The organism is Colwellia sp. BRX8-4 (assembly GCF_014077345.1).
Classification (GTDB): Bacteria; Pseudomonadota; Gammaproteobacteria; order Enterobacterales; family Alteromonadaceae; genus Colwellia_A.
Window position 1 is genome coordinate 57,672 of the sequence record NZ_JACGVS010000014.1, and the last position, 57,671, is coordinate 115,342.

Consider the following 57,671-nt stretch of genomic DNA (forward strand, 5'->3'; position numbering starts at 1 on the left):
TGGCGAGCCAATTAACGTTTGGGCAATAGCAACACGTTTACGCATGCCATGTGATAACTCATCAGGCTTGGCTTTTAGCGTGTCAGCTAAGCCAACAAGCTCTAACGTTCTTTGTGCTTCTTTTTGTGCATTCTTGCGAGTTAGACCTTGCAGTTGGGCATAAAAGGTTAATTGATGTGCAATAGAAAAACGTGGGTCAAACTGAGCATCTTGTGGTAAAGCCGCTAATCTGCCGAATAGGTTGGCGTCTCCAGCCCTTAATCCTGCAATAGTGATAGTGCCGCTACTGGGCAACAGATAACCACATAAAAGGCTAAATAAAGTTGTTTTACCAGCACCATTGGGTCCAACTAAAGCAATGGGTTGCCCTTTTTCTATACTGAATGATACGTTGTCTAAAGCTAGATGATCGCCAAATGATTTTGAAAGATTATCAACTTGAATTAATGGCGCAGATTGGCTATTAAGTAAACTCATATTGATGCCCTCTTTAGTAGTTTATCCGCAACAAATAACAAGACAATTGTTTGTAATATAGGAATTAAATAATGGTAAAAATCGAGTCCATCTAATGAAACTACACTGCTAATTTGTGTACCCGGAAAAATAAAGTTAAGAAAAAGTCCACTGTCTAATTGAAATTGAATAAAACCTATCAATAGTGCTCCTATGGTATAAAACAAAATACCAGCAACAATACTCATTTTTGCTGAGGATAAAATACTATTAAAAAATGACATCAGAGCAATGAAAGGTAAAATTATAATTGCTAATTCAATAAACAAAACTGCAGCTTGTTTTAATGCTGGTAAAAACAAAGCATTATCACGAACTGTGGCTAAAATAACACATGCCACTAACGTTAGTAATATAAGGCTAACAAGTGTAAGGAATTGACCTAAAAATCGTCCTAGCAGTATTTCACTACGCGAGGCTCTTAAAGTAATAAAACGAAGCGTTCCGCGAGCACGGTCGGAACAAGTTTGATCACTACTGACTAAAAAAGTGAATATTGGAAATGAATAAACCGCGACTAGCCAATAAATAGAAAATTCAGCAACGGGCCATTTCAACAAAGCACTTACTCCCAATGAACCAAATAAAGTACTTGCTGCCACCTTAAATCCATCGGAAAAAACCAGTTCAGTGGCTGAGCTGATCACATAAGTCAAAAGTATGAACCAAACAGCACAAAATGCCGTTAAGGCAATCAAGCCATTTTTAGTATTAAAAATACGCTTCAATTCAAATTGGGTGAGAATAGATAGTCTATGGATGTTCAACAAATTAACGCCTGCTAGTGATTATTTTTCAATACCATAAAGGCACAGCTAACAAAATGCGAGTGTTATTTTGTTTCAAACAGTGGCAATAACATCAGCGCTCGGCATTGAGTTTACAAATAAAAAAGCCAATCAAAATTGATTGGCTTTACTAATACACTTAAAGAAGGGGGAAAATAAACTTAAGCTCTACGAGTAACGACTGACTCACTCAGTTGTGCCAACAAGACTTCTGTATCAGACCAGCCAATACAAGCATCGGTAATACTTTGACCATATGTCGCCACTTCTCCGTCAATCAAGTCTTGGCGACCTTCTACTAAGTGACTTTCAACCATGACACCGAAAATATTGTCATTCCCGCCACTGATTTGCTGACAAACATCATTGCAAACGAGCATTTGATTTTTAAACTTTTTACTGCTGTTAGCATGACTAAAATCAATCATGATCTTGGTGTTAAGTGAAGACTTCTCTAATTGCTCAGTCACAACTTTTACACTGTCTGCGTCAAAATTTGTCGATTTACCGCCTCGTAAAATAATATGACAATCTTTATTACCCGTTGTTTGAACAATAGCAGAATGACCATATTTAGTGACCGACAAAAAATGATGAGAAGCACTTGCTGCGCCAATTGCATCTATAGCTACTTTAATGGTGCCATCTGTACCATTTTTAAATCCGACTGGACAAGATAAGCCTGAGGCGAGCTCTCGATGAACTTGGCTTTCAGTAGTACGAGCCCCGATTGCTCCCCAACACATAAAATCAGCCATATACTGTGGCGTTATCATGTCTAAAAACTCACCCGCTGTCGGCATCCCCATATCATTGAGGTCGAGTAATAATTTACGGCCAATTCGAAGGCCGTCATTAAGCTTAAAGGTGTTATCCATGTAAGGGTCATTAATTAAGCCCTTCCAACCCACCGTTGTTCTTGGCTTTTCGAAATAAACTCGCATAACAATTTCAAGCGTGTCTTCATACTTTTTACGCAGTTTAACTAGTCGCTGGCCATATTCTAATGCTGCATCTGTGTCATGTATTGAACAAGGACCAATGACAACGAGCAAGCGATCATCTTTATTATTAAAAATGTTACTAATGGCTTTACGTGCAGAAAATACCGACTTAGATGCTTCTTGAGAAGCTGGAAATCGCTCAATAAGTGCGATTGGAGGTAATAATTCTTTTATTTTACTGATGCGAACGTCGTCGGTTTGGTAGAACATAGTCATTTCTCTTTACTTCAATGCTAAAAAGTACAGTTATTGCACCGCTTAGAATTTATTTTCATTGTGTATGTCTAACTCGCTGGCTAGACTCCTAGATGGGTAACCCATCAACAACTTAGCAGTGTTAATCGGACAATACCAATAGAAAATGCCTTAAAAACAATATATCGATAATGTTGGCAACAATGGTGATTTTTCGACAATAATCAACGCGACTTTAGTCAATTTATTTTACATCTACACTTGAAAAACAAATATTTTGCCACACATACACCATATTAATAATTAATTTACTTTTCTTATGTGGCGTACTTTTTCGATAACCCTGTTTTTATTTGTCTTAGCTGCCACGGCTAATGCTTTACCTATTGAAAATTCAGCTAATAGCGATTTAACTTTTTCTAGTATATCGACCATTGGAAAAAGTCACTCGCACCCGACATCAAACTTTTCGGTATTAATAGATAATATTGCCCCCGATGATGTGGTTAACTTACCGCGCTTAAATTTAATTTCCGCCTCTTTATTTATTAATGAAATACAAACCACGCCAAACTATCTTCTCGTTACTGAGTTTTTTACGCTAAAACTCTCTGCAAGTTTATTTAAAAATCTTGCAAACCCTCCTGCTAAACTTAATTGGTATGAACAACTCAGTCATCGTTCAAACTCTAATCGACTTGCTGGTTGGAAAGATGGCAATACGCTATACACAGCTCGCCTGACTTATCATTCATAGATTCATCATCTAACCATTATTAACTTATTTTTCCTTTTTCCCGTCACTGCTTTAACAGTGACCCTTGTTGCATGCGCTTTTCTAAAATTTAGAGAGTAAATGTAGCAAAATTTCGAGATTTTATGATGAATTCACCTAGAAAAAAGCCATATCGTTACTTTACATGGCAAAACCTATTAATTATTTTCACCTTAGTTTTTTTATTAGTAAATGCCCTACCCAACATATATAAAGATAAAGTCACCATTGTCCTCTCACCTATTAATGCGAACGTGCAACAACTAACGACTAGTGAGCTTAAAGGTTTATTGAATAAGAACAACTTAACCGTTGATAAAATTCATACTATTGATAAGACAACGTCAATAACACTCAGTAATACAGCCGACATAGCGTCAGTTAACACACGTTTATCTAATGAGTTTAATCATTATCGTGTTGAGACCTCGGTGATAAGTGGCGTACCCTCATGGTTGCAATCATTCGACGCTAAGCCAATAAAATTAGGCTTAGATTTAAGTGGTGGAGTATTATTTGTACTTGATGTCGATACAAAACAAGCTTTATTTGACCGTCTTAAAAACATCGCATTAGCAATAAAAACCCTAGCTATGGAAGAACGTATTCGAGGCGTTAGTGTTGTTCAACATAAGATTGATCTTACTAGAGATGCGGACAATCAAAACCTTTCGGTGAATTTTTCTAACGCTGACAAAAGTAAAATGGCTATACTTTTCACTAAAATAAAAGCAGCCTACCCTGATTTATCTCAACAAAAAAATCAAAATGACCAAGTGATCTTGTCATACTCCTCGCAAAAAACAGCTCAATTTCGCCAAGAAACTATGCAGCAAACATTAAAAACGATGCGTGGAAGAATAGCTGAGCTGGGTATAACCGAAGCGGTAACACTTCAACAAGGTAAAAACCATATTCGTATTGAATTGCCTGGTGTTCATGATCCCGAGGAAGCAAAACGTATTATAGGTGCCACGGCATCACTTGATTTTTATCAGCTTGCCGAAAACTCAAATGCAGCAGGTATATTACGCATGGCGGACGAACATGGCAGAACGTTTACCTTAAACAGTCAGGTAGTTTTTTCAGGTAGTAATATCGAAAATGCTCGCGCAGGACAAGATCAAATGAGCATGCCTTTAGTCAACCTCACCTTAGATGGCTTAGGTGGTAAGAAGATGTCGCAATTTTCTAAGCAAAATATTGGTAATGCTATGGTGACGGTGTTTTCTGAGTTTTATCGAGATGCTGATGATCAAATGGTTAAAAAAAGTAAAATAATTAATGTTGCCACCATTCAACAACACTTAGGTTCACAGTTTAGTATTACCAACATGCCCAGCCAACATGCGGCACAAGAACTGTCATTATTATTACGAGCAGGCTCGCTAACAGCGCCAGTAACTATAGTAAAACAGCGCACCATTGAAGCGACACTCGGCGAAAATAATATCAAAAATGGTATAAAAGCACTGAGTATAGGCATGGGGTTTACTTTGTTATTCATGGTTTTTTGGTATAGAACTTTGGGGCTTATCGCTAATGTAGCGTTAACATTAAACTTAATAAGCTTACTAGGGTTGATGTCGTTACTCCCTGGGGCAGTACTAACACTTCCGGGTATTGCTGGTTTAGTATTGACGGTTGGTATGGCTGTAGATACCAATGTACTTATCTTTGAGCGGATAAAAGAAGAGTTAAAGCGTGGACATAAAGTACTATCAGCTGTTGAGCAAGGCTATAAAAGTGCATTTTCAACGATTCTTGATGCCAATGTAACCACCATGATCACTGGTATTATTTTATACACCATAGGCAACGGCCCAGTAAAAGGTTTTGCCCTTATTTTGTGTTTAGGTATTTTAACCAGTATGTTTACCGGCGTTTTTGTTTCTAAAAGTTTAACAAACCTTGTCATTCGAAAAAATAAAGCTCAATTATTAGGTGTTAATGTATGAAAAATTTTAAAATAAATAGAACGTCTAAATTAAGTGTTTTTCGCCTAGTGGGTTGTTTTATAGCTATGATTTTTGTTGTTATAGCGCTAGTAGGACTATTAAATAAAGGTTTAGCACTCGGTTTAGACTTTACCGGTGGTTACTTAACTGAATTTTCAACCGAGAAATCACTCAGTCAACAGGATATGAATAACTTACTCAGTAACTATCTTCCAGAAAGTTTTAAACTGACCTCTGCAGAGCAAGGGACTCATTGGAGTGTTCAACAAGCAGATAATAACGTCAGTTTACAAGATAAGGCATGGCTATCTGATTTTGCTGACAAAAATCAACTAAACATTAGCCCTCAAGATGCTATTTACATTGGCAGCCAAGTCGGAGAAGACTTAATTAACCAAGGTGGCTTAGCACTATTAACCGCAATCATTGTTATCTTAATGTATTTGTCTTTTAGATTTGAATGGCGTTTAGCCGCGGGGGCTGTTATTGCGCTTTTTCATGATGTACTTATTGTACTGGGGCTTTTTGCATGGTTTGGTATCCCCTTTGATTTAACAATATTAGCGAGTTTATTAGCTATTGTAGGTTACTCGTTAAATGACTCTATTATTGTCGGTGACAAAATCAGAGAAATAATGAAATCTACCCATGACACCACAATAGATGAAGTGATCAATCAAGCTATTAAATCAACCTTAGTGCGAACGATGATCACCTCAGGAACAACCTTAGTGACTATTATGGCTGTATGGGGTTTTGCCGGAGAGTCTTTAGCGGGGTTTTCTATTGCGCTATTTTCAGGGATTTTAGTGGGCACTTTCTCTTCTATTGTAATTGCGGCAACAGTGCCACAATTACTCGGGCTAACCGCTGATTATTATCAACAAAAAGAGCTAGAGGTTTGTCCTTTACCCTAATGTAAACAGTTTGAGAGGAAATTGGCAACACTAGGATATTTACACTTAAGTCCATATCCTAGTGTTAAACGTTACTGTCTTTAAAGTTGGTTACTGTTCAAAAATTGAAGCCAGTCTGACTTTATAAAGATTATTGGTTGACCCATAAAACTCAATAGTCTGTTCAAATACAAAACCAAGCTTTTTTAATAATACGTTAGAGGGAGTATTTTCTAGTGAGGTGATCGCGACAACATTTGCCGCATAATTATTGTCATAAGCAACTTTTAATACGGCTAATGAGGCTTCTCGAGCAAAGCCTTGCGAACAATATTCAGGTAACAAGGCATAACCTAAGTCAGGGAATTCCAATTCAGGCCGCTTTAACAAACCACAGAGTCCAATCGGTGTGTTATCACTTTTCAAAGCGACTAAATTTAGCCCAAAACCCTGTTCGCTATAGCTTGCTAGTGGACCATTAACTAAGTAGGCAATTGCATCTTTAGTCTCTCTAACCCCTTTATCACCAATGTTTTTAATAAAAGCATCATCATTCAATAATTGCAGAACAAATTCATGGTCCTGCTCATTCAGGTGCCTAATGGTTAACCTTTGTGTTGTGCATAGAAGCATGTAAATTCCAAACTTTTAACGCGTAAAGCCTAAGCTTTATTTTTTAATAAAATACTGTCTAAGATTTATTTTCTAAGGCAGTGTTCAATCTATCAAAGCCTCGAGCAAGGTCGGCAATTAAGTCATCAACATCCTCTAAACCTATATGCAGGCGAATTAATGGATATTCATAATTCCACTTTGTCGCTGTTCGCAAACGCCCAACATTGGTATTACCCAAAATTAAACTTTCAAAACCGCCCCACGAATAGCCCATTTTAAAATGTTCCATACCATCAAGTAAGGCATTAAGTGATTGCTTATCACCACGGGTTAACACAAATGAAAACAAACCGTTAGCACCAGTAAAGTCACGCTTAAAATATTCATGGCCCGGACACGATTCGAATGCAGGATGAAGAATAACATCAACTTCTTCGCGTGTTGCTAACCAATTAGCCACTTTTAGCGCACTAATTTGATGTTGTTTTAAACGCACACCTAAGGTACGAATGCCACGCATTGCCAAATATAGATCATCGGGTGAAGTACATTGCCCCATCAGATAACTGTTTTCACGCAGTTGTGGCCAATACTCTTCAGTGGCTATTGCCGTACCTAACATCACATCTGAATGACCAACGATATATTTAGTCGCTGCTTGAATCGAAATATCGACACCATAATCAAAAGGTTGAAAATTAACCCCTGCAGCCCAAGTATTATCGAGCATAACCATACAGCCATGCTGGTGAGCAACTTCAGCTATACCGGGAACATCTTGAACTTCCATGGTAATAGAACCAGGAGACTCTAAGAAAATAAGTCGGGTGTTTTCTTTAATAAGTCCGGCTATATCTCGGCCAATAGTTGGATCGTAATAAGTCGTTTCAACGCCAATATTGACCAATATTTTATCGCAAAAATCACGCGTGGGTTCATAAGCCGTATCGACCATAAGGATATGGTCACCGGTTTTAACAAACGAAAGAATAGCATTAGTGATCGCCGCAGTACCCGATGGATAAATGGCACAACCAGCGCCGCCTTCGAGATCAGTCATAGCATCGGCGAAAGCAAAAGCCGTTGAGGTGCCTCTTCTGCCATAGAAAAGTACTTGATTACCACGATTTGCTGTTGCGTGATTCATTTCTTTAACCGTATTAAAAACAACGGTTGATGCACGTTCTACTGGGGGATTAACAACGCCACGTGTCCATTTTGATTTTCGTCCTGCATTGACTATTTTGGTATCGTTGATCATGATCTTTCATCCTAAAACATAAAATTCATTTAGCCATCTAAATAGCTAACTCAATAAAGTCACCTTATGATCTTTCCAAGCATGATGCACGATTTATTTATATTAATTAAAACAGCAGAGGCTATTGAAACAAGTTCATTTGATCACTGGTTAATTTTTCGAAACTACTCCCGACAAAAGGTAAAATAGCATCAGCAACGGTCGCTAATTGCCGATCGATATAAAACTGGTAATCGAGTGGCGCGTTAACATAACCTTTTGCTTGCGGTCCAGAAGTCGTGATCAGGTACTCTATCCAACCACGTTGCTGATATTTTAGCGGTTGCTTATTTATCTTGTTTATATCATCGGCTAAACGTGCCGCTTTAACATGTGGAGGCACGTTTTTAATGTAATGATCTAACTGCCTACGAATGCGTTTACGATACACCAGTAAATGATCTAATTGCCCTGCTGATGTTTGAGTAACAATATTGCGTACATAGTCAGCAAAAGGTTCGCCATTAAATATTTTTAAATACAACTCTCGTTGAAAAGTTTTAGCCAGTTCAGTCCAATCGGTACGGACGCTTTCTAAGCCTTTAAAAATCAATTCTGATGAGCCATTTTTTTCTACAATGCCAGCATAACGCTTCTTAGTACCGACATCTTGCCCTCTGATGGTTGGCATCAAAAATTGGCTAAAATGTGTTTCAAATTCAATTTCAAGTTGGCTTTCTATCGCAAATTCTTTTTTAAGCGTTGCTTGCCACCTAAGATTAATTTTATCTTGTAAGGTTTTACCCAGCTTTTGACATTGCTGGTGACTAAAATCATCGTCAACACTAACAAAAATAGAATCGGTATCACCATAAATAACTTGATAACCATCATCTTCTAGCCACATTTTAGTGGTGATTAATAATTCATGGCTTCGTTTAGTGATTGAGCCCGATAAACGTGGATCAAAAAATCGACATCCCGTAGAGCCTAAGACCCCATAAAACGAATTCATAATAATTTTTATCGCTTGCGACAATGCCGCATTTTTATCTTTTTTAGCAATATCACGCTCTAACCACAGCTCATTAATAATTTCAGGTAAAAAATGCTTATCTCTAGAGAAATAAGCACCATCAAAACCTTTGATACTAGTCTCTGGTGATTGTAAACCTTCAATTAGGCCCATAGGATCAATATTAAAACTTCGAATAATAGAGGGGTAAAGACTTTTAAAATCAAGTACTAAAACATTTTTATATAAACCCGGAATAGAGTCCATCACATAACCACCAGGAGAAATTAGCCCTTGCAAGCCATCGCCCATATTGGGCGCAATATAACCACTACGGTGTAATTTAGGTAAATATAAATTGGTAAACGCTGCCACAGAGCCGCCAATACGGTCTATAGATAAACCAGTTAGTTTGGCGCGCAAACGCGTGAATTCTAGTAATAGAGATTGTTCAAAGATCAGGGTAACTAAATGGCAATCTTCAAGGTTATAAGCGGCTAAAGCTAGCTTGTCATTGGTAAAGTTGTCGTTAATCTCTTGCATTCTATTGTCAACATCATCAACTTTTTTCCCTTTACCTAATAAGGCATTGGCAACAAAATCAAGCGAAAAACTTGGAAAGTTATAAGTCGCGTTTTTTAGTAAATCAATACCATCAAGGACCACTCTGCCAGCGACATCAATAAATTTTTGCTCATTTTGACTACCACCTGCCGAACGTGTTCGCCAGCGAGGTGACTTGTCATTGCGGCCGATATTAAAAGGGATGTTATAAATATCACAGCGTTTTTGTAGCAAATTAAAATCAAAGTTAATCACGTTCCAACCAATAAAAATGTCGGGGTCGTGGATTTTTATCCAAGCGATCAGCTCAGCTAGCAGCGCTTGTTCATTGTCAAGCCAAACGATGTGCTCTGCGATTTCTGTCGCCTCAGCGTCGGATAACTTGGACTGCGTTATTTTTGCTAAAAACTTGTTTTGATCACCGATCATCAAAACACATTTTATCGGCTTACCATCAGACATTTTATGAGAATGTAAACCAATAGAATAAAGCTCCCCTGCCATTGAACACTCAATATCGAGTGATACCATAGTTAAAGCAATATCATCAAGTAACTGAGTCTTATCCGTTGCTCGGCATTTGTCACTATAAAAGGTAGCAAAGTTAGTCTGTGAAAACTGTTTGGCAGATTCGGTTACCGATGAAGCTGTTAACCGAGGGATAAATTCAATACCAGCGGTAATAAAGCGCTCCATTAAAAAGCGTTCATCGGGGCGAAAATCGTCTTCATAGCATTTTATTTGGGCTTGTTTTAAAACATCGCGTGCGCGATAGAATTCACGCATCGTTGAAAAATAAAAGCCACTGACGAGTTGTTGATTAAAGGTTTTAAGCGCAAGCGGGGTAACTTTAGCCGTTACTATTCGCTGCTCCGACAGGAGACTTTGCGCGTGTACTTGCTGCGTTTGTTCAACAAAAAATAATGCCTGTTGATTTTGCACAATAACATTAACAGCACCTTGAAGGGTTTTAACCCATAAAGACAATTCGATACCTTGTTTGGTATCATAGGCTTGACGGGTTAATAAAAAGCCATAATTCAAGCTAGGCGTTAATTTTTCTACAGTTAATGACATTAATTATTTTAATTCGTTGCGGATAACGATAAACTGTTAATATATACAGCAGTATATACTCATCCTATTTGAAGATACAGGATTCAGCCTATTTAACTGGAATGAGTATATAACCTAATGAACCCTAAATGGCTAACAGCATGCTAAGCGATAAAATTAAAGTAGCAATTCGCACATCGTATAAAACCATTGGTGAAAATTTAGAAAACTTTCACCCAAGAAAACAGCAAACTTTTTTGATTGCCGAAATAGCTAAAACTCTTGCGGGAGAATACGATAAAGCGCGAAAAATTATTATCATAGAAGCCGGCACCGGTACGGGTAAATCCTTGGCTTATTCATTAGGCGCTATTCCGTTAGCGATGTCACGTCAAAAAAAGGTCTGTATTTCTACTGCAACAGTTGCGCTACAAGAACAATTAGTGGATAAAGATTTACCCTTCTTAAAGAAACATTCAGGCTTAGATTTTAATTTCACCTTAGTCAAAGGTCGCCAGCGCTATGTTTGTCGGCAAAAATTAGCCCTGGCTGTGAGTCAAGACGATTCACCTCAGGCCGGTTTCACCTTTGCGCAAAAACCTAATGCCATGGATATAAAGTTATTACATCATTTACATAAAGCGTTAACGGATAATAAATGGCAAGGCGATCTAGATTCTTGGGCTGACCCTATCCCTCATCATTTATGGCAACAAATTCAATGTGACAAACACAGTTGTTTAAAACATTTAGCCGATCACACCCATTGCCCTTTTCATAAAGCTCGAGAAACCATGGAGTCTGCCGATGTGTTGGTCATTAACCATAGTTTATTACTGGCTGATTTAGAGCTTGGTGGAGGTGTTATTTTACCCTCGCCAGAAGACACTTTTTACATTATTGACGAAGCACATCATCTGCCTAAAGTAACCCGTGATCATTCAAGTGCGAATGTTGCCATTAAAGGTGCTATTGATTGGCTAACTAAGTTAAAAGAAACCGGCGATAAAATGGCAAAATTAATAAAGTCGACTTCGGCCATTTCACCCTCGTTAAAGTTAGGGGACGATTGCCAAGATTTATTAATGGAAATGCAAAAAGTAGCGAGCTTTATCGAAAACAATCAGGCGTTATATTTCAATGAAAAAGCTAAAGAAAATAGCCGTTTCTCTCGTGATGACGAGGCGGCATTATATCGTTTTGAAAACGGAATCGTTCCACCGAACTTAAAAAACTCAGCTAAAGATTTAGCAGAGCTCAGTAAAAAATGTTTAGGACATTGCAATAAGCTATATAATTTATTGATGGAGTCAGTGAAAGACGGGGAGTGTAAAATGTTTGTTGCCGAGCCCTTACTTGCAGAAGCTGGTTTTATGATCCAACGGTTAGAAAATTTCAACTCACTATGGAAAATGTATGCCAAAACAGACAGTGAGAAAGGCGCTCCAATGGCAAGGTGGTTCGAAAAACTGACAGGGAAACGTAGTGACTTTTTAGTGTCGGCTTCCCCTATTGAAGTGGGCTTTACCCTTGAAGATATTCTCTGGTCAAAATGTGAAGGGGCGGTATTATGTTCAGCCACTATTTTAGCATTGAATTCGTTTGAGCATTTTCGACGCCAGGTCGGTTTACAAACGAATGATGGCACCCAATATCAAAAAGTCGACTCACCGTTTGATTATCAAAACAATGCGCAACTTGTTATCGCTAAAATGAAAAATGAGCCAAGTAGCCCTCAGTTCACTGATGAATTAATTAATGAGTTACCGGTGTTAATTAAGCAAGAAAAAGCCTGTTTAGTGCTATTTTCTTCGTATTGGCAAATGGAACAAGTAGCTAAATCCTTACGAGAGCAGCACAAAATGGAGATTCTAGTTCAGGGTGAGCAGTCACGTCAGCATATTATTGAGGCCCATAGAAAACGCTGTGATGAAGATAAAACCAGTATAATTTTTGGCACACAAAGTTTTTCTGAGGGTTTAGATTTACCCGGTAAATATTTAACTAATTTGATTATTACCAAATTACCCTTCTCTGTGCCAACATCACCCGTTGAAGAAGCACAAGCTGAATACATTACCGCTAAAGGCGGTAATCCTTTTATGTCGATTTCAGTGCCAGAAACATCCAAAAAACTGATTCAAGCGACAGGACGATTACTGCGAAATGAGAAAGATACCGGTATCATTACTTTAATGGATAAACGTTTAGTGACCAAGCGCTATGGTAAGCAATTACTTGATTCTTTACCGCCCTATCAAATTATTTCAAAAGGATAAGCTTTGACTAACCTCACTAACCGTACAAAAGCGTCAAACTCAACTAATCGTCGATTATCAAAGAGTCGCGCATTAAAAGATGTTAAGCCTCGCCCTTCCCCAGCAGATCGAGTGTTAGTACTTTTCAATAAACCCTTTGATGTACTGTCACAATTTACTGACGATCAGCAGCGTAAAACCTTAAAAGATTTTATTCCGGTTAAAGACGTTTATGCGGCTGGGCGTTTAGACCGCGACAGTGAAGGCTTATTGTTGCTGACCAATGACGGGAAATTGCAGCACAAACTGGCTAACCCAACCGAAAAAACTGAAAAAACCTATTGGGCACAAGTCGAGGGTGTACCACAGGAAGCTGATTTACAAAAACTTCGAAAGGGTGTGGAACTAAAAGATGGCCAAACGTTACCAGCAAAAGTAAAAGTGATCAATGAACCAGACCTTTGGCCTCGTAACCCGCCAATACGCGAGCGAGCGAATATTCCCACGACATGGCTCAGTATCGCGATTACCGAAGGAAAGAACCGGCAGGTCCGCAGAATGACCGCGGCTATTAATTTTCCAACGCTACGACTTATCCGTTACAGCATTGGTCAATACAGCCTTGACGGTATCGAAAATGGCCATTACCAACAACTTAAAAGTGAATAAGAATATGACACTAGCAGTTAACATTGCCGGTAATGACCATGGCGAAGATCAATTTAAGCCCAATGCTACCGTGGCAGCTATTATTGTTCATCAAAATAAGTTTTTATTGGTTGAAGAAATTGAAAAAGGTAAAAAAGTCTTTAACCAACCTGCTGGACATTTAGAGGCGAATGAGAACTTAATTAGTGCCATTGAACGAGAAGTTCTTGAAGAAACAGGCTTAACACTTTCGCCGAATTACGTTTCAGGTATTTATTATTTTTATCGCCCGGATATCAATCTTTATTACCTTCGATTTTGTTTTGTTATCGAACTTGATGAATTTCTACAAAGTATCCCTCAAGATAATGAGATTATTGCCACCCATTGGCTGTCATTTGATGAAATAAAAGCAAAATCTGCACAATTACGCAGCACGCTGGTCTTGGAATGTATTGAGGATTACTTAGCTGTTTTGAAAAATGGAAAAAAAATATCATTATCTTCATTAAAATCCAATCTTTAATCTATGCCCCTAAATCCTGACATGCTATAATTTTTCGCCTTTTTCTCTAGATTTGTAGTTTTAATGTCATCACAAGTATCATCGAGCGCTGAAAACCAAAACACCGCGCCTATAAGTAAAGCACCACACGACACCAAAGTAATTGTTGGTATGTCTGGCGGTGTTGACTCCTCTGTTTCTGCACACTTATTGATTGAACAAGGTTATCAAGTTGAAGGCCTGTTCATGAAAAATTGGGAAGAAGACGATACCGATGAATACTGTGCAGCGGCACAAGACCTCGAAGATGCACAACTTGTTTGTGACAAACTCGGTATAAAGTTACACACCATTAATTTCGCAACAGAATACTGGGATAATGTTTTTGAGTATTTCTTAGCTGAATATAAAGCAGGTCGCACGCCGAACCCTGATATTATGTGTAACAAAGAAATCAAATTTAAGGCCTTCTTAGAGTTTGCTTGTGAAGACTTAGATGCCGACTATATTGCCACCGGACACTATGTTCAGCGTGAGTTTATTGATGGTCAGTGGGCTATGTTACGCGGCTTAGACAGTAATAAAGATCAAAGTTACTTTTTATATACGCTAAGCGATGAGCAAGTGGGACGGACATTATTCCCTGTGGGTAATATCGAAAAGCCTGCAGTACGCGCCATTGCCGAACAGGCTGACTTAATTACTCATAATAAAAAAGACAGCACGGGTATTTGTTTTATTGGTGAGCGTAAATTCAAAGATTTTTTAGGTCAATATTTACCCGCGCAGCCAGGAAAAATTGAATCCGCTGAAGGCGATGTCATTGGTGAGCACGACGGTTTAATGTACCACACGCTAGGTCAGCGCAAAGGCCTTCGCATAGGCGGTTTAGCTAATGCCGGAGAAGAGCCTTGGTACGTTGTTGAAAAAGATTTATTGCGCAATGTTTTAATTGTTGGTCAAGGTCATAACCACCCTCGTCTATTTTCTAAAGGTTTAATCGGTAATCAATTACATTTAGTGAACCGCAAACCTCTTGATACGCCAATAAAATGTACCGTTAAAACCCGCTATCGCCAAGATGATGTCCCTTGTCATCTATCTCCGATGAGCGATGGTGAATATTTAGTCATGTTTGATGAAGCACAAAGTTCAGTAACACCGGGACAATCTGTAGTTTTTTATCAAGATAATATTTGTCTTGGCGGCGGTATCATCAACACACTTATCCGTTAAGTTATAACGAAAATTAGTTGAGCAGTTAATAGTTATGAACAGTATAAATGAACAAACCCTAACACTTGCCGCGGTTTGTCAAGTCGCTTATTGGGTACAAAAAATATCTCGTAGTGGGCAAATAGACGAAGACGAACTCGCCTTATTACTTAATAGTGTCATGATCACATCGCCTAAAAACACCATGGAAGTTTACGGTGGTGAAATGAGTCATTTAAAAATAGGATTAACAACACTAGTTAACCATTTAGGCAATAAATCAACTAACAAAGATCCTGAGATCACCCGTTATGTGGTGAGCTTACTGGGTTTAGAGCGTCGTTTAAGTAAATATAGCGATAAAATGAATGCGCTCGGTGAACGAATTAGCCAAAGCCAACGTCAATTAGTACATTATGGCATTACCAGTGAAACACTCGTTTCGAGCTTAGCGTCAATTTATAGCGATTTGATCAGCCCGCTCGGAACACCTATCCAGGTAGCAGGCGAACCCGCTATATTAAAGCAATCAGTCAATCAACATAAGATACGTGCCTTGTTATTAGCCGGTATTCGCTCAAGTGTTTTATGGCGACAGGTCGGTGGTCAACGCCGAAGTATTTTATTTTCACGTTCAAAATTGGTTGAATGTGCCGAGCAGCTGCTCAAAGCTTGTTAAACAAATTCAAAATTAGTTTTTAACCTTACTTTAAATATTAGGAAAACCCTATGGAACTTTCAGCGTTAAGTGCAATATCTCCAGTAGATGGTCGTTATGGCAGCAAAGTTAAGTCATTACGCCCTATATTCAGTGAATTTGGTTTAATAAAATACCGTGTTACCGTTGAAGTTCGTTGGTTACAAAAACTTGCAGCAACGACAGAAATTGCAGAAGTTCCGGCTTTTAGTAATGACGCTACGGCAACATTAAATGCGATTGTTGATAACTTCAGTGAAGTAGACGCACAGCGTATTAAAGACATTGAAGCGACCACTAATCATGATGTAAAAGCGGTTGAGTATTTCTTAAAAGAAAAAATTGCTGATCATGCTGAATTGAACGCAGTCACTGAGTTTATTCATTTTGCTTGTACATCTGAAGATATTAACAACCTTTCGCACGGTTTAATGTTAAATGACTGTCGTACCGACGTTTTATTACCAGAAATGGATAAAATATTAGCGGCAATTAAAGCACTAGCAATTGAATACAAAACCATTCCAATGATGTGTCGTACTCACGGTCAACCTGCTTCTCCAAGTACTTTGGGTAAAGAAATGGCCAACGTTTATATTCGTCTTAAACGTCAACGTGCCCAAATTGCTGATGTTGAATTATTAGGTAAGATTAATGGTGCTGTTGGCAATTACAATGCACACCTATCAGCTTACCCTGAAGTTAATTGGCATGAATTTGCTAATGAATTTGTTACTTCATTAGGTTTATCGTTTAATCCCTTTACGACTCAAATTGAACCACATGATTACATTGCCGAATTATTTGATGCCATTGCCCGCTTTAACACCATCTTAATCGATTTTGATCGTGATATTTGGGGTTACATCGCGATGGGTCACTTTAAGCAAAAAACCATTGCAGGTGAAATTGGTTCGTCAACAATGCCACATAAAGTTAACCCAATTGACTTTGAAAATTCTGAAGGTAACTTAGGCATTGCTAATGCATTATTTACCCACTTGGCGCAAAAATTACCGATTTCTCGCTGGCAACGAGACTTAACTGATTCAACGGTTTTACGTAACTTAGGTGTTGGTTTTGCTCATGCGATGATAGCTTACGGCGCTACATTAAAAGGTATTAGTAAGTTACAAGTAAATGAAGCAAATCTAGCTGCTGAATTAGACAGCAACTGGGAAGTTTTAGCTGAACCCGTACAAACAGTAATGCGTCGTTATGGTATCGAAAAGCCATACGAAAAATTAAAAGAGCTAACTCGCGGTAAACGCGTTAATGGCGACTCAATGCGCGCTTTCATTATGACGCTTGAATTACCTGATGCGGCTAAAGCACAGTTATGTGAAATGACACCCGCGAGTTACATAGGTCGCGCAGTAGAGTTTATTAACGAATTAGACTAGTTTTATCTAAACGTATGCTAATAAAAAGGAACCTCGCGGTTCCTTTTTATGTTCAGGATGAACGGTATAACGTGATGGCATGGATGCCAATGAACGTATATGTTCAGGATGAACGGTATAACGTGATGGCATGGATGCCAATGAACGTATATGTTCAGGATAAACGGAAACCTATATGTCTTGGCTTTTTAGCAACGCCCTGATTTATTATGGTATTAGTGCATTTATGCACGCCAATTAACAGTAGTAAAATAGAGAGTAACACGTAATGCAAAAAATCCATTGGGGCGAATTAACGCCTGAGCAGTTTTTAAAAGAATATTGGCAAAAAAAACCGTTATTAATAAAAGGTGCGTTCAAAGACTTCACCGACCCAATTGATGCCAACGAACTTGCTGGCCTCGCGATGGAAAGCGAAATTGAATCGCGTATTATTGCCTGTAATAATGGTGACTGGCAAGTAGAGCAAGGTCCTTTTGATTCATTCGATAAGTTTGGCGAACAGAACTGGACGCTACTGGTGCAGGCGGTAAATAATTGGTCTCGCGATACCCAATCATTGCTAGCAGCTGTTAATTTTATTCCACAATGGCGTATTGATGATGTAATGGTTAGCTTTTCAACACCCAATGGCGGTGTTGGTGCTCATTTAGACCAGTACGATGTCTTTATTGTGCAAGGTGAAGGAAAGCGTCGCTGGCAAGTTGGTGCGCCTGATAGTTCACTAAAACAGCTATTACCTCACCCTGATTTAAAACAAGTCTCTAGTTTTGTTGCTGTTATCGACGAAATAACCGAAGCAGGTGATTTACTTTATATTCCACCAAATCATCCACACAATGGCGTGTCATTAGAGAACTCGATGAATTTTTCTATTGGTTTTCAGGCACCGAACAATCAGGAATTATGGTCTGGTTTTGCTGATAAATTAATAGATGAAAACCTTGGAGAAGCACGTTTTCCTGATAATGAACGTACACTAACCAGTCATCCCGAACAACTTGAACAAATGGATATCGAAAAGTTAAAGGCGTTCATGAAAGCACAACTTGATGACGATAAGTTATTTACTCCTTTTATCGGCAAATATCTTACACAGAACCACCATGCCTTAGAGATATTAATGCCGGTCACGCCTATCGACAGCGAACAACTTTCCGATATTCTGGCTGAAGCAGAAAACACCTTAGTGCCTGTTTCCGGGATAAAAAGCTTAATTGTTCCTTTTCAACATCAGGAACAAGCGCCCAACGAAACAAGCTTTTTATATATTAATGGTGAAAGCTTTTTAATTGATAAAGAAACAATCACATTAGCGACATACCTAACAAAACAGCAAACTTTGACCACTCAAACAGTAAAAAGTTTACTAACAAATTTGAAAAATGAACAATTATTGACTAGTGTTCTAAATATGGGCTTTTGGTATATTGAATAACAACACGTGGAATAGTTATAATGTCGTTCAGTGTCAGTAGAGTAAATTGGGAACAAGCGGCATCACTATTAAGAGATGTCCGCGAAAAAGTTTTTATTTGTGAATGGCGTATTCCACGAAAAATAGAGTTTGACCGAAAAGATCACTATGCATTTCATGTCTTAGTTTGTGATGATATTACTCAAGAGCCCGTTGCAACGGGCCGTATATTATCTACGGGTGAAATTTCTCGCATCGCTGTATTGATGTCTTTTAGAAAAAGAAACATCGACAGAGATGTTGTCAAAGGTTTATTGGCTATTGCTAAAGATCTCAAACTTGATGAAGTATTTATTTATAGCCCACTTGATGATGTTGAATATTTTAGAAAATTTAACTTTATCAGTGCTGGCGCAGTATTTATGGAAGCAGGTATGCCAAGACAGCGTATGACCTGTGCTGTTGAGAATATAAAAAAATCTACCCGCTTCGCTTTTAATCACTAGTTTATTAATTCCTACTCTCCTAATAAGCCACTCTTCTTATCCTTTTGCCACTATTATTAAATTTTGTGCTTTATTCTATACATTTACCCTAACATAGTGACCGTTATATTTTGATCTGACGGCTAGCGCAACATTAGGCTAAGTGGTATTGTGCGCATCGAAACAATACAACTCTTATTACAGAAGTAAAAAGAATATTAACAAAACTTTTTACGTGGAGATTTAGAAGTGGCAATTTTTGATTTAGTAGATTTCGACAATCATGAACAAGTTGTTTATTGCAGCGATGATGCAACAGGCTTAAAAGCTATCATAGCAGTACACAGTACTGCACTTGGACCGGCAGCAGGTGGCTGTCGTTTTTGGGATTATGTAAATGATGAAGCAGCATTAAAAGATGTTTTACGTTTATCAAAAGGCATGACCTACAAAAATGCTATGGCTGGGTTAAAACTTGGCGGTGGTAAAGGGGTTATTATTGGTAACCCTAGACACTTAAAGTCAGACGATTTATTCAAAGCTTATGGCAAAGCCGTTAATAATCTAGGTGGCCGTTATTACACCGCTGAAGATGTAAATATTACTACTGGTGATATGGCTATTGTTAATCAAGTTACCGACTATGTTTCGGGTCTTGAAGGAAAAAGTGGTAATCCAGGCCCCTTCACTGCGCTAGGTACATTTTTAGGTATTAAAGCAGCGGTTAAGTTTAAATTAGGATCTGATGATTTAACCGGTATTAAAGTGGCTGTTCAAGGGCTTGGTAGTGTTGGTTATTCACTTTGTGAGCGACTTCATGCTGCGGGTGCGAAATTAATCGTCACTGATATTAACCAAGAAATTTTAGATAAAGCCGTTGCCGAGTTAGATGCGACAGTTGTTAGCTTAGACGATATTTACAAACAAGATGTTGAAGTATTTTCACCTTGTGCGTTAGGCGCGTCGATTAATGACGATAGCATTGCAGAACTTAAAGCGGTGATCATTGCCGGCTGTGCTAATAACCAACTTGCAGAAAGTCGCCATGACCAAGTCCTTTTAGACAAGGGTATTTTGTATGCTCCTGACTACGTCATTAACGCTGGGGGAATTATAAATGTTGCCCTTGAAATTTATCCTGAACCTTATTGTGCTGATAAGGCGACAAGTTTGGTCGAAAATATTTATCACACACTAATGAATGTTTTTGTAACTGCGAACGAGAAAAACTTACCAACAGGTAAAGTAGCTGATGAAATGGCGAGAGCTATAATAGCGAACGCTGGAAAATAATTTTTCCGTATAAACTAAAAAGCCGCACTATATAAATAAAGTGCGGCTTTTTTTTCGCTATAAATTGTTGGCATCAACTCACACCAACAATGTTATCAACTTATAGACTAATTAACGGGTAATGTTGGTACCTGAATACCTGACATTTCTAGCATTACTCTAACTACCTGGCAGCTGTAACCAAATTCATTGTCATACCATACATACAATACAGCGCGATCGCCATCAACAATCGTTGCTTGAGAGTCAACAACTCCAGCGTATCGAGAGCCAACCAAGTCAGTAGAGACGATTTCAGTTGAAGCCGTATAATCTACTTGATTTTGTAACTTAGAATTTAACGAAATATTACGTAAGTAATCGTTTAACGCTTCTTTATCAGTTGATTTTTTCAAATTCAAATTCATGATAGCCATTGAAACGTTTGGTGTTGGTACACGAATCGCGTTACCCGTTAACAAACCTTTCAATTCAGGTAATGCTTTAGCAACCGCTTTAGCAGCACCCGTTGTGCTAATAACCATATTTAATGGTGCACTACGACCGCGGCGAGGAGCTGGATGGTAGTTATCAATTAAATTTTGATCGTTCGTATATGAATGAACCGTTTCAACGTGGCCATTCTTAATACCGAACTCATCGTTAATGGCTTTTAACACTGGTGTAATAGCGTTAGTGGTACAACTCGCTGCAGAAACAATTTTGTCATCCGCTAAAATCATATCTTGATTCACGCCATAAACGATATTTTTAATATCACCTTTAGCGGGTGCTGTTAACAATACCTTAGCAACACCTTTTGATTGCAAATGTTGCCCTAGACCTTCTTCGTCACTCCATACACCGGTGTTATCAACAACTAAAGCGTCATTAATACCATATTGGGTATAGTCGATTTCGCTAGGATTTTTTGCGTAAATAACTTGAATAAATGCGCCATTAGCTTTAATGACACTATTTTCTTCATCGATAGTAATACTACCGTTAAAAGCACCATGCACTGAATCACGACGTAATAGGCTGGCACGTTTTGCTAAATCACCTTTACCACTTGGGCGAATAACAATAGCACGTAGATTTAATGTTGAGCAGGGTCCTGCGCGTTCAATTAACAGACGCGCTAATAAGCGACCGATACGACCAAAACCATAAAGAACAACATCTTTAGACTTTTGTGGGTCAGTATTTTTATTAATTGATACTAATTCTTTTTCTAAAAACTGCTCAATTGACAGACCATTAGCTTTACCAAGAAATAAATAACGGTAGGCCAATTTACCGACATCAATACGTGCTGGTGCTAAATCCATGTGTCTTAATGCATCAATAAAAGGAAAGCTTTCACGTAAACGTAATTTACTGTCTTCATGTAGCGCAACAGATTTATGTGCTTTAATGATATCAATTGCAGAAGCATTAACTAATGGACGACCATAAATAGATACTTCGAGACCTTTGTTTCTGAAAAGTTGCCCTATAATAGGTTGCATATTTTCAGCAAATGTTTGGCGTTCTTGCCAGCTAGCTTGGTATTGTTCCTCAAGATGAGAAGTCATTGCGTAAACCTTTTTATTTCAGTCAATTGAACGATGAGTTATTATTAATATTAGCACTAATAACAATAATAATTAATTGCGGCACTATTGTAATCGAACCTGAAAACTTTCGCCACTAGTTACAGATAATATCACGCTCAAATATGGGACAAAAATGAAGACAATAATAGCCTACTTCTCACTAATTTTTTTATTAACCGCTTGTGATAGCAAGCCAAACTTTGCTGAACTTTGTGAAAGTAATTCTGAAATCTGTAATGAATTTCAAGAAGACTCATGGTGTAAACGAGAACGTATTACGGTGGGTTTTTCTAATTTAGAGGAAAAATTGGCTAGTTCAGATCTACATAAATATCATCAACTCATTGCTTACGAAGATTATGCACAATGTATGGTTCATGCCTCAAAAATTGAGCATATTAAATTAAAACATAAACAAACGATGAGAGTTGATAACGCAATTCAAGCACAGAATCGTATCAAAGAGATATCAAAGGAAACAATAACCTCAGATCACCCTCACCTACTCTACTATCACTGGTCGAGATATATCAACGAAGAATCTTTAAATAAATTTTTAGCACAAGAAGGGACAAAAGCCCTTGAAAATTCAAGGTCGCAATATAACTTAGCGACGCATTATACAAAAACAGATCCTAAAAAGACCTTAACGTTACTTTATCGAGCTTTGCAATTATACCAGCCAGATCAGAAAATAAATGCAGAAATCTTTCAGTCAATAGCAACGATATTTATAGAAAAGCAAGATGTTAAAAAAGCTTATCTTTGGTTAAGAATTTTACGTTTACATTCGCCAGAAAATAAAGAAGTGACTGAAAAGTCTTTAAATAATTATGTTGTAGGTTATAAATTAAATAAAACATTATTAGATAAAATTGCCAATATAACCTTAGATAAAATTGAAGCGGGAACCTTTGAATCACCAAAGGTTTAGGTTTAATCAAGAGATTAAACCTTGTCTTTTTAAAGTGCGCTAAACTGTAAACTTAATGAATTAACACAATAGCGTTTACCGGTGGGTTGTGGGCCGTCATCAAATACATGACCCAGATGAGAGTCACACGTACTGCAAGTGATTTCTGTACGCATCATTCCAAGGCTGTCATCTTCAATGTAGGCGACATTTGGGCTAATAGCGGCAGAAAAGCTTGGCCAACCGCAACCCGATTGAAATTTATCTGTTGAAGAAAAGAGCTCCTTTTCACAACAGGCACAATGATAAACACCGGCTAGCCAATGATCGTTATACTCGCCACTGAACGGTTGCTCTGTGGCAGCCAAGCGACATACTCGAAAAGCCTCGGGGGTTAACTTATCTTGATAAGGGTCTTTAGACATATATTTTCACCTTTTTATTTTGAATGACCAAATTCGATCATTTCGCGCTCAGGGTGTGACCATTCAACATGAAATTTCTTTCCTGGCGCTTGATCAACCCGTTCAAAAGTATGTGCACCAAAAAAATCTCTTTGTGCCTGTAATAAATTTGCAGGAAGAACCGCGGTACGCATCGCATCATAATAGGTCAACGATGAACTTATTGCACTGGTTGAAATTCCCATTAAAGCGGTTTCTGCAACAGTTTTACGCCAATTTAATTGATGAGCATTTAATTGTTCCACAAAGAATGCATCTAGCATTAAATTTTCTAACTTCGCATTACGTTTAAAAGCATCGGTAATAGATTGTAAAAATGCTGCACGAATAATACAACCCGCTCGCCATATTTTTGCAATACTGGCAAAATCAAGCTCCCAACCATGCTCTTTTTCCGCTTGCTTCATTAATTGAAAACCTTGGGCGTAAGCACAAATTTTCGCACAGTAAATCGCATCATGTAAACGAGCAATAAACGCTGTTTTTTCTTGTGCATTTAAGGTCTTAGCTTCAGGGCCGTTAAGCAGACTTGAACTCTGCACTCTTAAATCTTTAAATGAAGAGATGGAACGTGCGTATACCGCTTGGGCAATAGTGGGAGCTGGTGTACCTAATTCTAAACTGCTCATCGCAGTCCACAAACCTGTACCTTTCTGCCCCGCTTTATCGAGAATCAAATCCACTAGCGGGATGTTATCTTCGGTCACCTTATGGCGAAGTACTTCGACAGATATTTCCATTAAATAACTGTCTAGAGGACCTTGGTTCCATTGTTCAAAAATATCAGCAATCTCATCTGTTGATAAATTTAAACCCGCACGTAAAGTATGATAAGCCTCACAGATAATCTGCATATCCGCATATTCAATACCATTATGAACCATTTTTACATAATGACCCGCACCGGCTGGGCCAATATAGGCGGCACAAGGTTCACCTTTCTTAATGGTTTCTCCTGGCTTAGTCCGCTCTAAAGGTTTACCTGTTTCGGCGTCAACCTTAGCTGATATGGCTTCCCAGATAGGTTTGATGCGAGTCCATGCATAAGGAGAGCCACTGGGCATTAAAGCAGGTCCAAATCGAGCGCCGACTTCACCGCCAGAGACAGCTGAAGAAAATAAAATAAAATTACTCTTATACTTTTTCTCACGAGCAACGGTATCAACCCACAGACTATTACCCGTATCAATAATAATATCGTCGGGTTGAATACCAGCGCCAATCAAACTCTCAGAGACTTGATCAACAGGAGCACCAGCAGGTACAGAAAGTACAATAAGATGGGGAGTTTTTAATCGCGATAATAATTCTGTATATGATGAGCAACCGTGAACACGTTGCTTATTTTCACCATTTTCCAATTTGTCTTGGGCAATAACGCCAAGCACTTTTTCATTATCTAAATCAAAAGCAGCAATACTGTAACCGTTGTCGGCTAAATTTAGCACCAAATTTTTACCCATTACACCAAGGCCAATAAAGCCGATGTCACACAAACTATTGTCTTGTGTCATAGTAGAAAGTCCATAAATACTGAGAAATACAATGGCATTTATTCTACCATGAACAAAACTAAGCCACTAGCAATTAAAGCCGACCCAATTCGTAATAAAACGTCTTTTTTATCAATAAAAGGCCAAATACGACAAGTATCGCTTGTATAAATCTCAAAATGATGTAATTTTACTACATTATTTTCATTTGGAATTTTAACATGACTATTAAAGTTGGCATCAATGGTTTTGGCCGTATCGGTCGTTTTGTATTTAGAGCTGCTGCGCAGAGAAGCGACATTGAAATTGTCGGTATTAATGATTTAATCGACATTGACTACATGGCTTACATGCTTAAGTATGACTCAACGCATGGTCGTTTTAACGGTACGGTAGAAGTTAAAGATGGTCAGTTGATTGTTAATGATAAAGTTATTCGCGTTAGCGCTATCCGTAACCCCGAAGAACTTAAATGGGATGAAATAGATGTTGATGTTGTTGTTGAATCAACCGGTTTATTTTTAACTGATGAGACATCACGAAAGCATTTGATCGCAGGAGCTAAAAAAGTTGTACTTTCTGCCCCTTCAAAAGATGACACCCCAATGTTTGTCTGTGGTGTAAACCTCAATGAGTATAAAGGCGAAGATATTGTATCAAACGCCTCATGTACTACTAATTGCCTAGCACCTATTGCTAAGGTTCTTAATGATAATTGGGGAATTGAAAGTGGTTTAATGACGACGGTTCATGCAACTACAGCAACACAAAAAACTGTTGATAGCCCTTCAGCTAAAGATTGGCGTGGTGGCCGTGGTGCAGGACAAAATATAATCCCTTCATCTACGGGTGCTGCAAAAGCGGTTGGTAAAGTTATCCCTGAATTAAATGGCAAACTCACTGGTATGGCCTTTCGTGTACCAACACCAAATGTATCTGTTGTAGATCTGACTGTTAATTTAAAAAGTAGCGCAACCTATCAAGAAATTTGCGATGCGATGAAATCAGCAGCTCATGGTGATTTGCAAGGCATATTAGGCTATACCGAAGATCAAGTAGTTTCTAATGATTTCATTGGCGAAACGTGTACGTCAGTCTTTGATGCGGGTGCGGGTATAGCACTAACCGATAAGTTTGTAAAAATCGTTTCTTGGTACGACAATGAAATTGGTTATTCAAACAAGGTACTTGATTTAGTGGCTTACGTCAGCGCTTATAAAGATTAATCATCTTTAGAATAAAAGTTATATCAAAAAAGCCAAATATCTTTATTTGGCTTTTTTATTGAGATAAATGTTAGTCAAAGCCCCTTACTTGAACAACCTTAACTAGTCGATTTACGGCTCTCACTTGTAAGCCCCCCTATAAAGATGTTATTTAGCTATCGACTGCCTTTACTTGCTTATAAAAGGATATATGAGGATTGATGTAAGGCGGACAAGACGTCTTATATATAAAAAAGGCTGGAGCACTATCGATAGCGCTTCAGCCTTTTTGGTATTCACTTTACGCGTTATTTTACATGAGCAAGTGCTTGTTTAGCTAATTCAGTAATTTTAGCCCAATCTTTATTTTTAATTATTTCGTCGGTAACCAACCAAGAGCCACCACAACAAGCAACGTTTGATAAGGCTAAGTAGTCCTTAACATTACTTAAATTGATACCACCTGTTGGACAAAAGCGAATGTCAGGGAATGGTCCGCCCATAGATTGGATCGCTTTAACACCACCAGAAGCTTCTGCGGGGAAAAACTTCAAATGATCATAGCCAAAGTCAATTCCGTCCATCATTTCTGAAATTGATGAAATTCCTGGTATAAGAGCAATATTACCTTCATTACCCGCTTTTAATAAATCTTTTGTTAAGCCAGGACTTATTGCAAACTTAGCCCCTGCTTCTTGACAGCGTTGTAGCATTTCACGATTTGTTACTGTACCTGCGCCAACACAAGCTTCAGGTAACTCTTGCGCGATAATTTTAATCACATCAAGTGCCGCTGGTGTGCGCAAAGTTACTTCTAATACTTTTATGCCTGCAGCGAGTAAGGCTTTAGCAATAGGTAAGGCATCTTCAACATCTTTAATAACAAGAACAGGCACAATAGGCCCCATAGCGAAAATTTCTTTTGGCGATAACTGCCAATTATTTGTTATGGTCATGATTTAGATGTGTCCTTTCATTGAAGATAATTGTTGACGAATATAGGCAGACGCCCCTATCAAACCGGGTTGATTTTCGGTGATCACATACGTCGGAATATTATTAATAAAACTAGATAGTCGGCCTTTTGTATCAAAACGCTGCCTAAAATTGCTGTTTTTGATGAAATCTATAAAACGAGGCACAATGCCACCGGCAATATATACACCACCAAAACAACCTAACGTTAAGGCTAAGTTACCGGCAAAACTGCCTAAAGTATTACAAAATTGATGTAAGGCTTTTTCACATATTGGACATGAGCCATCTATCGCTTTAGCGGAGATTTGTTCAGCTGATAAATTACTCTTAGGCAAGTTATCAATTGACAAAAAAGCTTGATAAATTTGCTCTAAGCCTCTGCCACAAAGTAATTGCTCATAGGATATTCTATGTTGTTTAGTTTCAAGTAAATAACTTAATATTTTAATTTCATCAGCATCAACAGGAGCAAAGTCGACATGGCCTCCTTCTCCCCCTAAACAACACCAACCGTCTATGGTCGGTACTAAATTAGCAACACCTAGTCCGGTACCAGGGCCACAAATAGAAATAGGCTTGTCTGCAATTGCGACCCCTTCTCCAATTTGCACTTTCTGTGCTTGTGTTAGCAAAGGTACTGCATGGGCTATTGCGGTATAGTCATTTATTAAAAATAACTGACTAATATTCAATGCTTTTTTCAAGGACGATTGAGAAAATGTCCATGGCAAGTTAGTCATGGTAATTTGATCTGTTTCAACCGGACAAGCAATGGCTAAACACGCATTGATTGTTTTACCTGCAGCGTTATGTAACGCTAAATAAACGCTAATAACATCGGCTAAGCTATCATATTGGTCGCACTGATAAGTTTTAATATCTGAGGTTTGACCATCGTCATTAACGAGGCCAAACCTGATATTAGTACCGCCAATGTCAGCGACTAAGTTAAGTATTGACTCACTCACGAAGCTTTACCATCAATATCAGTTTCATCAAATAATGAACAAGCACCGGTTTCAGCGGTACTTAAATTACGACGCATAAAACCAAAAAGCTCTCGGCCCATGCCTTGATGATGACCATTGACTTGAAAAATAGCGTTGTCACGTTGGGCAAGCTCTGCTTCGTCAACCAATAAGGTTAATTCTCCAGTTTCGCCGTCAACTAAAATCATATCACCGGTTTTCACTTTCGCGATCAAACCGCCATCTAGGGCTTCTGGGCATAAATGAATAGCAGCAGGTACTTTACCTGAGGCGCCAGACATACGGCCATCAGTTACCATAGCGACCTTAAAACCTTTGTCTTGAAGAACGCCAAGTGGTGGTGTTAGTTTATGTAATTCAGGCATACCGCGCGCTTTAGGTCCCTGAAATCTAACAACAGCAACAAAATCTTTTTCTAATTCACCCGCATCAAATGCCGCTTGTAATTCATGTTGATCTTCAAAAACGACGGCAGGTGCTTTAATAACAAAACTACCTTCACGCAATGAAGATGTTTTAATGACAGAGACACCTAGGTTACCCTTAAGAACGCGTAAACCGCCAGTAGCTTTGAACGGGCTTGCAACGGTTGCAATAATACTATCGTCGAGAGATTTTTCAACACAGTCAACCCACTTAAGTTCACCGCTTTCGAGTACAGGTTTTTTAGTGTAGCGCGTTAAACCGCGGCCACAGATAGTTTCAACATCTTCAAAAACTAAACCGCCTTCAATCAATTCTCTAAAGAGTAGTGCCATACCACCGGCTTCTTGAAATTGATTTATATCTGCTTCGCCGTTCGGGTAGATACGTGTTAATAGTGGCACCGCTTCAGACAAATCATTAAAGTCTTGGAAGTTAATGATAATACCCGCTGCTTTTGCAAACGCAATAATATGCATGGTTAAGTTCGTTGAACCGCCCGTAGCAAGTAAGGCAACAATTGCATTAACAATTGAACGCTCATCAACCATTCTGCCAATCGGCATATAGTTGCCCGACTGTTGCGTTAAACGAGTTGCTTGACGTGCCGCTGCTTTTGTTAATTCTTCACGAAGCTGCGTATTCGGTGCGATAAATGAAGCGCCAGGTAAGTGAAGTCCCATGACCTCAACAACCAATTGATTTGAGTTGGCTGTGCCAAAGAAAGTACAAGTACCCGCAGAGTGATAAGAGGCAGATTCAGCTTCAAGAAGCTCTTCTTCGTTAGCTTCACCTTTAGCATATTGCTGGCGAACACGTGCTTTTTCTTTGTTTGGTAAACCTGAAGGCATAGGGCCCGCAGGAATAAATACCGTGGGTAAATGTCCAAAAGTCATACTGGCAATCAACAAGCCCGGTACGATTTTATCACAGATGCCCATCATTAATGCGCCATCAAACATATTATGCGATAAGCCAACCGCTGCAGACATTGCAATAACATCTCGGCTCATTAGGCTTAAATCCATACCCGGTTGGCCTTGAGTAACACCGTCACACATAGCAGGTACACCGGCTGCAAATTGTGCAACACCACCCGCATCTCTCACTGCTGCTTTAATAATTGCAGGATAAGTTTCATAGGGCTGATGAGCAGATAACATATCATTATAAGCTGAAACAATAGCGATGTCTGAGTGATGTATGCCACGTAATGAGGCCTTGTCTTCTTTACCACAAGCAGCAAAACCATGAGCTAAGTTACCACACGACAAACCGGCACGATGTACTGTTTGCGAGCTTTCAGCTTCTATCTTAGCTAAATATTTAGCTCTACTGCCTTTACTACGCTCAATAATTTCATTGGTAATAGCGACGATTTTTTCATTCATTTTAATAGTCATATGTTACTCCGCCCAATACACTTGTGTATTGATATCTGGGTTTTGTAAAAATGCCCTTATTGGCATTTCTGTTTGATTGTTACTTGAAAGTGCTTTTTCTAAAACGACCTTTTTCCCGGCACCACAAACATGCAAAATAATATTTTTACTCTGCGCTAAATGAGCATAAGTAAAAGTTATTCGGTCGTTAGGAGCTGTTTTGGGGACAACCTTCATTAGGGCATCTGTATTATCAAGCGCAAGTGCTGATGATATTTGCTCGCTACAAGGGAATAAAGAAGCCGTATGACCGTCTTCACCCATGCCAAGAATAAGCACATCTAAGGGCAATAACTGGCTTTTAGCATCAGTATTTAATTGCACTAGGGTTGATTGATCACATTCACCGTCTTTTTTAAGGTGAAAAAATTGTGCATCGGCAGCTTTATTTTTTAACAGGTTTTCATGTACCAAACGGGTATTACTTGCCTCAGATTCAAACTCAACCCAACGTTCGTCCGCTAACGTGACGGTTACGTTTTGCCAATCAATATCTTTAGTCGATAAAGCCGTAAAAAAACCTTTGGGTGTAGACCCGCCAGAAACAGCCAAGCTTGCTTTACCTTTCTGACTCAAAGCGTTTGATAAAAGTTCAGCGACATTATTGGCTAAGGCATTATCTAAATCTGTTCGCTGAGCGAAATCGTTTAATTGGTACATAGTTATTTCCTGAAATTCACGTTATCTCTAAAATTTATTTATTCAACCCACTGGCGATCATCACGAGCGATCATAGAAAGAGAGGCAACGGGTCCCCAAGTTCCAGCAGGATAAGCTTTAGGTGCTTCATTACTTGTCTTCCAGGCTTCGATAATACTATCAGCCCAAGTCCAAGCCGCTTCGACTTCATCACGACTAACAAATAACGATTGATTACCGTTGATAACTTCTAGCATCAATCGTTCGTATGCATCGACAACACGCTGATTTTCATACGTTTCTGAAAAACTCAAATCAAGCTTATTTTCTTGAATATGCATTTGTGAAGCAATACCTGGAATTTTATTCATCATCTGTAATTCAACGCCTTCGTCAGGCTGTAAACGAATCGTTAATTTATTTGCCGGTAGATCAGCATGGCTATCTTTAAAGATATTATGCGCTTGAGGTTTAAATTGCACCACTATCTCACTGTGCTTAGCAGGCATTCTTTTACCCGTACGAAGGTAAAAAGGCACGCCAGCCCAACGCCAATTATCAATTTCCGCTTTTATAGCAACAAAAGTTTCAGTATCACTTTTTTGATTGGCATCTTCTTCATTTAAGTAACCCGGCACTGGTAAACCATTTAAGTAACCATCGGCGTACTGACCGCGAACTGTTTTTTCTTTCACATTCAAGCGATTAATGGGCGCGAGAGCTTTAACTGCCTTTAACTTTTCAACACGAATACTTTCTGCACTTAAATCAGCAGGAGGCTCCATCGCTAAGAGTGATAAAATTTGTAATAAATGGTTTTGTATCATGTCGCGCATTTGCCCTGCGTCGTCATAAAAACCCCATCTCCCTTCAATTCCTACACTTTCAGCAACCGTTATCTGTACATGGTCAATACTATTACGGTCCCAGTTATTGGTAAAAAGTGAATTGGCAAAACGCAGTACTAATAGATTCAGTACGGTTTCTTTTCCTAGATAGTGATCGATACGATAAATTTGGTTTTCATTGAAATAACGAGAAACTTGATCGTTAATAACTTTTGATGATGCAAGGCAGTTGCCAATCGGTTTTTCCATCACAACACGGTCAGCGTCAGTAATAAGTTTAGCTGACTTTAAACCGTCGGTAATATCACCATAAATAGCAGGAGGCGTTGAAAAATAATAAACACGTGTATCATGGCCACCTTTTAACGTTGCAGCTAAGTTACTATAAGAGACAGTGTCTTTAAAATCTAACTGTTGATAAACCATACGGCTAATAAAACGAGCAAGTACTTCTTCGTTTAAGCCTTCTTTGACAAACTCAGTAAGATTCTCAATAACAAAAGCCGTAAATTCTTCTACCGAATGGTCTTGTCTGGCGACACCTAAAATTCGACTTTCTACATTTAATAAGCCGGCTTGGTCTAATTGATATAAAGCGGGTAATAATTTGCGACGAGACAAGTCACCAAGTGCACCAAAAATAACAATTTCACTGGCAGACTGAAGATCAGAACTTTTCATAAACAATATCTCTTTTTTTGGCTTTCTTTATTGAACACTGATAATAACTAAAATTACCTCATCAATAAACCTAGCACATATTGTAACTAAACTACATTTATCCATAATTTAACGGGTATATTGGCATCAGTAAAGAACTTTTTGTAATTAAATTACATTTTAGGTATTATGAATAAATAAAAGCTTTACGCGGCAATTTTACTCAAAGTTCATTGTTGGTTAGTGGTTATTCGTATGAAACATTAATTAAAGGTTTGCTAAAAATTGCCAATATGTTTTATATTAGCTGTAATTATGAAATAAATTTTCATTATTCTCGTCATTTAGACAGAAAATTAATTACAATTATTGTAAAAAGTAGGATTGACCGACATGAATATATTAGAAAAGATCGCCGACGAATTAGATACTTTCAGTAAATCTGAACGTAAGGTGGCAGAGGTAATATTGTCTTCTCCGGGTACCGTTATTCATGCCAGTATCGCTGCCTTAGCTAAACAAGCAAATATCAGTGAGCCTACTGTTAATAGGTTTTGTCGTCGTTTAGATACTAAAGGTTATCCCGATTTTAAACTTCATTTAGCCCAAAGTTTAGCCAACGGTACCCCTTATGTTAATAGGCATGTTGATGAAAACGATACGGCTGATGAATATACAGATAAAATTTTTGAATCAACCATGGCAAATCTTGAATTAGCCCGTAAAAGTTTAGATGCAAATGTGATCAACCGATCTGTTGATGTGTTAACACAAGCGAACAAAATATCATTTTTTGGCTTGGGCGCTTCCGCAGTTGTTGCTCATGATGCTTTAAATAAATTCTTTCGCTTTAATGTGCCAGTAGTTTATTTCGATGACATATTAATGCAACGTATGAGTGCTATAAATAGTCGCCAAGGTGATGTTGTTGTTGTAATTTCTCATACGGGGCGAACCAAGTCATTGGTTGAAGTCGCTAGTTTAGCAAAAGAAAATGATGCCATTGTTATCGGAATAACAACGGCGGGTAGTCCTCTGGCAAAAGAATGTAATATCGTTTTATCTGTTGATGTTGCTGAAGACACCGATTTATATATGCCTATGTCATCACGTATCGCTCAACTTGCATTGATTGATGTATTAGCAACAGGCTTTACCCTGAGACGTGGTACAAAATTTAGAGAAAACTTAAAGAAAGTTAAAGACAGTTTACGTAGCTCTCGTTTCGAGCGCAAAGACTAAACAGCATTATCGATGGCGACTAACACTGATTTGTTTATCGTCAAAATCAAACAATATTATAATAAGGATTAAGATGCCTAGAAGAACTAAAATTGTAGCGACCTTAGGGCCAGCCACTGACGACAGAGCCGTATTAAAAGAAGTATTAGCCGCTGGTGTAAATGTGGTTCGTTTAAACTTCTCTCATGGTATTCCACAAGATCATATTGACCGTGCCAACAATGTTCGCGAAATAGCTAAAGAATTGGGTATATATGTTGGTATCTTAGGTGATTTACAAGGCCCTAAAATACGCGTATCAACTTTTAAAAATGGTCCAATTAAATTAGCCATTGGTGATAAATTTGAACTTGACGCAGAATTGCCAAAAGGTGAAGGCTGCCAAGAAAAAGTGGGTATCGATTACAAAAAATTACCACAAGATGTCGTCCCTGGCGATATTCTTTTACTTGACGATGGCCGTGTGCAATTAAAAGTTTTAAGTACACAAGGGCAATCAGTTTTCACCGAAGTAACGGTGGGTGGGCCTTTATCAAACAATAAAGGTATTAATCGTCAAGGCGGTGGCTTAACAGCACCAGCATTAACAGCTAAAGATAAAGAAGATATTAAATTAGCCGCAAAAATTAATGTCGACTTCTTAGCGGTATCTTTTCCTCGTGATGCTGCAGATATGCGTGAAGCACGTTTATTAGCACAAGAAGCTGGTTGTGATGCACGCTTAGTGTCTAAAATTGAACGTGCAGAAGCAGTAAATGATGATAAAGTGCTTGATGAAATTATTCTAGCCTCTGACGTTGTCATGGTTGCTCGTGGTGATTTAGGTGTTGAAATTGGCGATGCTGCATTAGTCGGTAAGCAAAAACATATAATCGCTCGTAGTCGTCAGTTAAACCGTGTTGTTATTACCGCAACACAGATGATGGAGACCATGATTGAAAACCCTATGCCGACCCGTGCTGAAGTTATGGATGTTGCAAATGCCGTGCTTGATGGTACTGATGCAGTCATGCTCAGTGCTGAAACTGCCGCAGGTAAATACCCGGTAGAAACAGTAAAAGCGATGGCATCAGTATGTATCGGCGCTGAAGAGCATCGTTCAGTAAACATTTCAAACCACCGTAATGAACTCACTTTTTCTGAGATTTCAGAAACAATCGCAATGTCAGCAATGTATGCAGCTAATCACCTAGTGGGTGTTAAAGCTATTATATCATTGACTGAATCTGGACATACCAGCAAAATCATGTCGCGTATTACTTCAGGTTTGCCTATTTATTCTTTATCTCGTCATCAGAAAACATTAAATAAAACCGCTATTTATCGTGGTGTTTATCCTGTTGAATTTGACTCTACACATTTTCCTGATGAAGAATTATCTAATGCGGTACTCAATAAAGTCTTAACTAAAGCAGACTTAAAAGTTGACGACATAGTGATATTCACCCACGGTGATATGATGGAAACCGTTGGCGCAACTAATACGATGAAAGTATTAACAGTAACAAAAAAACATCTCAGCTAATCAATTGCTATGACCCATTAAGGTAAAGCTTCAAGCGGTTACCTTAAGCTGGCAAGCAAAAAAGTTTAGATCCAAAAAGGTAGCTCAATAGCTACCTTTTTTTATGTGCAAAAGATAATTAAGGTAAATAATGACGGATGCAAAAAACTTCCTTAGAATAGATTTTACTAGATAAGGTTAAAAACTATTATGACGATAAAAAATATTGCAGTATTAACCAGTGGTGGCGATGCTCCCGGCATGAATGCGGCGATACGTGCGGTCGTACTTGCTGCGCATCACTATGCATTGCCCACGATTGGTTTTTTTTCTGGTTATAACGGTTTAATTGAAGCAAGTTCGACATTGCTAACACCTGCAAGTGTTAATGGCATTATCCACCGAGGAGGAACTATTTTAAAAAGTGCTCGCTGCCCTGCCATGCTCACTGAGCAAGGTTTAAAATCAGCCGCAGCAACCCTTAGAAAAGAACAAATAGACGCCTTAATCGTTATTGGCGGCGATGGCTCTTTTAACGGCTTACTGGCGTTAAATAAATATTGGTCAGGAGCTATTATAGGTATTCCAGGGACCATAGATAATGATATTGATGGTACAGATTTCACCATAGGCTTTTCTACTGCAGTCAATACCGGTATTGAAGCGATAGATAAAATACGTGACACGGCAGAAGCTTTTGAGCGCATTTTTATTGTTGAAGTCATGGGCAGGCGAAGTGGACACATCACTTTTAATGTCGGTATCGCCAGTGCAGCTGAGCAAATATTATCTTTTGAGAATTTTTCTCAAGCCGACGAGCAAGAAAAACTCAGTCATTTAGCTAAAGAAATCAAACAAGCACAGCACAATAGGCATGCCAGTTATATTATAGTTATTGCTGAGAACTTATGGCCCGGTGGCGCTGTACAGCTCGCTAAGCAATTAAAACAGACCGCAAACATTGACTGTACTGCATGTATACTTGGCTATATTCAACGAGGTGGTTCACCGGTAGCTAAAGACCGAATTTTAGCAACAAAAATGGGGGTTGCTGCAGTACAAGCGCTAATAGCAGGAAAGAGTAACGTTATGATTGGCGAACGTAATAATCAATTACTCACAGTCCCTCTGGACGTAGCCGTTCAACATAAAGAAAAAGTCAGTGAAAGCTTAGTTTCAGCCCAAGAAAATATTCTCGGCTTAACGGCGCAATAACTGCCTAAAAAAAGCTTAAGCAACAGGCATAAGCTTTTAAGGTATCTATCAAGTCGCTGAGCTGAAATAACTTAAATACCGAGTTCTTTACACCATTGACAAGCGGCAACAAACTCTTGCTGAATATAGGTTTCGTCAAGTGAATACATTTCAATTAATTGCTTTATATTCTCACCATTACCCCTGATGTACTTAACCGTAAAATCAAGTAATTCGCCGAGTAAACCTGAGTGGTCAACTAGCGCGTTTTCAATTGGAATGGCGAGTGGCATTGTTTTAACGATTTCGTTAATCGGCATACGCAAAATAATTTCAATAGCACTTAATAAGCCGGTAATAAAAGCAAAATCACTGATCTCTTTAAAGGCACCTTCTTTGGCTAATGCCGTCATTAATTTTGCAGTAATGAGCGCCTGCTTAGAGATTTCATCGGTCTTGTCGGTGGTCAATTTAGATAAAGCAAGGATAGTCACAAACTGTTTAAGTTTATCTTCACCTAAATAGGCCGCGGCTTGTTTTAATGAAGTAATTTCAATACGAGTTGATGTTGCTACGTTATTAACCATTTTTAACAAGCCAACAGTTAAGTTAACATCATGACTGATAATCGTGGCAATGTTGTCAAAATCTAATGGTGAATGAAATGTTTCACTGATCAAATGCAGCATTTGTGTTTTGATTGGCGCAAGTGTTTGCCCCTCGACTATCTCAGGTTCGTGATAAAAGTACCCTTGATAGTAATCAAATCCTACTTCTGCTAAAGCTTGTAATTGAAAGTTAGTTTCAACTTTTTCTGCGGCAAGTTTAATGTTGTGATCTTTTAAACGCTCGATAACTTTATGCAGACGTTTCGGATTAACTTTATCGGTATCAACTTTAATAATTGATATATATGGAAATAAAACATCCCACTTTGCATCAAGATCATATTCAGTTAACGCAACTTTATAACCTTTATCAAAATAAAACTTAACAATTTTAAACAAGCGTTCCGTTGGTACTTTATGGCCAACAAGTTCGATAACAATAGATTTTTTATCAAACATCAGCGGATATTTATTAATCAGACATTTTTCAGTAAAATTAATAAAAGCAAGTTTTCCCATACTGATAGAGCGAATGTCACCTTGTAGGTGATTTTGAATAATTAATTTTGAGCTAGCAACATCTGAATCAATGTCAGGAAATTTGTTATCTGCGCTATCTCTAAAGAGCAGCTCATAACCAATCGTGACATGGTTTCTATCAAGTATCGCTTGTCTTGCTATATAAGTGTTATACATATATCAGAGCTAAAATTTTATTAATTATTATTAACTTAAACATACCCTATTTTTCTTTGAATTGTAAAGTAATTAAGCCGCTAAGCCGTTATTTTATTGTCAATATTATTAGAAGCATTTATACGCTACTCAAATAAACGAATGAAATGGGTAACCTATATACGGTTGATTAATTTCAGCTCTTTATTTAAGCCTAAATGGCGCGGTTAATAAAGCCTGCGCTAAAGGGATATCTTGATAGTGATTTTCACGAATATTATGAATAAATTTCAGGGTCTTAAAAGCATCAAACCAAACGACTAGCTGTTTATTAAACTGCTTTTCACTATTATTTATTTGTTTTTCAACAAAAGCTTCAAAACCTATTTGATTTAATGCGGTAACTATCGGCTCAGATAACGGTTCTAACCATGCGATTAAATCGCCGCGATAGTGCCATAAATTTGCAAAAGCAGACAATACAGCTTTTAGCAATGTAAATACTTGAGGATGGTAATAACAATAATCGAGGTGACTTGCTTGTAAATCAAGAATTTTTTGCACTGCAGGTCCAGTACCAAACGGCACACGTTGAGACGTTCTGGCATCAAGGTTTACTGTTACCTCTTCAATAAATTCAACAGCACCTAACTTAGCTAATTTATTTATTAAATAAAAATCTTCTCCAGCACTGCGCTTTGGAAAACCACGAGCCTGAACATATACTTCCGCTTTAAACGCTAAAATACTCCCAATAGTAAAAAAGGCATAAGGTGAATCGGCATAATGTAAGCCCGCAACATAATAGCGTAAAGCGCTTTCATAAAGAAAATTAGCCTGATGAATGCCTTTATCTTCACTGCTATGCTTAAAGTTAAAACAGCAAACTACGGTATTTTTATCACGTGTATGTAAAGCGTTAAAATAATCATCGGGTAAGTAAGCATCGGCATCACTAGAACAGATCCAAGTTTGTCTGATCCGGTTTACTGAAATTAAATAAGCACTGAGATCAGTGCCTATTTTACGTGCCAGCCCTACGCCTTGCTCTTTATCGATAGCACGGGTAAAACGGTCAACCACTAGCAGCCATGTTTGACTTTGTGCTACCTTAATTAGGGTTAGGTTATCGTATCGCCAGCAGTTATCACCACAAGAAAGTGCATATTGATAAAGTGCTTTTTGTTGATTTATCTCGTTATAATTAGCCACCGAATTATCTTCGCGTAAAGATTCAGTAACAGACTCGGCGATAAGTTCGGTAATAGGTTCGGCGATCGATTCGGTAATAGGTTCGTTAATGACCAGCACCATAAGCACTGGAGATTTTGAAAGTGGTGAAGCTAAAAAACGCTCAATAAAAGCGCTTGTTTCTTGATAAGCAGGAATAACCACAACATGGTCAACAGTAAACTCATCAGGTAACCTTGATTCATATTGAGTTAGTACCGCAACTTCACTTTCAGCATAGCGACTAAAATATTGGTTAAACACTTTTGACATCAGCTTACCCGTTAACCATTTATCGTTAAATAATTAATGCAGAGCCGCTCTAAAGGGAAGTTTTGCACAAATTTCAGCTTCTAATGTCAGTATTTCTTCTAAACGTATATTGACTTCGTCTTTATCAAAATATTCATAAGCGAGTTCGATAAATAAATTTTTATGCTTTTCTTCAGACTTTGCAATCGCGTCATATAAGACTTTGTCTTTGCCTTCAGGCAATGCTTGGGCAATAAGCGAAAAACGTTCGTATCCTCGCGCCTCAATCACACCAGCAACGATTAATCGGTCCATAAAAAACACTTCTGCACCATTACGAAAGGCTTTACGAATTTGGGTAATATAAGGGTCTTTGGTGTCAGCGCCGAGCTGAATGCCACGCGCATTAATTAATTTTAACACTTGTTTAAAATGAATGAGCTCTTCTATCGCTAAGTCAGCCATAGCTTTAACCATATTTTTTCTATCGGGATAATGAGAAATCATTGACATCGCCATACCTGACGCTTTTTTTTCTGCCGTTGCATGATCAAGTAAAAAGGCATTGAAATCAGCAAGAGCAACTTGCGCCCATTCTTTTGGCGTATGGTATTTAAGTTCAAACATAAAACTACTTATTATTGAAAGAGGAAATTTGCCCGCTATTTTATAGGAAAATAGCGGGCGAACAAACATAAATGTTCACTTGTTTGTCAAAGTCGCGTTATGACTTACTTACTTAACTTTTTCAATCGTAAGCTCACTAATACCAGTAATAATAACCAGTAAATACTGCCACTACTTGATTGCTCAGGATCGGTTTTCTTGGCAACTTCAGCATTAGGCACAACGGCAACACCACCTGGGTCGTCGATAATACCGTTAACTAAACCATCCGCATCGTTTGCACCGCCATCTTCAATCAATAAGCGTACACATTGATGCCCTTCAGTTAAACCTGTCTGGTATAAAGCACTCTGTGGCGGTGGACATACATCGTTATCTGCTGGACTAGACGCTAAGGTATTTTTGCTGTTTTCAACAAAGTTTTGCCAACCACTGTCACGATTAAATTTCCGGTAAAGCGCATTTTGTGGAATACCATCATTTAACGGAATAACCACAGCAGCAGAGGCACCAAAAGGAGTCACCTGATGAATTTCAAAGTCAAAGTAATCACTACGATGATCATAAGTGTCCGTTGCGACTAAACCGGTTGCATCCATCTCTTGTTGTGTCATTTGTACGCCATCTGAAAACTGCTGTAACGCATATTTACCCAAGCGTAATTTTAAGCCTGGCTCAGTTTCCATTAACTTAGTTTTACCGGCATTAACATGTAATGGCTGCAAATAAGCAATATCATTATTATCTAAGAATGCCGGAACACCATCGTTATCGTCATCAGCATAACCTTCAATATTATCTGCGATACCATCACTGTCCGTATCACTACCGTCGAGTCGAGCTAAAATGCTATTAACCGGAATACTAAGGCGATGAGTTTGTGACAATTCGCCACTGCCATTATCAGTAACACTGACTTCTACCGTAATTAATCCTCTTATTTCTTCAGGTAAAACAAAGTTGTCAGGTTGCAAATAAACCTTTAATTGACTGGCACTTATTTCGGCATTGATATACTCAGGCAGTAACCAATTAATAATGTGTGAATCATTTGGATTATCATCATTTATCTGTAGCTCTATGGTCACTTCACCTTGGTCTTTACTGATACTAGAAACCGCTATATTTTGCTGAGTCATACGCAATTGTGTGGTCGGTACTATATTATTTTCAGTAATAACTATGGTGTGGCTATTATTGACACCGGCATTTATTTCATTGCCAAAACTCAGCACAAGCTGTTCATCACTTTCTGCTTGAAAGTCTTTATTAATCAAGATATCAATAAAGCCTGACGTGCCCTCAGTAATAACAATTTTATTGTCTGTTATCTTATAATCAAGGGCATCTACATTACCAGAAATAGCAAAAGGTAATTCAATGGGATAAGCCGGCGCTTTGCCTGACAAGACAACTTCAACCCGAGCCGTAGCGCCCTCACCTATTGTTTGCGTCGCACTAAAGTTCACTAACGGATAAACATTAAGCACTTGTGGGGTGGTTGAAACATTACCAGCCTCATCAACCGCTCGCCATATAATATTGTACAACCCTGAGGTAATATATTTTTGTCCGCGCTCAAAACCCACCGGTGTTAATGCACAACAGTTAGCGCCATCACGACCATCTTCAACATAAACGTCGGTTAACTGTACCAATTGTGTTTGTGTTAGCGCAGTAAAGGTATGATCAGCATCAAGGTGAACTGCTTGTGGGACCGTTATCACTGGCGCATAATCGTCAATTAATGGATTGGTGTTGTTACGCTCTTCATCAACATTTGCCGTGCCGTCTGAATCTGTATCAATTAGTGCATCAGCATCGTTAAATGGGTTAAAACCATATTGAAGCTCAAAGACATCACTCATGCCGTCATTATCGTCATCAGGATCGGCATTATTACCTAAACCATCAACATCAAAATCTAGTGACTCTGTCGAATCTAAAGGAAGTGCATCAATATAATCAAGTACACCATCACCATCGTCATCTATATCGTTTACATTACCAATACCATCGCCATCTGTATCAACACTTTCTATAAAATCAAAAGGAAATGCATCATCGATATCAAGCACACCGTCATTATCATCATCACCGTCGGCATTGTCACCTACTCCATCATTATCGAAGTCTTTATATTCATTAGGGTTAAGTGGAAACGAATCAACGTTGTCTAGAAAACCGTCACCGTCATCATCAGTATCAAGTACGTCGCCAATACCATCACCATCAGTATCAACTGCTTCACCCGGATCTAATGGAAATTTATCGTCACCATCTAAAATATTATCATTATCATCATCGGCGTCTGCATTATCTCCAATACCATCACCATCAGAGTCTTTCCACTCATTAGCATCTAAAGGATACAAATCATTACTGTCGACAAAGGTGTCATTATCATCATCAGTGTCAGTATTATTACCTATACCGTCTTTATCAGTATCGAGATTTTCAAAGGCATCTAATGGAAAGTCATCAATGATATCGACAAAACCGTCACCATCATCGTCGCTATCATTATTATTACCAATAAGATCACCGTCAGTGTCAATAGTCTCAGAATTATCTAATGGAAAGGCATCCAATGAATCAATAATGCCGTCACCATCGTCATCTGTATCAGTATTATTGCCCGTTAGATCCCCATCAGTATCTAAATACTCACTTACATCTAATGGAAAAGCATCTGAACTATCAACAAAACCGTCATTGTCATCATCACTATCACTACTATTACCTACTCCATCCCCATCAGTATCTAAATACTCATTTAAATCTAATGGAAAAGCATCACTGCTATTTATAATCCCGTCACCATCAATATCTGAATCGCTGTTATTTCCAGTTCCATCATCGTCCGTATCTAGATGCTCATTTACATCCAATGGAAATTTATCTGTACCACCAGAGTCTATGTCGACAAATCCATCACCGTCATCATCACTATCAGCATTATTTCCGGTACCATCACTATCGGTATCAAGCCATTCCAATGGGTCAAAATCAAAGGCATCTATATTATTGGGTATCCCGTCACCAACACCGGTGGAATCATGGGTGTCATTATCTAAATCAACTTTATTAGGAATACCATCACCATCACTATCAGTGGTTTCTTCAGGATCAAAGTCATCTGGATCGGCTAAGTTACCAATACCGTCATTGTCAATGTCAGGATCTGAATTATCCCCTATACCATCGCCATCAAAATCGTTTTGCTCTGTAGCATCAAATTTAAATAAATCATCGATATCAAGCACACCGTCATTGTCATCATCACCGTCGGCATTATCTCCGGTACCATCCCCATCGAAATCAAACCACTCGTTGCTATTCAATAAAAAGATATCAGTACCACCAGCATCACTATCTGTAACGCCATCGCCATCATCATCACTATCAGCATTATCTCCCGTACCATCTCCGTCGAAATCAAACCATTCACTGTTATTCAGTAAAAAAACATCTGTACCACCTGCATCATTATCAATAATACCATCACCATCAGCATCATTATCAGCATTATCTCCCGTACCATCCCCATCAAAATCAAACCATTCACTGTTATTTAGTAAAAAAACATCAGTACCGCCAGAGTCACTATCTATAACCCCGTCGCCGTCAGCATCTGTATCGCCATTATCGCCAATGCCATCAGAATCGTAATCGAGTGACTCACTAGCATCCAGTGGAAATAGATCAGTACCACCCGAATCAAAATCAAGTATTCCATCATTATCATCATCATCATCAGCTACATTACCAATGCCATCACCATCGGTATCAAACCATTCCGTAGGATCATTTGGAAAGATATCTATACCATTAGAGATACCATCACCATCGCTATCATTATCAGCATTATCACCAAGACCATCATTATCGGTATCAAGTGTTTCAGAATCATCGAGAGGGAACGCATCGTTGACATCTAAAATGCCATCGCCATCATCATCGGTATCAGCGTTATTACCGATACCATCTTTATCTGTATCAAGTTGTTCTGAATTATCGAGAGGGAATGCATCATATAAATCAATAATACCGTCACCATCATCATCGGTATCAGCGTTATTACCTATGGTATCACTGTCGGTATCATCCCATTCAGCAGGGTTAAGTGGGTATACATCGACTACATCAACAACCCCGTCACCATCATCATCAAGGTCAACCGTATTACAAAGCGTATCTCCGTCAGTGTTTAACCATTCAAAAGCGTTGTCGATAGCAGGATCATAAATATCGATAACAGCATCACCATCACGATTATTATCAAGGGGATTACCAACAGCATCAAAATCAGGCACACCATCATTATCATCATCAGGGTCTTTATTATTACCGACGCCATCTAAATCGGTGTCATACCATTCTGTAGCATCGCTTGGGAATAAGTCATAAGCACCGCCAATAATAACAGTATCATCATATCCATCGCCGTCGGCGTCAAGAAAAGGCGTAGGCAGAAGACATTGCACGGCTGCATGAGCAGAGAAGTTGATCATAATCGCTGATATAAGTAAAACAGCTTTTAAACGAATTCTTAATGGCATAAACATCCCCACCAATAGCAATATATTTTAAACTTACAGGTGTAAGTTATTACGTCTTGAAATTAACAAGACCACCTATTTAATGGTGATCATTATTAATTTCTTCTTTAAACTTTAGCAAATATCATCAACAAAGACCTTAAATGCTAGGCTAGACAACTTTTTCTATCCAACTTAATAATCTAAGCCTCGTCCAAAACGATAACTTAGACCAACATAAACAGATGTTATAGCACCAAATTCAGAAAAATTAGGTTGATGTTTAACACCTAGGTTTAATGCAGTATTTTTATTAAACTTATAATGGGCAACAACGCCTAGTACCATGTTTATATCATTTTCTTGCGAAGGGTATATTTCCACTGTATCTGAACTGTTTGGGTCGGTATAGGTAAGTTTATTTTCAGTGAGCGCTAGTGAAGCGCCCAGTTGATATTCAATCGTTAATTTTTTGAAAAAAGCATTATAACTTTGTATCTTATGACGATAACTAACAAGCCCATCAATGGTATTAATTTTAAAAAAACGTTCGTCGGTTATGGTGAAAGGTAAATCATATTTTACTTTTTCTAAGTTATTATAAGAAGCAGTCCAATAGAAATTTCCGCCTTTAGTAAAGCTGTCTGCTAAAGAAAAACTATAACCTTGGCTATTAGCGTCTTGACCTTTGTGAATGTTACCTGCTACTTCTAAAGCATTAACACTGTATGAAAAAAGACTTGAAGCAATAAAGATACCGCCAACGGCAAAAGTTTTCCGCAGCTTACTTAAATTTTTAACCATTATATTTCTTCCCAAATGAGAGTGTTGCAATATTAAATTTTCTTGTTCGTTGTTATCTATATTAATTTTCACTATTGATACCACCATCAAAAATTTGACTCTTTATTGCATTCATATCAAATGCATAATCTATTTTATAAATATGCAATTTTTAAACCATAAAAATTTTAAAATATAAACAAATATATGCTAATGTTATTTTTTGTGAATATATATTTAAGCGATAAGTTAGCTATGTTTAGAGTGATTAATAATATTATTGACCGCTGTTTCTTCACTGTAACATTTATAGTAGGTGTGCAATTACCGGCATTTATCATTCAATATAAACATCGCCTGTCCGGACACTTATCTGAAGCAAAACTGCACCTAGTAGAATTTCAAAACATTGCAGATCTGCACTACCAAGGTAATTTATCAGCGATGATAACGAAGTATCAAGCTAATTCTGAGCCGTCAATAGTCAATACAGCCGAAATTATTAACCAATTGGTCATACGGGTTGAGTATTTGCAGTCACAACTTAGCGTGATAACTAGCGACGTTTATATTGAACGGATTTATAACTTTATTGTTTATGGCGATAAAGTCATTATTAAAGATACCTTAACTGATTTTTCACTGACTATCCCACTTGAGATAAATGCACTAAGTACTGGAGCGGTCATCGCTATTGTTGGTTTAATAGCGAAGGAAATAATTGTTTCTTTGCTCAAGTTACTAGGTAAAAAGATGTCACTAAATCATCAAAAAAGTTCACACTAAAGCAAGATAGTTAAGCGCTACTCTAGATCACGCATAGAGACAGATTGATACCCTAACTAAACGATATAAATAAAGGCTATCCTTGCCTTCCTTGCTTGGCTCTATCTTATCTATCCCTGCTCTCTCGCAAGCATAAAAAAAGGTTGCCGTAGCAACCTTCTATAAACATCATCTCATCTATTATTGAATACATAGAAAAGCATGCTCTAACTTTATACGTTATTAATTAGCCGTTACCGTTTTCAACGCGACTCTTTAATTTTTGTCCAGGACGGAAAGTAACAACTTTACGAGCAGAAATTGGAATATCTTCACCCGTTTTAGGGTTACGACCTGGGCGTTCGCTTTTAACACGAAGATCGAAGTTACCAAAACCTGAAAGCTTAACTTGTTCGCCACTTTCTAACGTTTCGCGTATTTCTTCAAAAAACACCTCAACCATATCTTTTGCGTCGCGTTTGCTCAGCCCAACTTTCTCGAATAAATGTTCTGCTACTTCTGCTTTAGTAAGCGCCATTACCTAATTCCTCAGTGATGCATTTAGCTCAGTTTCTAATGTGTCTACGACACGTTCAACGACTTCATTAATGTCTTTTTCTTCAAGGGTTTTATCACAATCCTGTAAAGTCATCGCTATCGCTAAGCTCTTAAACCCTTCTTCAATACCATTTCCTCGGTATACGTCAAACAAGTTTAGATCAACTAAATAATTTCCGCCAACCTTTTCAATAAGTTGTAAGACATTATTTGCATTAATTTGCTCTTCAACGATCACTGCTATGTCACGTCTATTGGCAGGAAAGCGAGATATATCACCAGCTTCAGGGATTTGTTGTGTTGAAATTTCAGACAATAATAGCTCAAAAATAAATGTACGACCGTTTAGTCCTAATTTTCTTTCTAATTCAGGATGTAAGGTACCAACATGTCCCACCAGCACACCATTCTTATGGATTGCGGCGGTTTGGCCAGGATGAAGTGCGACTATTTCATCTTTTGAAAACTGATATAACGAAGCATCGCCCGTAAGAGCCAGTAAGGCTTCTACGTCTGATTTAATATCAAAAAAATCACTTGCAGACTTTTCCATATCCCAATGTTCTTCATTACGCTGGCCGGTCACAACACCTGCAAACATTTGTTCTTGGCGAACACCGTTTTCTGCGGCTTCATCTGGAACAAAACGTAAACCTGTTTCAAATAAACGGATGCGAGATTGCTGGCGGTTCTGGTTGTAAATAACCGATTGCAATAAGCCTGTCCACATACTTAAACGCATCACCGACATTTCAGAAGAAATTGGATGCGGTAAAGTCATCACCGCTTGTTCAGGGTGAATAAGCGCTTGAACTTTTGGGTCAACAAAACTATAAGTTATTGCTTCTTGATATCCACGATTAACCATAACGTTGCGTAAACGTTTCAACGGAATAAACTTTTCTTTTTGTTCGCGCATCGCCAACGTTGCTTTAGGCGACACATTCGGAATATTGTTGTAACCAAAAATACGCGCAACTTCTTCAATTAAGTCGACTTCAACTTTAATATCAAAACGATATGCTGGTACCACTACGGTCCAAACATCATTTACAAAGGTAATTTCGAAACCTAAACGCGTTAAAATTTCAGTCACTTTAGCATCTTCAATATGATGACCAATACGTCCATCAAGTTTTTCGCGGCGTAAGGTTACTGTTTTTTCTTTTGGTAAATGTTCATCACTTAATGCTTCAACGATAGGTCCTGCTTGGCCACCGACAATAGCTAATAATAAGGTCGTTGCACGTTCCATAGCACTACGCTGCAATTCAGGGTCAATACCACGTTCGTAACGATGTGATGAATCAGTATGTAAACCATATTGGCGGGCTTTACCTAAAATAGCCAAGGGAGCAAAGAAAGCACTTTCTAAGAAAATATCAGTTGATTTTTCTTCTTCATCAGATTTTACACCCGATTCTTTTCCGCCAAAAATGCCAGCCATCGCTAAGGCTTTACTTTCATCAGCAATCACTAATGTTTCGCTCGAAAGCGTCACTTCATTACCGTCAAGTAAAACAAGTTTTTCACCTGACGTAGCAAAACGAACATTAATACCACCATCGATTTTTGATAAATCAAAAGCGTGCATCGGGTGCCCTTGCTCAAGCAACACGTAATTAGTTACATCGACAACAGGGTCAATTGAGCGAGTGCCACAACGGCGTAATTTTTCTACCATCCATAACGGTGTTTTCGCGGTTACATCTATATTTTTAATCACTCGTCCTAAATAACGCGGACAAGCTTGTGGTGCAGATAAAGTAATGTCACGCACATCATCAATCGTTGCAACAACAGCAACAATTTCAGGTTCAGTAATGTTAGCACTATTTAACACCCCGACTTCGCGTGCTAAACCTTTAAGGCCTAAACAATCACCGCGATTAGCCGTTAAATCAACATCGATGGTAACGTCATTTAAGTCTAAGTATTCACGAACACACATACCGATTGGTGCATCGGGTGCAAGCTCCATAATACCGTCAGCACTTTCAGACAAACCAATTTCTGACTCACTACACAACATGCCATGAGAAGGCACGCCACGCAATTTAGCTTTTTTAATTTTAAAGTCGCCCGGTAAAACTGCGCCAACCGTTGCAACAGCAACCTTGAGGCCTAAACGACAGTTTTTAGCGCCACAAACGATGTCAACTAACTCGCCATCATTAAACTCGCTACCTAGATTTATTTTTGTTACTTGTAATTTATCTGCGTCAGGGTGAGGCCCACATTCAACAACTTCACCAATTAATACACCGGTAAATTCACCCGCAACAGGTTCTACAGCGTCAACTTCTAAGCCGGCCATAGTTATTTGATGAGCTAACTCACTCGATGAAATAGCAGGATTAACCCACTCACGTAACCAAGATTCACTAAATTTCATTGTTGGCTTTCCTACTTGAACTGTTTTAAGAAGCGAAGATCATTTTCGAAGAATGAACGTAAATCGTTTACACCGTAGCGCAACATGGTTAAGCGTTCAACGCCCATGCCAAAAGCAAAACCTGTGTATACTTCAGGGTCAATACCTACTGATTTTAAAACGTTAGGATGAACCATACCGCAACCTAAAACTTCTAACCATTTGCCATTTTTGCCCATAATATCCACTTCTGCTGAAGGTTCAGTAAAAGGGAAATAAGAAGGACGGAAACGAATTTCAACTTCTTCTTCAAAAAAGTGATGTAAGAAGTCGTGTAAAATACCTTTAAGATGCGTAAAGCTAACATCTTTATCAACCATTAAGCCTTCAACTTGGTGGAACATTGGCGTATGCGTTTGATCGTAATCATTACGATAAACTTTGCCCGGAGATATAATACGTAAAGGCGGTTGCTCTTTTTCCATAGTACGAATTTGTACACCAGAAGTCTGTGTACGTAAAACTAACTTAGGATTGAAGTAAAAAGTGTCATGGTCTTGACGTGCAGGATGGTGCTCTGGAATATTCAGTGCATCAAAATTATGAAAATCGTCTTCAACCTCAGGACCTTCTTTAACAGAAAAACCTAAATCACCAAAAAAGCTTTCTATACGCTCAATAGTACGTGTTACTGGGTGTAAACCACCTAGGTCATTACTACGCCCTGGCAATGTTACATCAATAGACTCAGCAGCTAACTGTTTAGCAATAACCTCTGCACGCAATAACTCACCACGTTCGGTTAATAATTTTTGTACTTGCTGCTTAGCAATATTGATCACTTGCCCTGCTTTAGGTTTTTCTTCTTTAGGTAATTTACTTAAGCCCTTCATTTGCTCAGTGAACAAACCTTTCTTACCTAAAAAATTAACGCGAACTTGATCAAGCTCTACTGGATCTTTTGCTGCAGAAATAGCTTGTTCTGCCTGCAATATTATATCGTCTAAATTCATGAGTTCCTCTAAAACGGCTCTAAAACCGTTCAGTAAATTTGAAGGTTTTGGCTAGACTGATGGTATTAATATAAATGGTGTATGATTTTACACAAAAATCAATTGATTATGTAGTGAAAAGAGTGCTTTTACTGAAAAAACAGCTCAGATAAGAAAAAGGCCTCTATTTCAATAAAGGCCTTGCTGTTTTTTGACGTCTAAATCACAAAATTTAACTACAAATTATACCCTGATTCATCATGTTCAATTAAATCAAGGCCCGTTATTTCTTGTTCTTTATCAACCCTTAAGCCTTTAGTCATCAAGGAAACAAGCTTAAACAACACGTAAGAGACAACCGCCGTATAGACAATAACAGTGCCAATTCCCACTAATTGAACACTGACCTGCCCTAACATCGTGGTGATACCCTCTGCATAACCATAACCACTAAAAGCGCCTAGCTCTGTAGAAGAAAACACACCCGCTAATAAAGTGCCTAAAATACCCCCGACACCATGCACGGGAAAAACATCTAAAGAATCGTCAATTTTTAACTTTTGTTTAATATAGACCGTTGAATAAAAACAAATAAAACCCGCAGAAATCCCTATAACTAGTGCGCCACCTGGGCCAACAAAACCTGATGCAGGTGTTATTGTCCCTAAACCGGCAACCATGCCCGTTACCGCGCCTAAGACACTCGCTTTACCAAATTTTTTCCATTCAATAGCAGCCCAAGTCAGTGCACCTGCTGAAGCGGATAAATGCGTGACTAACATAGCCATTGCTGCGTCACCATTGGCGGCTAAGGCACTACCACCATTGAAACCAAACCAACCTACCCAAAGCAAACCTGCCCCCGTAATAGTCATGGTTAAGTTATGTGGCAACATAGGCGTTCGAGGGAAACCATATCGAGGACCTAAAACAACAGCAGCAACCAAGGCAGCAACACCACAGGTAATATGCACCACAATACCACCGGCAAAATCATAAATGCCCATTTGGCCTAACCAACCGCCGCCCCAAACCCAATGAGTTACCGGAGCATAAACCGCTAGCAACCATAAGCCACTAAAAATTAAGACTGCAGAAAACTTCATTCTTTCTGCATAAGCGCCAATAATAAGTGCAGGAGTAATAACCGCAAACGTCATTTGAAATAAAGCAAACAAGCTTTCCGGAATATCACCAACAAGGGTTTCTTTGGTTATTCCCATCATAAGTACTTTGCTAAAATCACCTATCCACGCATTACCTTCACCAAAGGCTAAGCTATAACCGACCACAAACCAAAGTATCGAAGAAAGAGCAGCAATTGAAAAACACTGCATAAGAATAGAAAGAATATTTTTACGTCGAACTAATCCACCGTAAAATAAAGCGAGTCCGGGTAAGGTCATCATTAGGACTAGAGCCGTTGATGTGAGGATCCACGCCGTATTTGCGCCGTTCAATTCGTCATTGCTGGCAAAACTTGGCAATGCGACCGCGGACAAAAGTAAAATAACAAGTGTTAATACTTTATTCATCGTTATGCTTGAGTGTAACTGTTTAAATAGCTTCATTATCTGTTTCACCTGTTCTGATCCTAACAATATGTTCGATGTTAGTGACAAATATCTTACCGTCACCTATTTTTCCTGTTTGCGCTGTTTCAAGAATAGTGTCGATAACACGCTCAACCATTTCATCCTTAACAGCGAGCTCAAGTTTCATTTTTGGTAAAAAATCGACAACATATTCGGCACCACGATAAAGTTCGGTATGACCTTTTTGTCGGCCAAAACCATTAACTTCGCTTAACGTTAATCCTTCTAGACCTATCTCACTGAGTGCTTCACGAACATCATCGAGTTTAAAAGGTTTGATTATTGCGGTTATCAACTTCATTTGTTCACCTTTAGTGCATATTATTTAAGATTGTTTATATAAATTTATTTAAGCACCATTTGTGCCCAAAGAGACAATCAACTAAAAAACAATAAGTTAAAAAATAATAATTAATATTACACCGCTCAAATGCACCAAAATGTTGCACACAAACATAACCCAAACACCATATTGGTGCGCAGATTATGACCATTAGTCAGATTTTATGTTTAAGAAAAAGTGTAAAGGGCAAAATTGAAGGTTTAGTATTAGCAAAGGTTAGAGATGGTAAATAGCGCACAAAAAAAAAGCCCTACGGGTGTAGAGCTTTTAAGCAGAGACAATAACGACTTAATCGATTAGCTGATACTGCTCGCGTAAAATATCAATAATTTCAGCTTTAGGGTTAGCAGACAAAACAATTTTTTGACCGGTAATTTTCTCAGCGATCGCTGTGTATGTTTGTGACACATCCATTAATACGGATGCCGGTAACTCATTGTTGCGAGCTAAAGCTAAGCGCTCGTCCATGCGATTTTTATTTAATAAAATATCAGCATCAGGGAAATGTGCTAAAAGTAATTGGCGGAAACCTTCTTTCGAGTTTTCAACCACTTTACCGGCACGATATTGCTCGCCATCCCAAATACGTGAAGAATCAGGCGTACCCACTTCGTCCATATAAATTAACTTGTCGTTGCCAGCTTTATCTTTTACATAGCCAAATTCAAACTTAGTATCTACAAAGATTTGGTCAAGCTTTGCCAACGCATCAGAAATAACGTCAAAACCTTCCGTTAATAATTTTTCGTATAAAGTAATATCATCAGGCGTTTTAAAATTAAAGGCTTCAAAATTATCTTCAATATTTTTGCGAGTAATATTAACATCATCAATCGCAGGAACGCCCGGAATGCCTTCTAAAATACCTTTTGTTGAAGGTGTTTGTAGAAGTTCAGGTAGCTTTGAATCTTTCAATAATCCTTCAGCTAATTCGATACCACAAAAATCACGTTCACCTTTTACGTATGAACGCCACATAGAACCGGTAATATACTGACGACAGATAGCTTCAATCATTACAGGTTTAGCTTTTTGTACGATCCAAACAAACGGATGTGGAATATCAAGAATATGACTATCGGCTAGACCTTGATCTTTAAATAATTTAAACCAATGATTTGATATAGCATTCAGTGATGCACCTTTTCCAGGTACACCTTGCATACCACCTTCGCCTTGCCAGATACATTCAAAAGCAGAAATACGATCACTAATAACCATAATGGCTAAAGGTGTGTCGTCGGCAACATCATAGCCTTTCTCTTGAATTAGTCGCTTACTATCCGCGTCGGTTAACCAATAAACACTGCGCACTTTACCGCTGTGAACTGGTGCATCGGTACGAATAGGTAAATCATTATTTACCGCTAAAATTTGATCTGCAAGACTCATCGGTTTAAACCTTAATTATCAAGTTAATATTAATTGTAGCGAATAATATCTTTGCGCGTTATCCCAAAAGATAAAATAGTATTCGGTATAATTAATAAAAACATTTTAATACATTATAACCAAGGTGTTTAGTTTAATTTCCAAAGTAAAGAACGGAGCTAATAACTATTAGTAAGTACTTTAAAACGCAGAAAGTGAGCTAAAGAACAAGTTAGTATAATTAAAAAAAGAAAAGGACGCCTAATGGCGTCCTTATCTCAAAGCTTTTTCAAGTTCTATGCAGCTAAAGCAGCTTTCGCTTTTTCAACTAAGAATGTGAATGTTGCTTTGTCGTATACTGCAATATCAGCTAGGATCTTACGATCGATTTCAATAGCAGCCTTTTTAAGACCATTAATGAAAACACTGTAAGATAAACCGTTTATGCGAGCTGCTGCATTTATACGAGTGATCCAAAGCTGACGGAATTGACGTTTACGTTGACGACGATCGCGGTAAGCGTACTGACCTGCTTTAGTTACTGCTTGATAAGCAACACGGTAAACACGGCTACGTGCTCCGTAATAACCTTTAGCTTGCTTTAGAACCTTCTTGTGACGTGCACGAGCTTGTACACCACGTTTTACTCTAGCCATTCTATATCTCTCCTATTAACCGTGACGTAAAAGTTTTTTAACTGACTTAATGTCAGCCGCCGAAATCATGCACTTAGCACGAAGATGACGTTTAACTTTAGTACGACGCTTAGTCAAGATATGACGAAGGCCAGCTTGTTTGAACTTGTAGCCAGAGGCTGTTTTTTTAAAGCGCTTCGCAGCACCTTTGTTAGTTTTCATTTTAGGCATGAATATTACTCCGCATTCATGTTTGTGCTATTACACATAAACATTGCCATTGAAATTTAGCAACTTAGGCGAAAAACTTAACGCGTTTATTTAAGGATAAACAAAAATAAACGTTAGTTTTTACTTTCAGGCCTAAAGTTACCCGTTAAAATCAATAATGGTGAACTTATTTTAATTTACATCAAACTAAGTTACTTGAAATACCGGTTATTGATTATTTTTTAGGTGCTAGTACCATCACCATTTGTCTTCCTTCCGCACGACGCGGGAAGAATTCAAGTACAGTTAACTCTTCTAAATCGTTTTTAACGCGAGTTAGTAGTTGTAAACCGAGTTCTTGGTGAGCCATTTCACGACCACGGAAACGTAAAGTTACTTTAACTTTATCGCCACCCTCTAAAAAGCGCTTCAGGTTGCGTAGTTTTACCTGATAGTCGCCTTCATCTGTTCCAGGACGGAATTTAATTTCCTTAACCTGTATCTGTTTCTGGTTTTTGCGTTGTTCTTTTTGTTCTTTAGCTTTTTCATAGATAAACTTACCGTAATCCATAACACGGAGTACAGGAGGTTTAGCCGTAGGGCTTATTTCAACAAGATCAACACCAGCTTCGTCAGCTTGATCCATTGCTTCATCTAATGTGACGATGCCACCAGGCTCTCCGTCAAATCTAATCAAACGAACTTCATTATCAGCAATACCTGTAATTAACTCATTTAAACGATGTGCTGGCTCTTTTTGCCCGCCTCGTTGTCCACCTTTAATAGCCATGTTCCTCCAAAGAACTTTGTTCCGAGTAGCTGGTGTTATTTTTAACTTAACAACTACTCAGATTAATAAAATATTTTGATGTATGTTATAAACGTTATTATAAGTAATTTAAACGCTAACTGCGAGAGTTAACTTCTTCACTTAGTTTAGAAATAAAGTCATCAACAGACATTTTGCCTAAATCTTCACCACTTCGCGTTCGAATAGCGATTTCGCCTGCTTCCATTTCTTTGTCACCAACAACTAACAAATATGGAACACGCTTCAAAGTGTGCTCGCGGATTTTAAAGCCTATCTTCTCATTTCTCAAGTCTAGTTTTACTCTAAATCCACTTTCTTTTAGTTTTTTAACAACTTTTTCACAATATTGACCCTGTTTGTCGGTAATATTCATCACAGTTGCATGAATTGGAGATAACCAGGTCGGAAACTTCCCGGTAAACTCTTCAATCAAAATTCCAATAAAACGCTCAAGTGAACCTAAAATAGCACGATGAATCATCACTGGGATGTATCTTTCGTTGTCTTCACCAACATAAGTTGCGCCTAAACGCTCTGGTAAAGCAAAATCGAGCTGCACTGTACCACATTGCCAAGCACGACCTAAACAATCCATTAAGGTAAATTCAATCTTAGGACCATAAAATGCTCCTTCGCCTGGTAAATATTCAAATTTGATGTCGCTGTCGGTTAATGCTTGTGCAAGGCCCGCTTCAGCTTTGTCCCAAATTTCATCACTACCAATGCGATTTTCAGGACGCGTTGATAATTTAACAATAACATCTTCAAAACCAAATGAACCATAGACATCGTATACCATCTCGATACATTTTTTTACTTCGGCTTGTACTTGTGATTCCATACAGAAAATATGAGCATCATCTTGAGTAAAACCACGAACGCGCATTAAGCCATGTAATGAACCTGATGGCTCGTTACGATGACAACAACCAAACTCAGCGATACGTAAAGGTAAATCGCGGTACGATTTCAAACCTTGGTTGAATATCTGTACATGACCTGGACAGTTCATTGGTTTTATCGCGTATTCACGCTTTTCAGACTCAGTGGTGAACATGCCGTCGGCATATTTTTCCCAATGACCTGATTTTTCCCAAAGGCTTCTGTCCATCATCATCGGCGCTTTAACTTCGTCATAATCATATTCGTGTAATTTTTCACGAATAAATTTCTCTAACTCAGTGTAAATTGTCCAACCATCGTTATGCCAAAACACCATGCCTGGTGCTTCTTCTTGCCAATGAAATAAATCTAATGTTTTACCAATTTTACGGTGATCGCGCTTTTCAGCTTCTGCTAAACGAACGATATACGCTTTAAGTTGCTTTTTATCAGCCCAAGCTGTGCCGTAAATACGTTGCAACATTTTGTTGTCAGAATTACCGCGCCAATAAGCACCAGCAACTTTCATCAATTTAAAATGATGACAATGACGCATACTAGGTACATGAGGACCACGACACATATCAATGTATTCTTGGTGATGATATAAAGCAGGCGTATCAGTTTTCTCGATGTTTTCATCAAGAATCTGTAATTTGTAGGTTTCACCACGCTCAGTAAACGCATCGTAAGCGTCTTGCCATGAACCTGTTTTCTTAACAACTTCATAACCGGTGCGTGCTAGTTCAGTCATACGTTTTTCAAGTTTGACTAAATCGTCTTCAGTAATTGACTCTTCAAGGTCAATATCATAATAAAAGCCGTTATCAATCGTTGGTCCAATCGCCATTTTAACATTTGGGTATAACTGCTTAATAGCATGCCCTAGTAAATGCGCACAAGAATGACGAATAATCTCAAGAGCTTCGTTATCTTTATTAGTGATAAGTTGTAAAGAAGCATCTTGGGTAATTAATTCACAAGCATCAACAAGATTTCCGTCGATACGACCCGCGATGGTTGCTTTAGCAAGACCAGGTCCTATGTCTAAGGCAACATCCATTACCGATACTGCATTGTCGAATGAACGTTTTGAACCGTCAGGGAGAGTGATAACAGGCATTAATTTTCCTTTATTTCAGTGGCGTCACACACAAAGTGACGCTTGAATATATTTTTAATAATATAAACTATTTCTTTTGGGAAATATTTGAGGTCGCAAATATAGGGGAATTCCCCTTTATTTGCAATATAAAGACAGACTTATCTTTTTGCCATCATTGCCAGCGCCATCGCTTCTGCGACTTTAATACCATCAATACCCGCTGATAATATACCACCTGCATAACCAGCACCTTCACCAGCCGGATAAAGACCTTCGACATTAATGCTTTGCAGTGACTCTCTATCACGGGTAATTTGAATGGTTGATGATGTTCTTGTCTCAACAGCCGTTAATGTCGCATCATTCATTGAAAAACCTTTTATCTTACGTTCAAAGGCAGGTAATGCTTCACGAATAGCGGCAATAGCGTAATCAGGTAAGGTTTCACTTAAGTCGCAATATTTAACGCCGGGCTTGTATGAAGGGCTAACTTCGCCATGCTCACCGCTTTTACGTCCAGCAAGAAAATCACCAACCAACTGCACTGGCGCATCATAATTTTCTCCACCGAGTTTAAAGGCTGTTTCTTCTAAACGGCGTTGAAATTCAATACCCGATAATACGTCTGAAGGATCATCTTTATTAGCAAAGTCGCTAGGCTCAATACCAACAACAATTGCGCTATTCGCATTACGCTCATGACGCGAGTATTGGCTCATACCATTAGTGACTAAGCGCCCTTCTTCTGATGCCGCTGCAACTACAGTTCCGCCAGGACACATACAGAAGCTGTAAACACTTCGACCATTATTACAATGGTGTACTAATTTATAATCTGCAGCGCCTAATATTTCATTACCGGCATTGTCACCAAAACGTGCATCATCAATAACTGATTGCTCATGTTCTATGCGAAAGCCAACTGAAAAAGGTTTAGCTTTTACCGAGACTTTATTTTTAACAAGCATCTCAAAGGTATCACGAGCGCTATGACCTACGGCTAAAGCAACATAATTGGTATCAATACGTTCGCCACTGGCCAGTGTTAAGCCATTAATACGTTTGTGTCCATCAGTACCTTGCTCTTCGTCAAAATGAAATTCGTCAACGCGTTGTTCAAAACGAATTTCACCACCAAGCGCAATAATTTTAGCGCGCATTTGCTCAATCATAGTAACGAGCTTAAAGGTACCAATATGC

General features: G+C 38.4%; 48 protein-coding genes (2 of these 48 cut by a window edge). 18 read left to right on the forward strand and 30 right to left on the reverse strand.

The annotated features are described in order from the left end of the window. From H4J56_RS12780 to aroG, 3 genes are all read right to left on the reverse strand, one after another. Window positions 1–477, reverse strand: partial view of an ABC transporter ATP-binding protein gene (locus H4J56_RS12780; protein WP_182259431.1) — the 5' portion only. It extends 447 nt beyond the left edge of the window; 477 of the gene's 924 nt are visible here — the first part of the coding sequence; the start codon lies at window positions 475–477; its stop codon lies off the left edge, out of view. After that, complete coding sequence (locus H4J56_RS12785; protein WP_182222018.1) at window positions 474–1,286, reverse strand: hypothetical protein; 813 nt, start codon at window positions 1,284–1,286, stop codon at window positions 474–476. Before H4J56_RS12785 ends, H4J56_RS12780 begins: the two co-directional genes overlap by 4 nt. 179 nt (window positions 1,287–1,465) lie before the next feature. Continuing rightward, window positions 1,466–2,518 carry a 3-deoxy-7-phosphoheptulonate synthase AroG gene (gene aroG / locus H4J56_RS12790; RefSeq protein WP_182259450.1) on the reverse strand — a complete coding sequence of 351 codons (1,053 nt, stop codon included), beginning with the start codon at window positions 2,516–2,518 and terminating at the stop codon, window positions 1,466–1,468. Window positions 2,519–2,822: 304 nt separating this feature from the next. Between aroG and H4J56_RS12795 the strand changes: the two genes are divergently transcribed. The 3 genes from H4J56_RS12795 (at window position 2,823) to secF (ending at window position 6,153) form a co-directional block, all read left to right on the forward strand. Beyond that, on the forward strand, window positions 2,823–3,260 hold the full coding sequence (locus H4J56_RS12795) for a hypothetical protein (protein WP_182218305.1): 438 nt from the start codon (window positions 2,823–2,825) through the stop codon (window positions 3,258–3,260). A gap of 125 nt (window positions 3,261–3,385) precedes the next feature. Further along, window positions 3,386–5,236, forward strand: coding sequence for a protein translocase subunit SecD (gene secD, locus H4J56_RS12800; RefSeq protein WP_404842642.1), 1,851 nt, complete (start codon window positions 3,386–3,388; stop codon window positions 5,234–5,236). Then, window positions 5,233–6,153 (forward strand): protein translocase subunit SecF, encoded by a 921-nt coding sequence (secF, locus tag H4J56_RS12805; protein WP_182259433.1) that lies wholly within the window; start codon window positions 5,233–5,235, stop codon window positions 6,151–6,153. Before secD ends, secF begins: the two co-directional genes overlap by 4 nt. A gap of 90 nt (window positions 6,154–6,243) precedes the next feature. Here secF and H4J56_RS12810 read toward each other — a convergent pair whose 3' ends face one another. The 3 genes from H4J56_RS12810 to H4J56_RS12820 all read right to left on the reverse strand — a co-directional run bounded on the left by H4J56_RS12810 (window position 6,244) and on the right by H4J56_RS12820 (window position 10,643). Next, complete coding sequence (locus tag H4J56_RS12810) at window positions 6,244–6,765, reverse strand: GNAT family N-acetyltransferase (protein WP_070373714.1); 522 nt, start codon at window positions 6,763–6,765, stop codon at window positions 6,244–6,246. A 58-nt stretch (window positions 6,766–6,823) separates the two neighbouring features. Then, window positions 6,824–8,008: a cystathionine beta-lyase gene (locus H4J56_RS12815; RefSeq protein ID WP_182222014.1), complete on the reverse strand. Its 1,185-nt coding sequence runs from the start codon at window positions 8,006–8,008 to the stop codon at window positions 6,824–6,826. A gap of 121 nt (window positions 8,009–8,129) precedes the next feature. Further along, entirely contained in the window at window positions 8,130–10,643 is a 2,514-nt protein-coding gene (locus H4J56_RS12820; protein ID WP_182259434.1) for a DNA polymerase II, read from the reverse strand. A gap of 140 nt (window positions 10,644–10,783) precedes the next feature. Between H4J56_RS12820 and dinG the strand changes: the two genes are divergently transcribed. The 9 genes from dinG to H4J56_RS12865 all read left to right on the forward strand — a co-directional run bounded on the left by dinG (window position 10,784) and on the right by H4J56_RS12865 (window position 20,543). Next, on the forward strand, window positions 10,784–12,901 hold the full coding sequence (gene dinG, locus H4J56_RS12825) for an ATP-dependent DNA helicase DinG (RefSeq protein ID WP_182259451.1): 2,118 nt from the start codon (window positions 10,784–10,786) through the stop codon (window positions 12,899–12,901). Between the two features lie 3 nt (window positions 12,902–12,904). Next, window positions 12,905–13,549 (forward strand): pseudouridine synthase, encoded by a 645-nt coding sequence (locus H4J56_RS12830; RefSeq protein WP_182259435.1) that lies wholly within the window; start codon window positions 12,905–12,907, stop codon window positions 13,547–13,549. Between the two features lie 4 nt (window positions 13,550–13,553). Then, the gene (locus H4J56_RS12835) at window positions 13,554–14,054 is read left to right on the forward strand and encodes an NUDIX hydrolase (protein WP_182259436.1); all 501 of its coding nucleotides are present in this window, start codon (window positions 13,554–13,556) and stop codon (window positions 14,052–14,054) included. Window positions 14,055–14,117: 63 nt separating this feature from the next. Then, the gene (gene mnmA / locus H4J56_RS12840; protein WP_070373718.1) at window positions 14,118–15,269 is read left to right on the forward strand and encodes a tRNA 2-thiouridine(34) synthase MnmA; all 1,152 of its coding nucleotides are present in this window, start codon (window positions 14,118–14,120) and stop codon (window positions 15,267–15,269) included. A gap of 34 nt (window positions 15,270–15,303) precedes the next feature. Then, complete coding sequence (hflD, locus tag H4J56_RS12845) at window positions 15,304–15,927, forward strand: high frequency lysogenization protein HflD (protein WP_182244472.1); 624 nt, start codon at window positions 15,304–15,306, stop codon at window positions 15,925–15,927. Between the two features lie 50 nt (window positions 15,928–15,977). Beyond that, entirely contained in the window at window positions 15,978–17,348 is a 1,371-nt protein-coding gene (gene purB / locus H4J56_RS12850) for an adenylosuccinate lyase (RefSeq protein WP_070373720.1), read from the forward strand. 268 nt (window positions 17,349–17,616) lie between these two features. Continuing rightward, the gene (locus tag H4J56_RS12855; protein WP_182222008.1) at window positions 17,617–18,786 is read left to right on the forward strand and encodes a cupin domain-containing protein; all 1,170 of its coding nucleotides are present in this window, start codon (window positions 17,617–17,619) and stop codon (window positions 18,784–18,786) included. A gap of 20 nt (window positions 18,787–18,806) precedes the next feature. Continuing rightward, window positions 18,807–19,271: a GNAT family N-acetyltransferase gene (locus tag H4J56_RS12860; protein WP_070373722.1), complete on the forward strand. Its 465-nt coding sequence runs from the start codon at window positions 18,807–18,809 to the stop codon at window positions 19,269–19,271. A gap of 228 nt (window positions 19,272–19,499) precedes the next feature. Then, window positions 19,500–20,543, forward strand: a complete 1,044-nt coding sequence (locus H4J56_RS12865; protein ID WP_182217626.1) for an amino acid dehydrogenase — start codon at window positions 19,500–19,502, stop codon at window positions 20,541–20,543. 107 nt (window positions 20,544–20,650) lie between these two features. On the opposite strand, the gene H4J56_RS12870 is transcribed toward H4J56_RS12865, so the two are convergent. After that, window positions 20,651–22,099 carry a glyceraldehyde-3-phosphate dehydrogenase gene (locus tag H4J56_RS12870; RefSeq protein WP_070373724.1) on the reverse strand — a complete coding sequence of 483 codons (1,449 nt, stop codon included), beginning with the start codon at window positions 22,097–22,099 and terminating at the stop codon, window positions 20,651–20,653. Window positions 22,100–22,253: 154 nt separating this feature from the next. Between H4J56_RS12870 and H4J56_RS12875 the strand changes: the two genes are divergently transcribed. Further along, entirely contained in the window at window positions 22,254–23,054 is an 801-nt protein-coding gene (locus tag H4J56_RS12875; RefSeq protein WP_182217624.1) for a DUF2989 domain-containing protein, read from the forward strand. Window positions 23,055–23,083: 29 nt separating this feature from the next. On the opposite strand, the gene msrB is transcribed toward H4J56_RS12875, so the two are convergent. Continuing rightward, on the reverse strand, window positions 23,084–23,458 hold the full coding sequence (gene msrB / locus H4J56_RS12880; RefSeq protein WP_182217623.1) for a peptide-methionine (R)-S-oxide reductase MsrB: 375 nt from the start codon (window positions 23,456–23,458) through the stop codon (window positions 23,084–23,086). 14 nt (window positions 23,459–23,472) lie between these two features. After that, entirely contained in the window at window positions 23,473–25,011 is a 1,539-nt protein-coding gene (gene gndA / locus H4J56_RS12885) for an NADP-dependent phosphogluconate dehydrogenase (RefSeq protein WP_182259437.1), read from the reverse strand. A gap of 200 nt (window positions 25,012–25,211) precedes the next feature. Between gndA and gap the strand changes: the two genes are divergently transcribed. Further along, on the forward strand, window positions 25,212–26,216 hold the full coding sequence (gene gap / locus H4J56_RS12890) for a type I glyceraldehyde-3-phosphate dehydrogenase (RefSeq protein WP_182259438.1): 1,005 nt from the start codon (window positions 25,212–25,214) through the stop codon (window positions 26,214–26,216). Window positions 26,217–26,503: 287 nt separating this feature from the next. Here gap and H4J56_RS12895 read toward each other — a convergent pair whose 3' ends face one another. The 5 genes from H4J56_RS12895 to zwf are packed head-to-tail and all read right to left on the reverse strand — an operon-like array spanning window position 26,504 to window position 32,195. After that, entirely contained in the window at window positions 26,504–27,151 is a 648-nt protein-coding gene (locus H4J56_RS12895; RefSeq protein ID WP_182217619.1) for a bifunctional 4-hydroxy-2-oxoglutarate aldolase/2-dehydro-3-deoxy-phosphogluconate aldolase, read from the reverse strand. A gap of 3 nt (window positions 27,152–27,154) precedes the next feature. Then, window positions 27,155–28,141, reverse strand: a complete 987-nt coding sequence (locus tag H4J56_RS12900) for a glucokinase (RefSeq protein WP_182222006.1) — start codon at window positions 28,139–28,141, stop codon at window positions 27,155–27,157. Further along, window positions 28,138–29,976, reverse strand: coding sequence for a phosphogluconate dehydratase (edd, locus tag H4J56_RS12905; protein ID WP_070376951.1), 1,839 nt, complete (start codon window positions 29,974–29,976; stop codon window positions 28,138–28,140). Before edd ends, H4J56_RS12900 begins: the two co-directional genes overlap by 4 nt. A 15-nt stretch (window positions 29,977–29,991) precedes the next feature. Beyond that, the gene (gene pgl / locus H4J56_RS12910; protein WP_182259439.1) at window positions 29,992–30,687 is read right to left on the reverse strand and encodes a 6-phosphogluconolactonase; all 696 of its coding nucleotides are present in this window, start codon (window positions 30,685–30,687) and stop codon (window positions 29,992–29,994) included. Window positions 30,688–30,725: 38 nt separating this feature from the next. Next, a complete protein-coding gene (gene zwf / locus H4J56_RS12915; RefSeq protein ID WP_182217616.1) occupies window positions 30,726–32,195 on the reverse strand; it encodes a glucose-6-phosphate dehydrogenase in 1,470 nt (489 codons plus the stop codon). A 372-nt stretch (window positions 32,196–32,567) separates the two neighbouring features. Between zwf and H4J56_RS12920 the strand changes: the two genes are divergently transcribed. The 3 genes from H4J56_RS12920 to H4J56_RS12930 all read left to right on the forward strand — a co-directional run bounded on the left by H4J56_RS12920 (window position 32,568) and on the right by H4J56_RS12930 (window position 36,135). Then, entirely contained in the window at window positions 32,568–33,416 is an 849-nt protein-coding gene (locus H4J56_RS12920) for a MurR/RpiR family transcriptional regulator (RefSeq protein WP_070373731.1), read from the forward strand. A gap of 73 nt (window positions 33,417–33,489) precedes the next feature. Continuing rightward, complete coding sequence (gene pyk, locus H4J56_RS12925; RefSeq protein ID WP_070373732.1) at window positions 33,490–34,941, forward strand: pyruvate kinase; 1,452 nt, start codon at window positions 33,490–33,492, stop codon at window positions 34,939–34,941. 189 nt (window positions 34,942–35,130) lie between these two features. Beyond that, on the forward strand, window positions 35,131–36,135 hold the full coding sequence (locus H4J56_RS12930; RefSeq protein ID WP_182259440.1) for an ATP-dependent 6-phosphofructokinase: 1,005 nt from the start codon (window positions 35,131–35,133) through the stop codon (window positions 36,133–36,135). A 71-nt stretch (window positions 36,136–36,206) separates the two neighbouring features. Here H4J56_RS12930 and H4J56_RS12935 read toward each other — a convergent pair whose 3' ends face one another. The 5 genes from H4J56_RS12935 to H4J56_RS12955 form a co-directional block, all read right to left on the reverse strand. Then, window positions 36,207–37,418, reverse strand: a complete 1,212-nt coding sequence (locus tag H4J56_RS12935; RefSeq protein WP_182222003.1) for an EAL and HDOD domain-containing protein — start codon at window positions 37,416–37,418, stop codon at window positions 36,207–36,209. Window positions 37,419–37,601: 183 nt separating this feature from the next. After that, the gene (locus H4J56_RS12940; protein WP_182259441.1) at window positions 37,602–38,900 is read right to left on the reverse strand and encodes a hypothetical protein; all 1,299 of its coding nucleotides are present in this window, start codon (window positions 38,898–38,900) and stop codon (window positions 37,602–37,604) included. Between the two features lie 33 nt (window positions 38,901–38,933). Further along, complete coding sequence (locus H4J56_RS12945; RefSeq protein WP_182259442.1) at window positions 38,934–39,506, reverse strand: tRNA-(ms[2]io[6]A)-hydroxylase; 573 nt, start codon at window positions 39,504–39,506, stop codon at window positions 38,934–38,936. Window positions 39,507–39,610: 104 nt separating this feature from the next. Beyond that, complete coding sequence (locus H4J56_RS12950) at window positions 39,611–44,068, reverse strand: thrombospondin type 3 repeat-containing protein (protein ID WP_220465950.1); 4,458 nt, start codon at window positions 44,066–44,068, stop codon at window positions 39,611–39,613. Between the two features lie 174 nt (window positions 44,069–44,242). Further along, a complete protein-coding gene (locus tag H4J56_RS12955; RefSeq protein ID WP_182259444.1) occupies window positions 44,243–44,851 on the reverse strand; it encodes a hypothetical protein in 609 nt (202 codons plus the stop codon). 204 nt (window positions 44,852–45,055) lie between these two features. Here H4J56_RS12955 and H4J56_RS12960 point away from each other — a divergent pair, with 204 nt between their 5' ends. Beyond that, entirely contained in the window at window positions 45,056–45,616 is a 561-nt protein-coding gene (locus H4J56_RS12960) for a DUF2937 family protein (RefSeq protein WP_182221999.1), read from the forward strand. A 226-nt stretch (window positions 45,617–45,842) separates the two neighbouring features. Here the strand turns inward: H4J56_RS12960 and H4J56_RS12965 are convergent, their stop codons facing one another. From H4J56_RS12965 to H4J56_RS13015, 11 genes are all read right to left on the reverse strand, one after another. After that, on the reverse strand, window positions 45,843–46,133 hold the full coding sequence (locus tag H4J56_RS12965; RefSeq protein ID WP_070373739.1) for an integration host factor subunit alpha: 291 nt from the start codon (window positions 46,131–46,133) through the stop codon (window positions 45,843–45,845). Window positions 46,134–46,136: 3 nt separating this feature from the next. After that, on the reverse strand, window positions 46,137–48,548 hold the full coding sequence (gene pheT / locus H4J56_RS12970) for a phenylalanine--tRNA ligase subunit beta (RefSeq protein WP_182259445.1): 2,412 nt from the start codon (window positions 48,546–48,548) through the stop codon (window positions 46,137–46,139). 11 nt (window positions 48,549–48,559) lie between these two features. Next, window positions 48,560–49,540, reverse strand: coding sequence for a phenylalanine--tRNA ligase subunit alpha (gene pheS, locus H4J56_RS12975; RefSeq protein WP_070373741.1), 981 nt, complete (start codon window positions 49,538–49,540; stop codon window positions 48,560–48,562). Between the two features lie 215 nt (window positions 49,541–49,755). Then, window positions 49,756–51,090 (reverse strand): ammonium transporter, encoded by a 1,335-nt coding sequence (locus H4J56_RS12980; RefSeq protein WP_259368195.1) that lies wholly within the window; start codon window positions 51,088–51,090, stop codon window positions 49,756–49,758. After that, on the reverse strand, window positions 51,077–51,415 hold the full coding sequence (locus H4J56_RS12985) for a P-II family nitrogen regulator (RefSeq protein ID WP_070373742.1): 339 nt from the start codon (window positions 51,413–51,415) through the stop codon (window positions 51,077–51,079). The genes H4J56_RS12980 and H4J56_RS12985 overlap by 14 nt, the downstream gene beginning before the upstream one ends. Window positions 51,416–51,745: 330 nt before the next feature. Then, window positions 51,746–52,849 (reverse strand): phosphoribosylaminoimidazolesuccinocarboxamide synthase, encoded by a 1,104-nt coding sequence (locus H4J56_RS12990; protein ID WP_070373743.1) that lies wholly within the window; start codon window positions 52,847–52,849, stop codon window positions 51,746–51,748. A 275-nt stretch (window positions 52,850–53,124) separates the two neighbouring features. Beyond that, a complete protein-coding gene (gene rplT / locus H4J56_RS12995; protein ID WP_070373744.1) occupies window positions 53,125–53,484 on the reverse strand; it encodes a 50S ribosomal protein L20 in 360 nt (119 codons plus the stop codon). A gap of 15 nt (window positions 53,485–53,499) precedes the next feature. Beyond that, window positions 53,500–53,694 carry a 50S ribosomal protein L35 gene (gene rpmI / locus H4J56_RS13000; protein ID WP_070373745.1) on the reverse strand — a complete coding sequence of 65 codons (195 nt, stop codon included), beginning with the start codon at window positions 53,692–53,694 and terminating at the stop codon, window positions 53,500–53,502. Between the two features lie 214 nt (window positions 53,695–53,908). Continuing rightward, on the reverse strand, window positions 53,909–54,463 hold the full coding sequence (gene infC / locus H4J56_RS13005; RefSeq protein WP_070373746.1) for a translation initiation factor IF-3: 555 nt from the start codon (window positions 54,461–54,463) through the stop codon (window positions 53,909–53,911). Window positions 54,464–54,578: 115 nt separating this feature from the next. Next, a complete protein-coding gene (gene thrS / locus H4J56_RS13010) occupies window positions 54,579–56,489 on the reverse strand; it encodes a threonine--tRNA ligase (RefSeq protein WP_182259446.1) in 1,911 nt (636 codons plus the stop codon). A gap of 140 nt (window positions 56,490–56,629) precedes the next feature. Further along, a protein-coding gene (locus H4J56_RS13015) for an NAD(P)/FAD-dependent oxidoreductase (RefSeq protein WP_070373748.1) crosses the window boundary here: on the reverse strand, window positions 56,630–57,671 show its 3' portion. The gene runs 602 nt beyond the window's last position; 1,042 of the gene's 1,644 nt are visible here — the last part of the coding sequence; its start codon lies off the right edge, out of view; it ends in the stop codon at window positions 56,630–56,632.

Coding starts and splice junctions, on each gene's coding strand:
- H4J56_RS12820 (WP_182259434.1), bottom strand. CDS start 10,643: ATGTCATTAACTGTAGAAAAATTAACGCCTAGCTTGAATTATGGCTTT.
- H4J56_RS12835 (WP_182259436.1), top strand. CDS start 13,554: ATGACACTAGCAGTTAACATTGCCGGTAATGACCATGGCGAAGATCAA.
- H4J56_RS12950 (WP_220465950.1), bottom strand. CDS start 44,068: ATGCCATTAAGAATTCGTTTAAAAGCTGTTTTACTTATATCAGCGATT.
- dinG (WP_182259451.1), top strand. CDS start 10,784: ATGCTAAGCGATAAAATTAAAGTAGCAATTCGCACATCGTATAAAACC.
- gap (WP_182259438.1), top strand. CDS start 25,212: ATGACTATTAAAGTTGGCATCAATGGTTTTGGCCGTATCGGTCGTTTT.
- edd (WP_070376951.1), bottom strand. CDS start 29,976: ATGAATGAAAAAATCGTCGCTATTACCAATGAAATTATTGAGCGTAGT.
- pyk (WP_070373732.1), top strand. CDS start 33,490: ATGCCTAGAAGAACTAAAATTGTAGCGACCTTAGGGCCAGCCACTGAC.
- purB (WP_070373720.1), top strand. CDS start 15,978: ATGGAACTTTCAGCGTTAAGTGCAATATCTCCAGTAGATGGTCGTTAT.
- H4J56_RS12980 (WP_259368195.1), bottom strand. CDS start 51,090: ATGAAGCTATTTAAACAGTTACACTCAAGCATAACGATGAATAAAGTA.
- H4J56_RS12945 (WP_182259442.1), bottom strand. CDS start 39,506: ATGTTTGAACTTAAATACCATACGCCAAAAGAATGGGCGCAAGTTGCT.
- pheS (WP_070373741.1), bottom strand. CDS start 49,540: ATGAATTTAGACGATATAATATTGCAGGCAGAACAAGCTATTTCTGCA.
- H4J56_RS12965 (WP_070373739.1), bottom strand. CDS start 46,133: ATGGCGCTTACTAAAGCAGAAGTAGCAGAACATTTATTCGAGAAAGTT.
- mnmA (WP_070373718.1), top strand. CDS start 14,118: ATGTCATCACAAGTATCATCGAGCGCTGAAAACCAAAACACCGCGCCT.
- H4J56_RS12875 (WP_182217624.1), top strand. CDS start 22,254: ATGAAGACAATAATAGCCTACTTCTCACTAATTTTTTTATTAACCGCT.
- H4J56_RS12815 (WP_182222014.1), bottom strand. CDS start 8,008: ATGATCAACGATACCAAAATAGTCAATGCAGGACGAAAATCAAAATGG.
- H4J56_RS12935 (WP_182222003.1), bottom strand. CDS start 37,418: ATGTATAACACTTATATAGCAAGACAAGCGATACTTGATAGAAACCAT.
- zwf (WP_182217616.1), bottom strand. CDS start 32,195: ATGAAAAGTTCTGATCTTCAGTCTGCCAGTGAAATTGTTATTTTTGGT.
- H4J56_RS12870 (WP_070373724.1), bottom strand. CDS start 22,099: ATGACTTCTCATCTTGAGGAACAATACCAAGCTAGCTGGCAAGAACGC.
- hflD (WP_182244472.1), top strand. CDS start 15,304: ATGAACAGTATAAATGAACAAACCCTAACACTTGCCGCGGTTTGTCAA.
- rpmI (WP_070373745.1), bottom strand. CDS start 53,694: ATGCCTAAAATGAAAACTAACAAAGGTGCTGCGAAGCGCTTTAAAAAA.
- secD (WP_404842642.1), top strand. CDS start 3,386: ATGAATTCACCTAGAAAAAAGCCATATCGTTACTTTACATGGCAAAAC.
- H4J56_RS12955 (WP_182259444.1), bottom strand. CDS start 44,851: ATGGTTAAAAATTTAAGTAAGCTGCGGAAAACTTTTGCCGTTGGCGGT.
- aroG (WP_182259450.1), bottom strand. CDS start 2,518: ATGTTCTACCAAACCGACGACGTTCGCATCAGTAAAATAAAAGAATTA.
- infC (WP_070373746.1), bottom strand. CDS start 54,463: ATGGCTATTAAAGGTGGACAACGAGGCGGGCAAAAAGAGCCAGCACAT.
- H4J56_RS12810 (WP_070373714.1), bottom strand. CDS start 6,765: ATGCTTCTATGCACAACACAAAGGTTAACCATTAGGCACCTGAATGAG.
- secF (WP_182259433.1), top strand. CDS start 5,233: ATGAAAAATTTTAAAATAAATAGAACGTCTAAATTAAGTGTTTTTCGC.
- H4J56_RS12895 (WP_182217619.1), bottom strand. CDS start 27,151: ATGACCATAACAAATAATTGGCAGTTATCGCCAAAAGAAATTTTCGCT.
- H4J56_RS12940 (WP_182259441.1), bottom strand. CDS start 38,900: ATGTCAAAAGTGTTTAACCAATATTTTAGTCGCTATGCTGAAAGTGAA.
- msrB (WP_182217623.1), bottom strand. CDS start 23,458: ATGTCTAAAGACCCTTATCAAGATAAGTTAACCCCCGAGGCTTTTCGA.
- pheT (WP_182259445.1), bottom strand. CDS start 48,548: ATGAAATTTAGTGAATCTTGGTTACGTGAGTGGGTTAATCCTGCTATT.
- H4J56_RS12860 (WP_070373722.1), top strand. CDS start 18,807: ATGTCGTTCAGTGTCAGTAGAGTAAATTGGGAACAAGCGGCATCACTA.
- H4J56_RS12985 (WP_070373742.1), bottom strand. CDS start 51,415: ATGAAGTTGATAACCGCAATAATCAAACCTTTTAAACTCGATGATGTT.
- gndA (WP_182259437.1), bottom strand. CDS start 25,011: ATGACACAAGACAATAGTTTGTGTGACATCGGCTTTATTGGCCTTGGT.
- H4J56_RS12795 (WP_182218305.1), top strand. CDS start 2,823: ATGTGGCGTACTTTTTCGATAACCCTGTTTTTATTTGTCTTAGCTGCC.
- thrS (WP_182259446.1), bottom strand. CDS start 56,489: ATGCCTGTTATCACTCTCCCTGACGGTTCAAAACGTTCATTCGACAAT.
- pgl (WP_182259439.1), bottom strand. CDS start 30,687: ATGTACCAATTAAACGATTTCGCTCAGCGAACAGATTTAGATAATGCC.
- rplT (WP_070373744.1), bottom strand. CDS start 53,484: ATGGCTAGAGTAAAACGTGGTGTACAAGCTCGTGCACGTCACAAGAAG.
- H4J56_RS12920 (WP_070373731.1), top strand. CDS start 32,568: ATGAATATATTAGAAAAGATCGCCGACGAATTAGATACTTTCAGTAAA.
- H4J56_RS12930 (WP_182259440.1), top strand. CDS start 35,131: ATGACGATAAAAAATATTGCAGTATTAACCAGTGGTGGCGATGCTCCC.
- H4J56_RS12990 (WP_070373743.1), bottom strand. CDS start 52,849: ATGAGTCTTGCAGATCAAATTTTAGCGGTAAATAATGATTTACCTATT.
- H4J56_RS12855 (WP_182222008.1), top strand. CDS start 17,617: ATGCAAAAAATCCATTGGGGCGAATTAACGCCTGAGCAGTTTTTAAAA.